A 54,619-nucleotide genomic window follows, 5' to 3' on the forward strand; every position below is an offset into this window, starting at 1 on the left:
CTAAGAGAAAACGGAGAGATGAGAGTCGCTTCGTTTTTATAGAATAAGCGCGAGTGGCTCAGTGGTGGAGTACAACCTTGCCAAGGTTGGGGTCGCGGGTTCGATCCCCGTCTCGCGCTCTTGTTATATAAGAAAACGGATTTCCAGAGATGGAAATCCGTTTTTGCGTTACACCCCAAAGTGTATCATATACTTCTGTTCATCGATCGCCTGGCTGATCTTGTCTGCAAGCGCAATCAGGTTGTGATCGTGATTGATTCTTTTGTCGCTGATCACGATATCCTGCAGTGCGGGGAGAGACTCCGGCGGGATTAAGGTAACACCATATCTGTCGAGGGCAAAGGAGGGGCGGCTGAGGGACTGTGTGTAGGTCCGGATCAACAGCAGCCGCGGCCACCAGTCATTGATATACTTGTCGTCATCGATGGCAACACAGCCATACTTCTGAGGTTCATATTTCACATAATTTTTTTCTGGATCGATTGTATCCATGATTCCAAATTCTGTCTTTATCATAAGCTCACCTGAATTCTACAGCAGCACAGTGTCCCGGTGGATTACCCGCAGGGAACAACTGTTTCAATTAACCGGTCGGCAGTTTCTTCGTCTGCGGCGATGGAGAAGAGATAGACCACTTTGTTGTCCTCATTTCGCAGGTAGACGTTCATCTCGAGGTTCTCCGGTATTTTACAGACCATTTTCTGATAAGTCTGGCCGGCCACGGTCACGGGCCGCGGGGCAGTCGGAGTCAGATCGTATTTCCCCCAGAATGCAGAAAATACATTGAGATCGTCCCTCAGAATCTGCTCCATCGGATCACTGTTATACTGAATGACGACTCCAAACAGCGACTGATCCGGAGTGACAGCCAGGAAATCGTAATAGCTTGGGATATAGTCATGAGCGGAAAGTACATTCAGTTCTTCGGCGGTCTGCACAAAGGTATATTCCGGCAGCGTAATACGGATTCCGGCCCAGGGATGCTCATAGACTGAATTCTCGAACCGGCCGGAGGGAAGATGGACGAAAAGAGGGTCCGTTATGGGCGTCTCTTTCCAGGCTCCCGAGCGTTCAAAGCTGTAGGTATGGCCTTCTATGTCGCGCGTGGTGTCGCTCACCATTATTCCATCGGCATCAAAGTAATACCAGCCGTTTCCATCCCTGATCCAGCCGCCGCGTATCAGGGTGCCGTCAGAGAGCGCATACTGCCATTGATTTCCCTTGTGCAGCCAGCCAGTGCTTTGACTCCTGCTGGCTGTGCTTACCGCGGCATATGCCTCCTGCGGCCGGACAGCCGAAACTGTACCTGCGAGTGCCAGGGACAGACATAATCCTGCGGAAATGGTAAGAAGACGTTGGTTTAATCTCATGAAGCTATGATCCTCCTGTCAGTAATACCGTCTTGCACGGTGGATTACAGTAAGTGTATCTCTTTTTGGATTGTCTGTCAAATATAAGGATGAATGAGCTGACGTTTAAATTTACAGAAGATGTAATATCCGTTATAATCAGGACAGAGGCAGTATCAGATAAGACAGCACACCGAGACGAAAGCGAAGAAAGATAAGACCGTGCATTAAGACGAAAGAAAAGCAACCGGCCGGGGCTGGAAAGGGGTGGGAATGTGAGTGAACCTGTTGCAAAGCGCCAGATGTTTGAATATGACGGGGATAATCCGTTTCATATCTATAATATTCCCTATTATCCGTCGAGCAGTGATGAACTTCTGTTTAATCACTGGCACGAGGAACTGGAGATTGTTTATACGCTGCAGGGGAATAGTCTGCATTATATTGATGGGACCTGCATCAAGTCACAGCCGGGAAGGCTGATCGTCGTGAACTCAGAAAGCAGTCATAATATCATACCGGACCGCACGGTATATGGAAGCGGAAGAAAAGTGGTTATTGCGCTGCTTATTTCGCGGGAATTTCTGGAAGGAGTATTTCCGGATTTTAAAAACATGTATTTTCTCAATGAAAAGGAATTGACGACTCCGGAAATAGGGGATTTAATGATGAGGCTGTCCCATTACGGCGATGAGGCTGAGACGTCATGCTATGAGCGGATTTATATAAAAGGACTGGTACTCCAACTTCTCTACCATATCACGCAGGAGGGAGTGGCGGAGAAAAATGTGATCCTGCCGCTGAACAATCAAAAGAACATTGAGCGGCTGAAAGGCGTCCTTCAGTTCATCGAAAACCATTACATGGAAAAGCTTTCTCAGGCGGAGATCGCGGATAAGTTTTACTTTTCCAAAGAGTATTTCGCCCGTTTCTTCAAGAAGCACACGGGGATGACCTTTATCGAGTACCTGACGAAATACCGCCTTCAGAAGGCGCGGATGCAGTTGATGGCTTCTAATTCCGGAATTCTCGAGATTGCTCTCAATAATGGTTTCTCTGACGACCGGAGACTGATTCTGGCGTTTAAGGAGGAGTATGGCACAACCCCGTTCCAATATAGAAAAATGGAAAGAAATAAAGAAGAATAAAGAAGAATAGCGGTTGTATTTTCATGTACAGGTCAATATATGGATGTTTTTGGCTAAAATACGCAAGGAATTCCCTGTCCGTCTCCGTTATAATGAGGATTATAAAAAATCAAGTTACAGGAGAGGGGAAGCAATGGGAAAAAAGAAAACCGGTTTATCATGGTCAGAAAAAATTTCTTATGGTATGGGAGACTGCGGCGCCAATGTGACAGTAGCCCTGTGTTCCACATTTTTGACTGCGTATTATACGGACACTGTGGGGATCGCTGCCGCCGCGGTCGGCACTATGATGCTGCTGGCGCGCGTGTTCGATGGGGTTACCGATATTATCATGGGGGCGATTGTCGATAAGACGAAGACCCGCTGGGGCAAGGCAAGGCCATGGGTGCTGTGGACGGCGCCGCTTATGGCGATCGCTCTGATCCTGGAGTTTAATGTTCCCGGAGGCTTAAGCGGGAATGGAAAGCTGGTCTATGCGTATCTGACCTATATTTTCCAGAACTGTATCGTGTATACAGCCAACAACCTGCCGTTTAACGCACTGCTGTCGCGCATGACGCTGAATGTTCAGGACCGCGCCTCCGCGGCGACTACGCGTTTCGTCATGACTCAGCTTACAACGCTGATTATCAATGGGGTGACAGCAACCCTCTTGTCTACGGCGGGATGGTTCTGGCTGTCGATTATTTACGGCATCGTAACATTTTTTATGTGTCTCATCTGCTTTCTGGGTACCAGGGAGCATATCGGAGAAGACGCGGAAACCGGTGTGGTTCAGGTGGAGAATGTTCCGCTGAGTACAGCACTGCCGGCACTTTTCAAAAACAGGTATTTTTATATTCAGAGTCTGCTGTTTATGTTTTTGTATATTGGAATCGTCAGTACCGGTTCCACAACATTCTATTTTTGCAATATCGTTTTAAATAATCTGGGTTACTTAACCTACATATCCATGGCGACTACGATTCCGGCCATCATCGTGAATCTTATGCTGCCGAAGGCCATTCAGAGATACGGAAAATGGAAACTGATGATTGGCGGTGCATTTCTGATGGCTCTGGGCGGGCTGATCATCGGTGCGGCCGGTTCCAGCTTCCCGCTGGTTCTTCTGGGGCTGATCATAAAAGGAACGGGAATGGGACCAATCATGTCCGGTATCTTTGCAATGACCGCGGATGTCGTGGATTACGGTGAATGGAAGACCGGAGTCCGCTCGGAGGGACTGGTCAACTGTTGTACATCCTTCGGTATGAAGGTTGGAATCGGCCTCGGCTCTGCCCTTTGCACCTGGATCATTACCATGGGCGGATATGACGGGACCGCCGCGGTGCAGCCGGCTTCCGCTGTTACTATGATTCGGTTCGGGTTTGGATACAGCGGTGCGATCATCGCGGTGATCTGCCTGGTTCTGTGTTTCATGATGAATATCGATAAGTATATTGTGGCGATTCAGAATGACCTGGAAGCAAAACGAAATACAAAATAGAGAGGTACAGATAACTATGTCAGAAATGAGTGATACAATTCGTAAACTGTTTCGGGAGGGGGATGACCGGCGGGATGCCGGTCTCACCACACCGGAGGGAATCCGGCGTTTTGACGATATCGTCTATGGGGAGGATGCAGAGCGGCAGATTCTCGATGTATACCGTCCAAGAGACAAGGCGGGGGTACTCCCGGTTATTGTGAGTGTTCATGGCGGCGGATGGGTGTATGGTGATAAGGAGAGGTACCAGTACTACTGTATGGATCTGGCATGCCGCGGATTCGCAGTCGTAAATTTCACCTACCGTCTCGCGCCGGAATATAAGTTTCCGGCGTCGCTGGAGGATACAAATCGGGTGTTTGCCTGGGTGCTGGATCATGCGGAGGAATATGGCTTTGACCGGACGCGGGTTTTCGGTGTGGGGGATTCCGCCGGGGCCCACAATCTGGGACTTTATGCCGCTGTCTGCACAAACCCGGAATATGCGGCAAAGTATCCCTTTCAGCCGCCTGAGGGATTTGTGCCGACGGCTGTTGCACTGAACTGCGGTGTCTATCGGGCACCAGTCTCCGAAGACGAGAAGGACCAGAGCAATCTGCTTATGGCGGACCTTCTGCCGGAGAGAGGGACGAAAGAGGAATACGAGAAAATCAGCCTCGTGAATTACGTGACCAGTCAGTATCCGCCGGTGTTTCTCATGACGGCTGCCGGAGATTTTCTGAGAGAACAGGCGCCGCTTCTGGTGGAGAAGCTGATGGAGTTTGAGATTCCGTTTGTATACCGGTATTATGGCAGCGCGGACCGGCCTCTGGGACACGTGTTCCACTGCAACATCCGCCTGCAGGAGGCTTCGCGGTGCAACGATGAGGAATGCGGTTTTTTTCGAAGCTATTGTTGATTCACCGCGGCCATCTGATCCAGAATAGTGAGAACTTCGGAGAGTTCATATATGCTGTAATCAGCAAGTGTACGGTCAAAATGAAAACGGTCGTCGATGAGCGCAGCTACGGTCATACCGGCTCCGTGGCCGGCCAAGATACCGTAAGTGGAATCTTCCACGACGAGACATTGTGACGGTGTACACTGCAGGACGCCTGCCGTATGCAGATAGATTTCCGATTCCTACTGGTCGATGAGGCGAGAGCCAGCAGATAGCCCCGGTCTTTTATTTCTTTTAGAAGGCCGGGTACCATTTCTTCAGACACTGAAACGTGTGGTTCAAATATACGATTTCACTGTCGATCAGAACACCGTCCATATCAAAGATCACTGCTTTTATTATCTGAAATTATCCTCCTGCTCTTTCCTGTCACTCTTTTCCTGTTCCGACCGGTACATTCCGATCTGTGCCTTTCCGGTAGCAACCATCTCTCCGGCAAGCGCGGGCGCGTCATTGTCCAGTCCCATTCTGCATCGAATGGCCAGTTCCAGCGCCATACCCAGATTAATTCCATATAGAACCGTCAGCCGCGGGTCTGTATCTGTCAGCGCGGCGGCACATTTATAAGGAGATCCGCCGATCATATCGCACAGTATGAGAAGCTCGTCACAAGTCTGCATGGTTCCGACTGCATCTTTTAAATGTTCCATCAATGTGTCCCAGCTTTGCCCGAATTCAAAATCCACGGCAGCCAGCAGCTCCTGATGTCCAATCAGCAATTCCAGCGCGCTGACCAAACCGGAGGCAAACTGCCCATGTCCTGTGATAATCAATCCTGTCATGCATTTCTCCATTCTTTTTGTATTTGCCGCAGCTTTTATTTTATAATCTCCTATATCATATACTATATACAAAAAAAGCGCAATTCCCCGTCCCTTTCCGGATGTAGTTTTTCCTGTTTTCTCCTCGGTTTTCAGAAATGTCAGAAAACCTAATAATTTCCACCAAAAACAGAATTGCTATCTCTTTAGGAAACGCTTAGAATAAAATCAGAACATTCTGTTAAAAATCGGGGGATTGCAGTATGAAAATTGGAAAAAAGATACTTCTGACCAGTGTATCCTTGATTACAGCCGGTATTCTGGCAGCGGGAGGGATTATCAGCTCGGTTTACATAAGACGTCAGCTGGACAGTACGGGGGTGTATGTGGAGACGTTGGTTGACCAGATCGCCGTCAACATCGGAACGAGAACACGGGAATATGAGGATACGATGTTAAATATGGTGCAGAACTGGGATTTGTTCGGCAGCTATTTAAATAAAAAGGACAGTAATATCTATTACAACCGCCGCGCCGTGGCTTCCTTCGTGAATCAGAGAAACACATCGAGGTCGCCAATCCTGGATTTCTACGCATTGGACAACAGCTCAGTGATCACCTATTATGATTATAAAACACAAAGCTTTAAGGATGTGAACCAGGAGATTGCAGACTATATCCGGGTCAACAGAAAAGTAATACCGAAAGGCGCCATTTGGAGGTGTTTTGTCTCAGAGCCGGAAAAGGTCTACATGATCCGGTCTATTTACAGTCCGGTCAGGCTGGAGTATGACGGTGTGATCGCGGTGGGGATCAGCAGGGATATATTTGAACGTCAGTTTCTGGCACTGGAACAGAGCAAAAATGGAAAGGTTACCATCTTAAACCCGGAGGGGGAGGTGATCTTTGGAAGGAACGGCGAACAATTAAATCCTGCGTCCATACTGGAGAAGAGCAGGGAGTCCGGTGATTCCCGCCATTTAATCAGGAGCGGAAGCAGGAGCTATCTGGTCCGAAATAAGGAAACCGAGGACAAGAAGTGGAACGTGATCTATCTTATTAACGAGCAGGAGCTCTTCGGCCCCATGAATCAGATGCTGGTGGCAATTCTGATCGTCTGCTCAGCGACCATACTGGCGGCGGTAATCTGCGCCGCGGTGATCTCTGGCAGTATTACGAGGGGAATCCGCCAGCTGTATGATCACATCCAGCGCCTTAAGCAGGGGGAGTGGACCACGCTCTCCGTCCCCTATTCCAAAGATGAGATAGGCCAGATTACCATTGCATTCAACGATATGGCGGTCAGCTTACAGGACATGGTGGAACATCTGGCCAGACAGAAGCTGGAGACGGAGCAGGCGGAGTATAAGGCGCTTCAGGCGGAGTACGGGGCACTTCAGGCAAGAGTGAATCCACATTTTATTTTCAATGCCATGGAGTCCTTAAATGCTGTTGCCAAATTAAACGGACAGGACACAATCGCCTCCATCTGTACGTCTCTGGGACGGCTGATGCGTGTGGCCATTAACCGGAGAAAGAGCACTGTGACGCTGAGGGAGGAGCTCAGCTATGTCAGTGACTATCTGGAGGTCCAGAAATTCATGATGGAGGACCGGCTGGAGGTGTTTTTTGATGTGGAACCGCAGGCGGAGGAGTACCAGGTGCCTTCTCTGCTTTTACAGCCGCTGGTGGAAAATGCGGTCATTCATGGGGTGGAGAATTTAAGCGAGGGGGCAGTGATCTTTGTCTCGTCGGATCTGATTGCCGGGCCGAAGGGAGAAGGGGCCGTGGTGATACAGATTGCAGATAACGGAGCGGGAATGGACGAGGAGACTCTGAAACGATACTGCGATTTTTCTGTCAGTGCGGAGGAAGACAGTTCCAGCCATTTCGGCCTGGTAAGCGTAGAGAAACGGATAAAAATTCTGTACGGGCAGGAGTACGGAATTACAGTGTCGAGCCAGGTGGGGAAGGGGACTGTCGTGAAGGTAGTCCTTCCTGCCATCGACAGAAACGGGGGATTTACATGATTAAAATTATGGTAGTCGATGACAATGCTCTCGTCCGGCGGGCTGTCTGCGAGACTATTGACTGGGCGGCCATGGGCTGCGAAATCGAGGGAAGGCTGACGAATGGGATCGAGGGATTCCGATATGCGAAGGAGCATCATCCGGATATCATTATCACCGATATTAAAATGCCTGGAATGGATGGCCTGGAGATGGTTAAGGCCTTGAAAGTGGAGTACGATACGTTTGCGTCGATTGTCATTACCGGTTTTGACGAGTTTCAGTATGCACAGCAGGCGCTGCGGCTGGGGGCGGCGGATATTCTGTTGAAACCGATTGAAAATAAGGAACTGGTGGAGACGGTGAGGCGGATTGCCAGAGGGAGCATGGAGGGGAGGTACGGAGTCGGAGGCCTGAAGGGAGAAAGAAATCTGCCTGGAGAAGGAAAACCGACCGGAAATGTAAGCCTCAATGGAACGTGCAGCCTGACTGAAAATCAAATCCTGACTGAAATGACCCGAGAGGGGAATATGCAGTATCTGGAAGAGAAGAAGGAGGAGCACTACGCCATAGTGGTGCGCCGGGCGCTGGCGTATATGCGGGAAAACTTAAGCAGGAAGATCACTCTGACGGAACTGGCCGACTACGTAGGATTGTCGGCGGCTCATTTAAGCCGGCTGATCAAAAAAGATACGGGGAAGAGTTTTATTGACGTTCTCAATCAGATTCGCCTGGAGACAGCGGTCCAGCTGCTCCGTGAGGGCAGATATAAGGTCTATGAGGTATCCAACATGGTGGGAATCGACAATTATGCGTATTTTTATCAGTTCTTTAAAAAAGAAACGGGAAAATCACCGACGGAGTATATTCAGAACGGAACGTAATACATTTATTCCGATCGGGCGTCCGCCTGGTAATTTGGCATCGCAGATAAAAAAAGATGTCATAATAACTAATAAAATATCATTTTTATTAAATTGTTTGTGCATGTTGAATGATATACAATAGTGTCAGTGGGAACCCCAAGAACAAAGAAAAGGAGAAGAGATATGAGAAAGAGAGAAAAAAGATGGGTTAGTCTGGCACTGGCGTCATGTATGGCCATCGCGGCTGTGACGGGATGCAGCTCGGGATCCGGGAAGACCGGAGAGACGAAGAGTGCTGCCCAGGCAGAGGCAGAAACAAAAGCAGAGGCAAAGAAGGAGGAGGGTAAGGAAGAGAAAAAAGAGGAGAGCAAAGAGGAAGTTACACTGACATTTCTTCACCACATGGGGGAACAGGGGAAGAAAGACGGACTGGTAGCGCTGTCGGAAGCATTTACGAAGAAGTATCCGAACATAAAGATCGAAGTGGAGTTCCTTTCCAGAGATGATTTTATCAATCAGTACAAACAGCGGGTAGCGGCGGACAATGCGCCTGATTTCATCAATTACCGGCCGTTTGAGACGCCGGAGGTCATCGAAGCCGGGCTGGTGGAACCGCTGGATCCCTCCATTTTCCCGGATAATATCGACAAGAATTGTATCGATTCCATATCACTGGACGGAAAGATCTATGGAATTCCTCTGGACAGAGGCGGATACGGCTTCTATTACAACAAAAACATGCTGGAGAAGGCAGGAGTGAAGCCGGAGGATTTAGATACGATGTCGGGAGTTTTAGAGGCCTGCCAGAAGATAAAGGATGCAGGAATGGTTCCGCTGGCTTCCGGTTATGCGGAATCCTGGACAGAGAATATCATCATTGAGGGCCAGACTTTTACGGGACCGATGGTTGCCGATCCGATGATTTTTGAGAAACTGATGAGTGGGGAAAAGAAATTTTCCGATTATCCGGAGTTTGTGGACATTATTACGCACGGTCAGAAGCTGGTTCGCGATTACGCGCTGGTAGATGAGAAGGCGGCAAGCCAGCAGGCTTCCGACCAGTATGCGCAGTTTGGACGCGGCGACGCAGCCATGATGATGCAGGGAACATGGGCGATCTCCGATATCCGTATTGCACAGAAGGCAGCAGGCAATACGGATGAGTTTGGATTTACGTATTATCCATGGTCTGATGATCCTGCAAAGAACTATATGCCGGCCAATGCCGATGACTCCTTCATGATTTCATCCGGGAGCAAGCACATGGAAGAGGCCATGCTGTTCGCAGAGTTTGTTCTGACACCGGAGGCGGGAAAAGTATGGGCCAACGCATCGGGCTGTATCAGTGCTCTCTCGGGCGTCAGTGCGGATAATCCGGATCCGCTTCTCACGATCTTTACGGAGGTTCTGGACGAAAAGGGATACTATTTTGAGATGAATCCGGGCCTGGCGGGCCAGTATTACCAGGATTTTGACAAGATCTATATCGAGGGAAGAATTGCGGGGGATTCTCCGGAGACGGTGATCGAGAAGTGGCAGAAATCATTTGACAATATCCGGGCAACAGGGGGCTGACGGGAATTGACGAAAAGGGAGCGGCCGGAACGCGGCGGCTCCCTTTTTTAGAAAGGAGGCGTATGCTATGAAAGGCAGATGGAAGTCTGTTAAGAGAAACAGTATTGATTTCATGTTTTTACTCCCGGCCGCCCTGGTATTCCTTTTCGTCATCGCAGTCCCGTTTTTTCAGGCGTTCGGGATTGCGTTCACAAACTGGAACGGTCTGTCGAAGGAGTATGATTTTGTGGGGCTTAAGAACTTAACCGCCCTGTTTCACGATATACAGACGATCAATGCAGTCTCCAATACTATGGAGTACACGGTAATTACCTGCATCGGCGTCAACATCCTGGCACTGGCCATAACCGTAGGATTAAATTTAAACGTCGCAGGCAACCGGTTCTTGAAAAGCGCCATGTTCCTTCCGATTATCGCCAGCCTGGTAATCACGGCTTTTATCTGGCAGAGAATTTATGGAGACGTATTTCCGGTGAACTTCGGCATTGTAAGTCCTCTTACCAGGCTGACCACGGTGATTCCGGGAATTGCCCTGATGTGTCTGTGGCGGGATACGGGGCTGGCCATGGTGATCTACAACGCCGGTATTCAGTCGGTGCCCGGAGACCTAAAGGAGGCGGCCCGAATCGATGGGGCAAACGCGTGGCAGTCCTTCTGGAACGTGACATTTCCCATGCTGGCCCCGGCCTTTACCACCTGTGTCACACTGTGGCTGGGGTATGGGTTAAAAGTCTTCGACTATCCGAAGGCGGCAACGGGTGGGGGACCGGGAAAGGCGTCCGAGACGTTTTCCCTGTTCGTATACAATCATTTCTTCACGAATAACAGGGCTGGATACGGGCAGATGGCCGGCCTGGTGATGCTGATCTTCGTAGTGGGAATCACGGGAGTGGTTACGAAGCTGCTGCGGAAGAGGGAGGTGCAGCTGTGATGGGAAAGAAATTACATACGGCCTCCGGCCGGCGTTTTATCCTGCTGAGCCTGGTCATGTGGTGTGTGACGATTCTGTTTCTGGCGCCGTTTTACGTCCTGATTATCTATGCGTTTAAGCCGAGGGAGGCGACTATGCTCAAGAACCCCCTCGCATTTCCGGATACGCTCTATCTTCAAAATTTTGTGGAGGCGGTGCAGAAATCTGATTTCCTGAGGGCCTTTACCAATTCCACGGTATCTACCGTGTGCGGAGTCGTTGTTCTGGTTCTCATCTGTTCCATGGCGGCTTATATCGTGGTGCGGCGGGGAAACAACCGGTTTTACGGAGTCTGGCAGTACATTTTCCTGGCTTCCGTCATGCTGCCGTTTCAGACCATCATGTTTCCGCTCTATAAGAATCTTATGAACCTTCATCTCTTAAACAGCCGTCCAGCCTATGTGCTCGTGTCTGTGGGATTTCAGATGGGATTTGACATCTTCCTCTACTGCGGCTTTATCAAAACCGTTCCGGTGGAGCTGGAGGAAGCGGCGGCGATCGACGGATGCAGCAGGATGGGGACCTTTTGGAGAATTGTTTTTCCATTATTAAAGCCGGTTACCATGACGGTTGTCGTATTATCGGCGCTGGGAATCTGGAATGACTATCAGATCGCCCTGGTTGTGGTATCCAAGGAGGCCGTGAGGACACTGCCCGTGGCGCAGCAGTCATTTATCGGGCAGCAGATCTCGTATCTGAATTTGGCGTCTGCGGCGTGCCTCCTCTCGATTCTTCCCATGTTTTTCTTATTCCTGTTTTTACAGAAATTCATCGTGCAGGGAGTGACCGCGGGGGCGGTTAAGGGATAGTTGGGCTTTATCAAAATGCTCAGGAAGGAGATGCAAAATGAAAATAAATAGAACGGATCTGCCCGGAAGGGCGCGGGAACTGGCGGCGGCCATACAGAAACGGTATCCGGAGGCGGATGAGTATCCATACCGTTCCTGGAGCTATCCGCAGGGCTATCTTTTGATGGGATTTATTCATTTATGGGAGAAAACCGGGGATGAGCTGTACTACCAGTATGTGCTTGCATACTGTATGGACCATGTAGCGGAGGACGGAAGTGTCCGGGGCTTTACGGGATGCAGCATGGACGACATGATGACTGGGGCCGTGCTGGTCTGGATGTATGAGCAGACGGGGGAGAAACGGTTTGAGAAGGCATGCAGAAAGATCCGGGAAACCTACCGGGATTATCCGCGGACGAGAGAAGGAGGTTTTCTTCATAACCGTACCGAGTTTCCGGGAGAAATGTGGGTGGACGGCGTCTTTATGGGGCAGATGTTTTTATGCCGGTACGGTGCCGTATTCGGGGAGACGGAGTGTTTTGACGAGGCGGTGCTGCAGCTGGAACTGATTTACCGGTACTGCCATGTGCACGACGGTCTTTTGGTACACGCCTACAGTGAGGGCTGTCTGGCTCCCTGGGCCGGTCCGGACGGCAGATCAGGATGTGTCTGGAGTGAGGGACTGGGGTGGTATGCCCTGATTCTGACTGAAGTTCTCGATCTCCTTCCCGCCGGTTATGAGGGAAAAAGAGCGGTGGAGGATCAGCTGAATCAGCTGCTGGCCGGCCTGGAGAAATATCAGAATCGGGAGAACGGTCTGTGGAGACAGGTAGTGGACCGAACTGATGACGTGGATAACTGGTGCGACACCTCGGGAAGCGCCATGTTTTTGTACACCTGGAAATGGGCGGCGGATAAGGGAATGGTGCCGGAGGAGACGGCGGAGCCTGTCTTAAGAAAAGGATACGAAGGGCTTCTTGCCCGCATCGTCCCGGGGGAAGACGGGCTGCCTGATGTCCATACGGCGTGCCAGGGGCTCTGCGTCCAGAAATGTTATGAGGACTATATCCATTATCCAAAGACCGTAAATGCACAGGAGGCGGTATGCGGCTGTCTATGGGCTCTGGTGGCAGCGATTGGTTAGGATCTGCTTGAACAGACCAATGCATTCCGGGCAAACAAAAAAGGAGAAGCGTATGAAAGCGTTAATTGTAGATGGGGAAGGCCGTTTATCGGTGGAAGAGATAAGCATGCCGCAGATTGGCCCGTGCCAGGCTCTTGTGAAAATGGAGAGCTGCGGGGTATGCAACGGAACGGATAGTAAGCTGATTCACAGGACATTTAAGAATTTCCACACATACCCTGCCATACTGGGGCACGAAGGTGTGGGAAAAGTGGTAAAAACGGGAGAATTTGTGGAAAACCTCCATGTGGGCGACCGTGTGCTGCTCCCATTTCTGGAGGAGGCGGCCGATGGATACATTCCGGGCTGGGGCGCCTATGCGGAATACTGTGTGGTGGGAGATGAGAAGAGTGCCATCCGCCATGGGATGGGTCCTGGCACAAAACAGTGGAACGAGGCCTATGCAGCTCAGACCGTTATACGGCCGGAGGATCGGGTGGATGCGGTGGGCGCTTCTATGATTATCACGTTTCGGGAGGTCTTAAGCGCCATCCGAAGGTTTGGATTTCAGCCTAATGAGACCGCAGTGGTATTCGGTGCGGGTCCGGTAGGACTCTGTTTTACCAGGTTTTTAAAGCTGCTGGGGCTTAAGACGGTCATCACTACGGATATTCTGGAGGACAAGGTGGAGACAGCGAGGCGGATGGGGGCTGATTACGCGTTTCATTCTGCCTCCTGCAATGTGACGGAGGAGGTGAAGCGGATTTTCCCGGATGGCGTGGATTATGTGGTGGACGCAGTGGGCGTCAATGCATTGATTAACGAGGCGATGGGGCTGGTGAAATACAACGGAAAAATCTGCTGCTACGGTATCTCTCCTGAACTGTCCATGAAGCTGGACTGGAGCAGCGCTCCCTATAACTGGACGCTCCAGTTCGTGCAGTGGCCCAGTAAGAGGGAGGAAGGGGAAGCCCATTCCCAGATTATGGCGTGGATTAACCAGGGGGTCCTGGATCCTATGGACTTTATCTCCGATGTGTTCCCCTTTGAGCGGATCACCGACGCATTTGAACTGATCGAGGCGAAGAAGCCGGATACGAAGAAAATCGTGGTTCGATTTTAGAAATGGAGGAGTTGGAATGAGAGAGAGCAGACTGTTTTGCACGCTGCCGGAGTACGTATGCACACCTGACGGGATGGCAGTAGACCGCCATGGAAATCTGGTGCTGTCCTGCCCGAATTACGCGGATGACAGCATTTCCGGCTGTGTGGTCCGCATCGATAAAGAGGGCCATGTGCGAAAGTGGTTCGACGTACCGGTTCATCCGGAGACCGGGGTGGCCAGAAATATGGGGATCGCCTTTGATGACGAGTGGAATCTCTATCTCTGCGACAACCAGGGCTGGAGCGAACGGGAAGAGCTGCTGTACAAGGGCAGAATTCTGAAGCTCACGGTAGATGAGGAAGGTAACATCTTAAAGACTGTCGTCGTGGCGGAACACATGGAGCATCCTAACGGTATCCGCATCAGAGGCGGGTACATGTACGTCACACAGAGCTATCTGCATCCGGTTAAGAGGCCGGATGGAAAGTTGGTGAGCTGCGTATACCGGTTCGGCCTTGACGAGGAGGGGATTCAGATTACCAATACCCTGGAGGACCGCCATATCTTCGCCACCTTTGTGACGGAGAATCCGGACTGCCAGTATGGCGCCGACGGGATCGTCTTTGATCAGGAAGGACGGCTCTATGTGGGGAATTTCGGGGACGGAGCCGTTTACCGGATTACGTTTAAGGAAGACGGAAGCCTGGACGAAAACACGCTGTTCGCCCGGGATCCGGAGGAGCTTAAAAGCACGGATGGCATGATATTCGACGAGGAAGGAAACTTGTATATTGCGGATTTCTGTGCCAATGCGATCGTGCAGGTGACACCCGGAGGAACGGTACGGCGGATTGCCCAGAGCCCGGACTGCAAAGGCGCGGACGGGGGACTGGATCAGCCAGGGGAGCCGATTGTATGGGACGGCCGGATTATCGCTTCCTGCTTCGACCTTGTGACGGGACCGGGAAAGGTGAATTTAAAACATGAAATGCCGGCTGCGCTGGTGCAGCTGCCGCTGTAAGGAGGCGCCATGGGACAGGGAACTTTAGGAAATGCGGAAGGCTGCGGGGACAACTGTATTCTGGCCCACGATCTTGGAACCAGCGGAAATAAGGCCACACTCTATCGCGCAGACGGAACGCTTATAGCCAGCTGTGTCCACGAATATCCAACGAGTTACCCGCAGCCGGGGTTTGTAGAACAGGACCCGGAGGACTGGTGGAATGCAGTCTGTGCGTCGACGAGAGAACTTTTGGAAAAAAAAGGGATACGTCCGGAGAGGATAGCCGCCGTGTCCTTCAGCGCCCAGATGATGGGCTGCCTGCCTGTGGACCGGGAGGGAAATCCCCTGCGCCCGATGATCATCTGGGCGGATACGAGAGCGGTGGAAGAGGAACGGTGGATGGTGGAACGTATCGGTATGGAGCGCGGATATGAGATTACGGGCCACAGGCTCAGCGCCTCCTATTCCGCGGCAAAGCTCTTATGGGTGCGCCGCCGCGAGCCGGACGTCTATCGCCGCTGTTATAAGATGCTGCATGCCAAGGATTTCATCATCTGCCGTCTGACGGGGAAGTTCGTGACGGATTACAGCGACGCGTCGGGAACGAATCTCTTCGATATCCGGGCGAAAATGTGGTCCGAAGAGATATTAAGGGCACTGGACCTCGATGAAGAGCTGCTTCCGGAGCTGCATCCATCGACCGATATCGCCGGGGGCGTGACGAAAGCAGCCGCAGAGGCCACCGGACTTTTGGAGGGAACGCCTGTCGTGATCGGAGGCGGGGATGGAAGCTGCGCCTGTGTCGGGGCCGGTGTGGTGGATGAGGGGAGTGCCTATCTGGTGCTGGGATCATCGTCCTGGATATCGCTGGCGTCGAGGGAGCCGTTATTCGATCCTGAGATGCGGACATTTAACTGGGTTCATTTAGACCCGGAGCTCTATACTCCCTGCGGTACCATGCAGGCGGCAGGCTATTCCTATCAGTGGTACCGCAATACGCTGTGCCGCGGAGAGATGGAGGAGGCCGCGAAAACGGGAGAAAGCCCTTATGAGCGGATCAACAGGGGAATCATGGAATCCATACCGGGAGCGGGCGGTCTTCTATACCTGCCCTATCTTCTGGGGGAGCGCTCACCGCGCTGGAATCCGGATGCCAGAGGCGCCTTTTTGGGCATGTCGGTGACGACTGGAAAGCATGACTTATCCAGGGCCGTGCTGGAAGGCGTTTGTTTCAATCTGCGGGTTATTTTAGAGAGTATGCGGCGGGAACGTGAGATGAAGGAGCTGATGCTCATCGGCGGAGGCGCCAAGGGGCAGACGTGGCCCCGGATTCTCTCGGATATCTTCCAGATGCCATTAAAAATACCGGCATACCGGGAGGAGGCAACCAGCATGGGCGCGGCGGTGTGCGCCGGCGTGGGCGTGGGAATATACCGGGATTTCTCCGAGGCGAAAAAAATTAACACCATCGTGGATACGGTGATGCCGAGGGAGGAAAACCGTCTGCGGTACGACCGCCTGTATGAGATATTTAACCATGCGTATGACGCTCTGACGGGAGTCTATGGCGAACTGGGGGCTTATCGAAAAGAGATGGGGGAAAAACATGAATAATTTTATCTGGTACAATCCTACCCGCATCCTGTTTGGAAGGGGAACCCATAACGAGGCGGGGCGGGAAACGGCTGCTTACTCCAGGCGGATTCTGCTGCTGTATGGAGGAGAGAGCTTAAAAGCTGCGGGGACGTACGGTGCGATCACAAAATCACTGACAGAGGCTGGTGTGGAATACCGGGAGCTGGGGGGCGTCCGTCCCAATCCCAGACTGTCGCTGGTGCGTCAGGGGATTTCGCTGTGCAGGCGAGAAGGGCTGGATTTCGTGCTGGCAGCAGGAGGAGGCAGCGTGATCGACACGGCGAAGGCCATTGCGGCAGGCGTCTTATATCTGGGCGATGTGTGGGATTTTTACCATACTAAGAAGCGGCCGGAGAGAGTCCTTCCTACGGGGGTGGTCTTAACCATTCCGGCGGCCGGGAGCGAAAGCAGTGACGGCAGCGTGATTACGAGAGAGGAGGAGAATGAGAAGAAGTCGTTCTGCTCACCGCTTTTGTATCCGAAGTTTGCCATTTTAAATCCGGAGCTCTGTTACACACTTCCGAAACGGCAGATTGCAGCAGGGAGCGCCGATATACTGGCCCATGTGATGGAACGGTATTTCTCTCCCAATGGGAACACGGAGCTGTCAGACCGTCTCTGTGAGGCGGCCATGAAGACGATCATCCACAATGTGCCGCTGGCATTAGCGGATCCGGACCGGTACGAGGTCTGGGCCGAACTCATGTGGGCGGGAAATGTGGCCCACAACGGACTGTTGGGAAAAGGAAGGGAAGAGGACTGGGCCAGCCATAACATTGAGCATGAGCTGAGCGCCCTCTACGACATTGCCCACGGAGCGGGGCTGGCCATCGTATTTCCGGCGTGGATGAAGGCTGTGAGCAGGAGAAATCCGGAGCGTTTTGCACAGTTTGCGGAAAGGGTATTCGGAATCGAAGCGGAGGATAAGCGGGAGGATGAGATGGCCGCGCTGGGAATCAGCTGCCTGGAGAATTTCTTCAGGAAACTGGGGCTTTTTACCACGCTCTCAGAGGCCGGAATCGATGACAGCCAGTTTTCGCGAATGGCCGGGCGTGCAGTTGCGGGCGGCAGCCTGGGAAGTATGGAAAAGCTGGACCAGACAGCGGTAATGGAGATTCTGGAGCTGGCCAGATAAGGAATGAGGAGGGAGACAGACATGAAGATAACGCCAAAGGAACTGGCCGGGTATTTTGATCACACCCAGCTGAAGGCCTATGCGGTACGGACTGATTTTGAGAAGCTGTGCAGGGAGAGCAGGGAATACGGATTCCGGATGGTAGCCATCAATCCGGCCCCGGTGGCTCTGTGCAGAGAGCTGCTTTCCGGCTCCGATGTCCATGTGGGAGCCGCCATCGGTTTTCCGCTGGGGCAGACGACGATCAACGACAAGGCCAGTGAGACGAAAGAGGCCATCCGAAACGGGGCCGATGAGATCGACTACGTCGTAAACCTGACGGAGCTGAAAGAGAAGAACTACGGATACGTGGAGCGGGAGATGGCTTCCATCGTGGAAACGTGCAGGGAGGCGGGAGTAATCTCCAAGGTCATCTTTGAAAACTGCTATTTAACGGATCAGGAGAAGGAGGCGCTCTGCCGGATTGCCCTGGAGGTGCGGCCTGATTTTATCAAGACCTCGACTGGCTTTGGCAGCGGCGGCGCCACGACAGCTGATATCATGCTGATGAAACGGATGGTGGGAGATGCGGTGAAGATAAAGGCGGCGGGGGGAATCCGTACGCTTAACACGGCGCTTGAGATGATCGATATGGGGGTGAGCCGGATCGGATCGACGGCCAGTGTTTCGATCGTGGAGGAACTGAAAGCGCGGCAGCGCGAGTCCTGAAGTATGTTTGTCATAATCTGAAGAGACTCTTATAAAGACTCCCGGACAGGCACACAGAAACGGTATGCAAAATGGTGTACAGAAACAGCCGGATGTGGTACAATGCAGGTATGAGTTTTAGCACATACATCGTACACATGCGGCCTGTTTCAGCCGTTTTGAGTGCTCAGGACAAGGAGGAATGATTTATGGAAAGAGCGATTACAATCAGTCGTGAATTTGGAAGCGGCGGACGTGAACTGGGAGTGAAACTGGCTGAGAGTCTGGGAATTCCGTTTTACGATAAGGAATTGATTTCCATGGCTGCGGAGGAGAGCGACATGTCAGAGGACGCATTTCTTCATTATGATGAGAACATGCCATTCATAAAAGATCCGCTGGACCGCCATTTTTACTCGCCGTTTTCTTCCATCTATCAGGTTCCCATGTCGGATCAGATCTTTTTGGCGCAGTCCAGGGTGATTCGGAAGCTGGCGGACCAGGGCCCCTGTGTGATCGTTGGACGGTGCGCGGATATGGTTCTGGAGAACAGTGTGAATCTGTTCATTTACGCCAGGATGAAGGACCGGATCAGACGTATGAATTCCTTGGAGACAGGCGTCGATCCTGTGAAGATGGAGAGCAGAATCCGCGAGGTGGACCGGAAACGGAAGGATTACTATCAGTATTACACCGGCAATGAGTGGGGAAAGGCCCAGAACTACCACCTTTCTCTGGAAAGCGGTCTGGTAGGCGTGGACGGCTGCCTGAAGGCGGTCCTGGCCTATTTGGAATCGGTGCAGTAGGATAAATACGATACGCCCCGGAGCGGGACAGGCCCGATGCAGTACGCAGAGCTGCGCGGCCGTGAATATGGATATCAGATTCCTCAGAAGTCGGGCAGCCGGCTTTTGGGGAATTTTCTTGTATTATGTCCACCTTTGTACTATAATAATATACATTATGGATTTTGATAAAATCTTGATGGAAGTGCGAGGTGGAAAGAAATCGATGCAGTTTGCTGAGAGAATGGACCGATTCGGAGAAGGAATATTTTCTAAATTACTGGAGATAAAAAGACAGAAGGAAGAGCGGGGAGAGACCGTGATCGATTTAGGCGTGGGGGCGCCTAACATACCGCCGGCCAGACATATTACCGATGCCCTGTGCGAGGCGGCAGCGGATCCGAAGAATTACGTCTATGCCATCAGCGACCAGAAGGAGCTTTTGGAGGCGGCAGCCCAGTGGTATGAGAGGCGCTACGGCGTGAGCCTGAAACCGGAGACAGAGATCTGTTCTCTTTTGGGATCTCAGGAAGGACTGGCCCATATTGCGCTGTCTGTTGCCGATGAGGGAGATGTCGTTCTGGTTCCCGATCCCTGTTATCCTGTTTTTGCGGATGGTCCTCTTCTGGCGGGTGCCACCCTTTTTTATATGCCTCAGAGAAAGGAAAACGGATACATCATCGATGTGAGCGAGATTCCGGAAGAGACGGCGAAAAAGGCGAAACTCATGGTCATTTCCTACCCGAACAATCCGACCACGGTCATGGCACCGGACTGCTTTTACGAGGAGGTCATCGCGTTTGCGAAAAAGTATGACATCATCGTCCTGCACGACAACGCGTACAGCGAGCTGGTATTTGACGGGAAGACGTGCGGAAGCTTCCTTCATTTTCCAGGTGCGAAAGAGGTTGGCGTGGAATTTAACTCCCTGTCCAAGACCTACGGGCTGGCAGGCGCGAGAATCGGCTTCTGTGTGGGCAATGAAGAGGTAGTGAGCCACTTGAAGATGCTGAAATCTAATATGGATTACGGCATGTTTCTGCCTGTCCAGAAGGCGGCGGTCGCGGCGATTACGGGAGACCAGGCCTGTGTGGAGACCACGAGAAAGGCCTATGAGCGCAGGCGGGACGCCCTGTGTGACGGGATGACGGAGATCGGATGGAAGATGGACAAGCCGGAGGCCACCATGTTCGTGTGGGCAAAGATACCGGATAATTTTTCCGATTCCACCTCCTTTGCCATGGAACTGGCCGAAAAGGCAGGACTTCTGGTCACTCCGGGAAGCGCCTTCGGACCTTCCGGCGAGGGATATGTGAGGCTGGCCCTCGTCCAGGATGAGGACGTACTTAAAAAAGCGGCGAGGCTGGTCGATGAAAGCGGTATGCTGCGATGAAAATGAAGAGGAGACAGTATCTCTGGAGTGCCGCGGCGGTGCTTTACGTGCTGTTTATTTTTTCCAATTCCATGAAGACGGCCGACCTCTCCTCCGCGGACAGCGGGGCGGTGCTTAAGCTGGTGCAGCAGGTTCTGACAGCGGGAGGCGTGGACAGCACGATCATTACGGAGCATGTGATCCGCAAGACGGCGCATTTTACGGAATACGCCGCGCTGGGAATACTGCTCTGCCTCTGTTTTCGGACGTTTGCCCTGTCACTGGACAGGCGCGTTCTGTCTCAGGTGCTTGTAAGCTTTCTGGTGCCGTTTACCGATGAGACGATACAGCTTTTTGTGGCTGGCCGGTCAGGACAGATCAGCGATGTCTGGCTGGACTGTGCGGGAGCGGCCTTCGGAACCGTGGTATTTATGGCAGCTGCACGGATTTTAAGCAGGACGGGAGTAAAAAAACGTGATAAAAAATTATAAGATAGTTCTTCAGTATGACGGAAGCCGCTATGACGGCTGGCAGAAACAGGGCAATACGGGAAACACGCTTCAGGGTAAGCTGGAGGGGATTTTACTGAAACTCACCGGACGGCCGGTGGAGGTGCACGGATCGGGGCGGACAGACGCCGGAGTCCATGCTCTGGCCCAGACGGCTAATTTCCATGCAGATACCGGTATGACGGAAGACCAGATCAGGGCATACTTTAATCAGTACCTGCCGGAGGATATCGCCGTGCTTTCTGTGGAGACGGTGCCGGACAAGTTCCACAGCAGGTTGAATGCTGTGAAAAAGACGTATTTATACAGGATTGAGATGGGACTAAAGAAGGATGTATTCGAGCGGAAGTACTGTTACGGACTCGGAAAATCTCTGTCGGTGAAACGGATGGAGGAAGCGGCGGCCTGTGTTCTGGGGGAACACGATTTCAAGAGCTTCTGCGGCAACAAAAAGATGAAAAAGTCCACAGTGAGGACGATTTCGGATATCACATTTGAAAAAGAAGGAACGAAACTGTTGATCCGCTATACGGGAAACGGTTTTTTATATCATATGGTCAGAATTCTCACGGGAACGCTGATCGAGATTGGGCTAGGAGAGCGCAGTCCACAGGAAATGAAGGAAATCCTGCTGAAACTGGACCGACAGGCAGCCGGCTTTACGGCGCCGCCGGAAGGTCTGTTTCTGGAGCAGGTTATGTATGAGGACAGGGAGTAACATGACAGATTTTTTAGTGAAGACATTTGTTAAGGATTATGAGAATACAGGAGATATCGGCGTGAGAACGGAGTATGGCCTGATGGCCAGCACCGTGGGCATCTGCTGCAATGTGCTTTTATTTGCGGCAAAGCTGTTTATCGGACTGCTGATCAACAGTATTTCCGTCATGGCTGACGCATTTAACAACTTATCGGATGCAGCCTCCTCCATCATCGGCTTTATCGGCGTGAAGATGGCGGGCAAGCCGGCGGATGAGGACCATCCCTTCGGACACGGCCGGGTGGAGTATATCGCGGCGTTTATCGTGGCATTTATCGTCATCCAGGTGGGTTTTTCGCTGTTTAAGACGTCTCTTGGCAAGATTCTTCATCCGGAAGAGATGACGTTTAAGTATATTTCCATAGTTATTCTTCTTATGTCCATCTGCGTGAAGCTGTGGATGGGAATGTTTAACAGAAAGCTGGGAAAGAGGATCCATTCCTCTGTCATGATGGCGACCGCGGCGGATTCCATGGGCGATGTGGGCACAACATCAGCGACCATACTGTCCATTCTGGTTTACGGAATCTGGGGGCTCAATATCGATGGAATCGTGGGCCTTATCGTGTCGCTTATCGTCATGTGGGCAGGTGTCGGGATTGCCAAGGACACTTTGGCGCCCCTGATCGGAGAGCCCATCGATCCGAAGCTTTACCGGGAGATCACGGAATTTGTTGAAAGTTTTGACGGAATTGTGGGGAGTCACGATCTGATCGTACATAATTACGGGCCTTCCAGAAGCATGGCGTCGATCCATGCGGAGGTACCGAATGATGTAAGCATTGAAAAATCCCACGAAATCATCGATTATGTGGAGCGGGAGGCACAGCGCCGCTTCGGTATTTTCCTTGTGATCCATATGGATCCCATCGAGACGAAGGACTGCAGGGTAACGGAATTTAAGGAAATGGTGGAAGCTATCGTTAAGAGCATCGATTCCAAATGCAGTTTCCACGATTTTCGTATGGTTGAAGGTGAAAAACAGATTAATCTGATCTTCGATCTGGTCGTTCCCAGGGATTACGACAGGGCGGCGAGGGAACAGATCAGGACAGAGATAACAGAGAAGGTAGCAGAGCGGGATAGCAGGTGCTGTCTGGTCATGACGACAGAAAGCGGCTTTGGTGTGGAAGAATAAGGAAACAAAAAAATTTCCATAATATGCAATAAGAAGACAGCATCCTGCATTAACTTAGTAGAAAGGAAATCGACTCCATGTTGTTTATGGGTATGATGAGCCTTGATGGGCCGGAAGACTACGGCCGGTTAAGCGATGAGGTGCTCCTTAATAAGGTTGGAACGGGAGACCAGGAAGCGTTCAGACAATTATATCAGAATACAGACCGGTCAATTTACGGGTTTATCCTGTCTATTGTAAAGAATCCCCAGGATGCCGAAGAGATCATGCAGGAGACCTATATAAAGGTATGGACTTCCGCTGCGGGTTACAAGTCCCAGGGGAAGCCGCTGGCATGGATGTTTACCATAGCCAGGAATCTATGCTACATGAAGTTTCGCAATCAGAAGCATGAGTCCGATATCGCATTTGAGGATCTGGAAGGCGAAGAGACAGGGGAAGTATGCCCGGAGATTGAACAGGCGGCGGATAAGCTGGTTTTGGCCGCGGCGCTCAAGATCCTGAAAGAAGAGGAGAGGGAGATTGTCCTTCTGCACGCGACTGCCGGGATGAAGCACCGGGAGATCGCAGCTTCATTAGGCATGCCTTTGGCTACCGTCCTGTCTAAATATAACCGTGCAATGAAGAAATTAGAAAATTATCTGACATAAAGATCAAGGAATAAAAAGAGAGGAGGAAGTGTTCATGTTTCACAAAACCGACAGACAACTGAACAGAGAACAGATAAAAGCGCATTTGAAGTCTGCGGTCATGGACCTGACTCCGAATGTATTGGATAAAATCGATTTGAGTGTGCCCCAGATGGCAGCGGAGGAGCTGCATGAGGAGGCGGGAAGAGCCGTGAGCTCCATCACTGTGATGCGAAAGCGGATGCGCGTGGTTGCAGCTCTGGCCGCAGCGTGCCTCTGTATGGTGGCAGTCGCCGGAGGCACATATACGTACCGCAACGGAAAAGTGGACTCCGTGATCGGCATCGATGTCAATCCCAGCGTGGAGCTGTCCGTGAACCGGAAGAACCGGGTGCTGGAGGCAGAGCCGCTGAACGAAGACGCGAAAGCTATTATGGAAGACATGAATCTAAAGGGTGTTGATCTCAATGTGGCGGTGAACGCGGTGATCGGTTCCATGGTGACCCATGGCTACCTGGATGATCTGGACAACGCCATTCTTGTAACTGTCTCTAACGACAGCGTCAGCAAGGCATCAGCCCTGCGGTCGTCGGTCGTGAATGATATTCAGAGTTCCCTGGAAGAAAATCAGGTGAAAGCCGTGGTATACGACCAGCAGGTCATCGAAGAGGATCATGTGAAGGCGCTGGCGGACGATTACGGAATATCCTATGGAAAAGCATATTTTTTGAAAGAACTGATCGATCAGAATCCGACTCTGACCATGGAGGACATGGAGAAGCTGGCTCCCCTGACCATGGAGGAGATTGCAAAGGAGATTACGGAGCGTTCCTATGCGGTAGGAGGCCACGCGGGTGTAAGCGAGGATATGACCACCACCGCCCAGACGACCACGCAGCCGGTCACGACAGTGCCTGTGACAACAGAGGCGACGGCAGAGGAAACGACGACGGCGGAGGAATCCGAGACCGAGACGGGGAATCAGACGACAGCGGCTCCGGTTCCGCAGACGACAGCGCCGGCTCCCACCGATCTGCCGGTGATGACGACAGAGGCGCCGACGACGGAAGCACAGGTGCCGGTCTCAGACGCGAAGATCAAGATCGATTACGTCGATTATGAGAATGGTGTGGTGACCGTTAATTTCAAGACAAAGGTAAAGTGGAAGAACCCCACCGTATCGGTAAAGGATGAGGGCGGAACCACGTATTCAGCCATGGTAGGCGATACGGACAGCTCCACCTGTGAGATCTACGTAAGCGGCCTGGAAGGCGGAACCTCATATACGTTCGTTCTCGGCGGAATATCCCCGAAGAACGGGAAGCAGACGACAGTGAAGGGAACCTTCGAGACTCCGGTAATCGGGGATGGCGATGCCAACGAGGAACCGGTAGTGCCGCCGGAAACTGAAGAAACAAAAGAAACGGAAACACAGCCTCAGACTACGGAATCGTCTGAGGCTTCTGCCACATCACCGGCCGAAACAGAATCCGTACCGGAGACGGAGAGCACTCAGGCCACTGAGCCTCCGACGGAAGCACCGACCGAACCACAGACCCAACCGCCGGCTGCTGCGACGTCTGCGGTGTAATGCGAACCCTGTCATTTGCTGCACACGAAATATGGTCTAAACTGTTTGATTTGAAGGAATAATAAAGAAAATAGAAAAAATATGGAAAAAGGGCTTGACGAGGAGAATATGGTATAGTATAATACAACCGTTGTGTTTATGGGCTATCGCCAAATGGTAAGGCAACGGACTCTGACTCCGTCATTTCAAGGTTCGAATCCTTGTAGCCCAGTTAAAAAGCTTTTAAGCATAAGATCTTGTGCTTAAAAGCTTTTTTATTTTCCAGGATTAGGGTGTCAAAAGGTCATTAATCTTTTGACACCCTAATCCTGGAAAATAAAAAAGAAGCTCCATATAGGAACTTCTTTCTCATATAATTTATTACGTCCAATCTTCTATCTGTAATCCGGTGACACGTGCAAACTCCCTTGTATTATTTGTCACAAGCACAAGGTTCTGTGATTTGGCATGTCCCGCGATTAACAAATCCATGGGGCCAATCGGCGTGCCTTTTTTCTCCAGTTCAGCCCTAATCTCCCCATAAACCTCCGCAGCGCGGCTGTTAAAATCTAAAACAGTAATTGCAGATAAAAATAAAGACATCGCAATGCGGTTTTTTTCTACGGCTTGGCTCTTTTCTACACCATGCATGAGTTCCGCGTATGTTATCACGGAGATACATAAGTCTTCAGGGTTCTGTGCCAGTACTTTTCTGATCACCGATTCCGGCTTGTTTTTTATAGCATAAATACAGATGTTTGTATCCAGCATGTATTTCATAAAACTTCCCTCTCCTGCTCTACAGAATCACCGCGCCCTTCATTCATAAAATCGTCAGAAAACAAACTCAATCCGCTTAAAAAACCGGCCCATTTATTTTCTGTCGGCATTAAAAGTACTACGTCTCCTATTTTATTAACTGCGACCTCCTCACCCTGGAAGCGATATTCCTTCGGCAGCCTTACGGCCTGGCTTCTACCATTTTCAAATAATTTTGCTGTCATCATTATGATACACCTCCTTATGGTTTAAGTATATACCACGATATATACTATGTCAAGGATACTGTATTGACATGATATTTTTTTGATAATTATCAGCGGTTTCTGAATTCACTCGGCTGAATTCCCGTATAACTCTTAAATGCACGGCTGAAGTAGAAGCCGTCTTTATAGCCGACCAGCTCTCCGATCATCTGGATCTCCATATCCGGATTGTTAAGGAGCAGCCGCTTGGCTTCGTTCATTCTCAGCTTTGTCAAATATTTGGACGGAGTTTCTCCCGTATATTTCTTGAATATTTTCCCCAAATACTCCGGCGTATAACCGAATTTCTCGGCCAGCTCCTGAAAGGAGACATCGTGCTGATAGTTTTCCTGAAGATATTTTTCCAAAAGCTCGCAGATGGACTTCTGATCCAGGGCGCTGTTCCTGGTCCGGTAGGTCTCCAGCTCCTCGGTCTCCGTCCCCATCGTGATCAGCAGTTTCTGAAGCGACTCGGAGAGCGCCTGAGCGGTCACCGGTTTCAACAGATAATCCCTGACTGCGAACTTGATGGCGGCCTGAGCGTAGGAAAAGTCGTCATAGCCGCTGAGGATGATGATCTTCACTCCCGGATGATTCTTGTGCAGATACCGGGACAGCTCCAGGCCGTCGCACTGCGGCATGCGGATATCGGTGATGACAAGGTCGGGACAGTCCTTTTCCACCTTTACGATAGCCTCCATTCCGTTGGCTGCCTCCCCAATCAGGGTAAGCGGCAGGTCCAGGGCTGTGATCTTTTTTATTAAGTTTTTGCGTATCAGGCTTTCGTCCTCCACGACCAGATACTTATAATGGGGGATGCTGCTCATGGTATTCCTCCTTTTAATGGTAAACAGGCCCGCCAAGGATAAAGATCGTCTTAAGCGGCAGTGTATTTTCGATTTCAAATACTGCCTTCTCTCCGTAAAGCAGTTTTAGCCGGAGATATACGTTCTTCAGTCCCATGCCTCCGATCTGCATGGATTTCAACTCCTCATTGAGGTTTAAGTTCCGGTACAGGTGAAGCAGTTCCTGCTTCTTCTCATCTTTTAGATTGCCGCCGTTGTCCTGGATTCGCAGCAGCCAGCGGTCGTGTTCGATGGAAGCGGAGATGGTGAGCTCCCAGGGCGGCTGTTTGTCGAAGGCGTATTTGAAGGCGTTTTCCACCAGCGGCTGGATGATCAATTTGGGAATGCAGATGTTTTCGGCCTCTTCCTCAATGGTAAAGGTGTAATGGAATTCCTCGGTGTAGCGCATCTGCATGATCTCTAAGTACCGTTTGGTGTAGAAGATCTCCTCTTTTAACGGAACGATCATCTCGCTGGAGGAGGAGATATACCGGAAATAGTCACACAGGGCCTGGCACATCTGAATGATGTCCTCATTCATCTCTTCCTCGGCCATGACGCTGATATTTGTCAGGCTGTTGTAGAGAAAATGCGGATTGATCAGCGATTGTGTGGCCTGCAGCTTGGCTCTCGTCTCCTCGCTCTGGGATAAGAGCACTTCCTGGGAGGTGCTGCGGAGTTTCTCATACATGCTGCGGATGGATTCGCACAGCATGGAAAGTTCTGTGATATTGCTGTCCGCGGAAGTCAGATTCACCTTATTCTCGTCCAGCACCCGGTTGATGGTGATCTTGCCGGTGGCCGCCGTCAGCTTCCGAAGCGGTGCGGTCAGCCGTTCTGAGATGTAGAAACAGATCAGGAGGGTGAGTAAAATGGAGAAAATACCGATCAGGGCGAACATTACCCGGAAGGTGTTAAGAGGCTCGTAGATGGCCGCTTTCGGCTTCGTTAAGATCACGGTCCAGTTATAGTCCGGCGTGGTCCGGTATGTAAAGAGAAGGTTCTCGCCTGCGTCGGTTTTTAAAAGCCTGCCGGTATTTTCCGGAAGGCCTCTGTGCTCAATCAGCCCATAGTAATCGGGTACAGCTTTCGTATCATTGTAGGGGTAGACCAGCTCTTTTCTGGAATTGTAAATGTAGACGCGGCTGTCAGGGTTCTGGTTTTCCAGCTGGGTCGCCAGAGAGAAGATGGTATCGCAGTCCTGTATGACCTCGACGATGCCTTCCGGCTGTCCTCCGGTGTCGAGAAACAGACGCACCAGGGATATGAACTTCTGAGAATCTTTATTGCCGCCCCTTGCAGGTAAATCCTTCTGCACTTCCGGATTGCTGATATACATGTGGCCGTTTTGCGCCATGGTCTCCTCGTACCAGGGAAGTGACTCCAAGTCTACGGAAGAGAGCAGCAGCCAGTATCCGGCCACGGAACCGTCCATGGTGTAGATCCGGACATCGGAGGCAGACTGATAGGCGCCGATGATTGCGGTGACGATATCGTGGATGGCCAGCGCCTTCTCACGGGAGGCCGCCAGACGGCGCGGGTCCGTTCCATACCTCTGATAGGAGGCTGAGAACTCTTTGAAATTGGACTTTACCGCGTTGGAGTATACGATATTCATGGAAATGGTCGATATGTTGTTTAATTGGGTTTCCACAGAATTTTCCACAGAGGCGCACATGTTTTCTAAATCTTTTCTCGCCTCATCCAGGGCATTTTTCCTGTAATGTGTGTAGGTGAAAAAGAAGAAAATCCCCAGCAGAAGCAGGATGAACAGGCCATATATGACAAAAAGATACATCTTTTGGGAATAATGCTTTGTCGTCTTTTTGATAAGAACGCCACCTCCCTTCGTGAGTGCTATTATACAATGTAGTTCAAAAAAATGCAAATGGTAGTTCGGAATTGTCTATTTTGTAAAAATGACTCTTATGTTATGATGAATTTACGCTAAAGGAAACGTATTTTATCGATAAAATATAGGCACAAAAGACAAGTGTGGAAAAAGAGTGAGAATCAGTTGAGAAAAGGAGAACAGATATGAAAAAGATGATAAAGAGAGCATTAAGCCTTTCTATGGCGGCGGTCATGGCGGCGGCAGTGGTGACGGGCTGTGGATCAGACAGCAATACAGGTGCGGAAAAGGATGGGAAGAAGAGCGTAACCCTGACCTTCGGCAGCCACCAGAGCGGTCTTCCGACATCGGGAATCGTCCAGGATTTAGCAAAGGAATTCGAAGCTGAGACCGGAATCAAAATCGACTTCCAGATTTCCCCCGACGCCCAGTGGAGAGACTTAATCAAGGTGAAGCTGGATTCCGGGGAGGCGCCGGATATCATCTGTGTGGATACGCCCATCGGTCTGGCCTCCAGCATTCACATGGACCAGTACAGTGCGGAGCTGACCGGACAGGAGTGGGTGAGCCGCATGGAAGACAGCGCCCGTTCGGCTGTCTCCGTGGATGACAAGGTATACGGCATCACCTTCCCGGGAGCGAAGATGTATTTCTATCTGTATAATAAAGACATATTCAGCCAGCTTGGACTGGAGGCGCCTGCTACATACGAAGAATTCAGGACGGTATGCCAGACCATTCAGGATTCCGGAACGACACCGGTCTATGAAGCCACCACAAACGGCTGGCATCAGGTACTTCCCCTGTTTGAGACCGGCGGATTATGGCTGGCCGATGATCCTGAGGTCTACAACAAGTTAAATGCGAATGAAGTGGATTTAGACTCCATTCCCCACTTACTGAACATCATCACAGAATTAGATGAGTGTGCAAAAGCCGGATACTTCGGAGATGACTACTTAAGCAACGCATGGGAGAATGCAAAAGAGGCCATAGCCACGGAGCGGTGTGCCATGACCATTGCCGAGCTGGGATTCCGCGGTGAGATCGAAGCCGATTATCCGGACTTCAAGGCGACAGAGAAGCTGGGGGCGTTCGTTATGCCGTGGGATGACAACAAAGCAGTCGGCGTCAATCCCGCCAGCAATGCCTACTTTATCAACAAGGACAGCAAATACGTGGAAGAGGCAAAACAGTTCTTCGAGTTCCTGGCGAAACCGGAAAACCTTCAGAAGCGTCTCGACGGACAGCCGGAATTGAGCGCACTCTGCTGGCCGGAGATTAAGAGCAAATACTCCGATGAGGACCAGAAGTTCTTAGATTCCCTCACAAAAGCCAACGTGGTGCAGACTTCTGTGAACTACATCGACAGCCAGTGGATGGATGTTGGAAAAGATTTGGAGGCAATGTATACCGGAGCCATGACGCCCCAGGATGTGCTGGATACGATCATGAGACGGCGTACCGAACAGGCGGAGCTGCAGAAGGACCCGGGCTGGGTAAAATAACGGCGGCGGAAAGGAGGTACGGTCATGAACAGAAACAAATTATATCCCTGGTACTTTGCCAGCGGCGCGGCGATTCTCTTTTTCCTGCTGTGCTTCCTTCCAGGTCTGCTGGGTATCGCATATTCGTTTACAGACTGGAACAATTTCAGCGATGAGATCAATTTTGTCGGCCTTACCAACTATAAAAAGATCTTTCAGGGCAATTCTGAGTACTTGAAATATATCGGCAACACCGTGCTGTTCACGGTTGTTACCACAGTCATGAAGACGGTTGTCGGCCTTGCGCTGGCCCTTCTTCTGACCCAGAAGTTTATCAAATGCAAGAATTTCCAGCGCATGATCATCTTTTCCCCACAGGTCATGTCGTATCTGGTGGTAGGCCTCGTGTTCCGGAGCATGCTCCATCCGACCACCGGCTTCTTAAACAATTTTCTGAGGGGAATCGGGCTTGACGGGCTGGCTAAAAACTGGCTGACCGATTTAAGTCTGGTGTTCTCGACGGTCATGACCGTGGATACCTGGAAGGGCATGGGCTACATCATGGTTGTCGTCATCGCCGGGCTGATGTCCATCTCGCCGGAGTACTACGAGGCGGCCAGCATCGACGGCGCCAATTTCTTCCAGAAGCTGTGGGATATCACGCTACCCTTATTAAAGCCGGTTCTTGTCAATGTAACGGTTTTAAATGTTACATACGGCCTGCGCGTATTCGATATGATCTATTCCCTGACAAACGGAGGCCCGGGAAACGCTACAGGCGTAATCAACACAGCTGTTTACAAGGAATTCTCCAAGGGAGATTTAGCTATGGGCACCACGCTGTCCAGCGTCCTGTTTTTCTTTGTGCTGGCGCTGCTTTACTTTATCATCAAATCCATGGAAAATAAGGAGGTGGAAGCATGATGGGAAGAACCGGCAGAACTATCGGCCGTGTGGCCGGAAACCTGATCTCGATCGTAATCAGCCTGATCGTCATTATCCCGCTGGTGGTGCTGTTCTTAAATTCCTTTAAGACCTCAGCCGAGGCCAACCGGATGACGCTGTCACTCCCGACGAAATGGGTATTTGAAAACTATGCTACCGTCATTGAACAGGGCAAACTTGTGTCCTCCTTCTTCAACGGACTCCTCTATGCGGCCGGCAGCGTAATCATCGTAGTCGGACTGGTTGCGGCAGCAGCCTTCGTCATATCCAGAAACCAGAAGGGCGTCAACCGTTTTCTATATTACTTTATCATCTCCGGCATCGCCATGCCGATCAACAATGTAGCTTTGATGAAGGTCATGCAGGCGTTTCATCTGGTCAACACCAGAATCGGCATCATTCTCTTATATGCCGCGATCAACATACCGCTGAGCCTGTTTCTGGCCTACGGCTTTGTGGCGACGATTCCGCGTGAGATCGACGAGGCGGCGGTCATCGACGGATGCAAGCCGTGGCAGCTCTTCTTAAAGGTGATTGCGCCGCTGTTGAAACCGATTGTTTCCACGCTGTTTGTGCTGGATTTCATGGCAGTATGGAACGATTTTACCATGCCGCTGTATTACTTAAACAATTCCAGAAAATGGCCCATGACGCTTGCCGTCTATAACTTCTTCGGGGCCTTCCAGAATTCCTGGAACCTGGTGGCGGCGGATATCATGCTGACGCTGGTGCCCGTGCTGCTGGTCTTTATTCTGGGGCAGAAATACATAGTGGGCGGTGTGTCGGCCGGATCTGTCAAAGGTTAAAACAGAGCCGTTAAAGACGGCTGAAAAAAATAAGCCTGCAAGGAGGAGGAACGAATGACAATGCAGAAGATCTGGGATCTGATCCGGGAAATGACCCTGGAAGAGAAGATCGGGATGATTCATGGACAGGGGATTTTCCATACGAAAGGTGTGGAGCGCCTCGGAATCCCGCCGCTCTGGATGTCGGACGGCCCCATGGGGGTCAGAAAGGAACTGCAGGACGACAACTGGGCGCCTAAGGGGACGACGGACGATTACGTGTCCTACCTTCCCAGCAATACGGCCATCGCCTGCACCTGGAACCGGGAGCGGGCGGCAGACATGGGATGCGTGCTGGGGCAGGAGGCCAGGGGACGTGGAAAGGACGTGATCCTGGCTCCGGGAATCAATCTGATTCGTTCCCCACTCTGCGGCAGAAATTTTGAGTACATGAGTGAGGATCCCCATCTGATCTCGGAAATGGCAGTTCCGCTTATCCGGGGCATTGAGGAGCAGGATACGGCGGCCTGTGTGAAGCATTTTGCCTTAAACAATCAGGAGACACGCAGGCTCGATGTGGAGGCTGCCGTGGATGAGCGGGCGCTCAGAGAGCTCTATCTCCCCGGCTTCGAGGCCGCGGTGAAAGAGGGAAAGACAAAGACGCTGATGGGAGCCTACAACCGGTTCCGCGGAGAACACTGCTGCCATAACCATTACCTGCTGCAGGACATTCTCCGCGGGGAATGGGGCTTTGACGGCGTGGTCATATCCGATTGGGGAGGCGTCCACGACACGATGCAGGCCGCGGAAAACGGACTGGACATCGAGATGTCGGTGACCAGTGATTTTGATCAGTACTGCATGGCGGACCCGCTGGCGGAAAAGGTCCGATCTGGAGAGGTCCCCGAGGCGCTGCTGGACGAGAAGGTTAAGAATATCCTGGTTCTCATGGATCGGCTCCATATGCTGGACGGCGTCAGAAAGAGAGGCTCCTATAACACGAGGGATCATCAGGAGGCAATCCTCAAATGTGCCGAAGAGGCGATTGTGCTGTTAAAGAATGAAGGCGGGATTCTTCCGCTGAAGCCAGTGAAATGCCTGGCGGTAATCGGGGAAAATGCAGGGAAGATGCATTCTGGCGGCGGCGGCAGCGCGGCGATCAAGGCGCTTTACGAGCTTACACCGCTTATGGGACTTAAGATGGAGCTGGGCGGAGCCGTCAGCGTAGAGTATGCTCCAGGCTACCAGAGCGACGGTGAAAAGTCGGCGGAACAGGAAAACTGGCAGGCGGAGAGCCTGGAGGAACGGGCCTATAAGGCGTCATATAAGGGAGACGGAAGCGATGCGGCGGAGAAACGCCGCAGAGAACTCATAAGGGAAGCCGCAGCCCTGGCAGAATCCTGTGAAAACGCCGTTTTGTTTATCGGGCTGAATCACGAGTTCGATCTGGAGGGATGCGACCGGACGGATATGAAGCTTCCTTACGGACAGGAGGAACTGATCTCCGCTGTCCTGGATGCCAATGAGAATACGGTCATCGCAGTCACAGCCGGTTCTCCGGTGGACATGGAGGTCTTTGCCGACCGGGCGAAGGCCATTGTATACAGCAGCTACAATGGAATGGAAGGCGGCCTGGCCATGGCAGAGGTCCTTCTCGGCAGGGTGAATCCTTCCGGCAGGCTTCCATTTACCATCCCGAAGCGGCTGGAGGACTGCCCGGCCCATTCCGTCGGAGAGTTTCCGGGCGGTGATTCCGTTGCCTATCGGGAAAGCGTCTACGTTGGCTACCGGTATTACGAGACGGAGCGAAAAGCGGTCCGTTACTGCTTTGGCCACGGATTGTCCTATACGGAGTTTTCCTATGGGGATTTAAAGCTGGAGCGGCGGGAAGACGGCATCTATGGTACTGTGACGGTGAGAAACTGCGGCTCTGTGGCTGGAGCGGAGGTCGTGGAGATTTACGTCGGCGCAGCCGGAAAGACTGTCAAACGGCCGGCCAGGGAGCTTAAGGGATTTGTGAAAGTCCACCTTCAGCCGGGCGAGGAGCGCGCCGTGGATTTCCGGCTTCCATGGAAAGCATTTTCTTACTACAATGAGGAGAAAATGACGTTCGAAGTGCCGGAGGATGAGTATTCGGTCTGCGTGGGGCGGTCCGTTGGTGATGTGCGGCTTGTTCAGACCGTTGAAATTAAAGAAAACGATGCATTAGGAGGAAAAAGTCGATGAAATTCACAGAAGGATACTGGTGTACCAAAAAGGAAATCACTCCGCTTTACGCGGCAGAATTCGCGGACAGCCGGATACATGGGGATGAACTCATAGTCTATGCGCCGGGAAAGCATATTACGGGAAGAGGGGACTGCCTGAATCTGGGGATGCTCACCATTTGTCTCTCCAGTCCAATGGAAGATGTGATCAAGGTTTCCGTGAGGCATTTTGAGGGAACCGCTTACCGCGGCCCCTTCGCCGGGATTAAGGAGACCGCCCCTCATGTGACAATCGAGGAAACAGAGGAGGAAATCCGCTATCAGAGCGGCCGCACATCTGCGGTTATCGATAAGAGGCCGAACGGCTGGGGAATCCGTTTCCTCGATGGAGACCGGGAACTGACCAACACCGGATTCCGCAACATGGCTCATATGACTAACCGGGATACGGGAAAAACCTATATGGTGGAGCAGCTGGCTATCGATGTGGACGAATGCATCTATGGACTTGGTGAGCGGTACACCCCATTTGTGAAGAACGGCCAGATGGTGGAAATGTGGAATGAGGATGGCGGAACGGCCAGCGAAATCACCTACAAGAATATTCCGTTTTATATTACCAACAAGGGGTATGGCGTGCTTTTGGATCATGAGGGGGATGCCGCCTATGAGATTGCCAGCGAAAAGGTGGAGCGCCTGCAGTTTTCCGTAGAAGGGGAACGGCTCGATTACTACGTGATTAACGGTTCCACCCCGAAGGGAACTATATCCAAATATACGGAGCTGACCGGCAAACCGGCGCTGCCTCCGACCTGGTCCTTTGGACTTTGGCTTACCACCTCCTTTACGACCAATTACGATGAGGAGACGACCTCCGGTTTTATCCAGGGCATGGCGGACCGAGATATACCGCTGCACGTGTTCCATTTTGACTGCTATTGGATGGAAGCGTATGAGTGGTGTAATTTTACGTGGGATCCCAGGACATTTCCGGATCCGGCCGGTATGCTGAAACGGTATCACGACCGGGGATTAAAGATCTGTGTGTGGATCAACCCGTATATCGGACAGAAATCTCCGCTGTTCCATGAGGGCATGGAGCATGGCTATTTAATCAGAAAGACGAACGGGGATGTATGGCAGACCGATATGTGGCAGGCCGGTATGGGACTGGTAGATTTCACCAATCCGGACGCGGCCGCATGGTATCAGGGAAAGTTAAAGACGCTGCTGGACATGGGCGTAGACTGCTTTAAGACGGATTTTGGTGAGAGAGTTCCAGTGAAGGATATCGCTTATTTTGACAATTCCGATCCGGTTAAGATGCACAATTACTATACGTTTCTCTATAATCAGACCGTATTCCAGCTTCTGGAACAGGAGAGAGGAACAGGGGAAGCCGTGCTGTTTGCCCGTTCTGCGACCGTGGGAGGACAGCAGTTCCCGGCTCACTGGGGCGGTGACTGTTCGGCGACCTATCCATCCATGGCGGAAACCATCCGGAGCGGCCTCTCTCTGGCCTGCGCGGGCTTCGGCTTCTGGAGCCATGATATCAGCGGTTTTGAAAATACGGCGCCGGCCGATATCTATAAAAGATGGTGCCAGTTTGGCCTTTTAAGCTCCCACAGCCGTCTCCATGGCTCTTCCTCCTACCGCGTGCCGTGGCTGTTTGATGACGAAGCCTGCGACGTGCTTCGGAAGTTTGTGAAGCTGAAATGTGCTCTGATGCCGTATCTCTACCGTCAGGCGGTAAAAGCCCATGAAGAGGGAATCCCGATGATGCGTCCGATGTTCGTGGAATTCCCGGAGGACCGGGCCTGCGAGCCGCTGGATAAGCAGTATATGCTGGGCGATTCCCTGCTGGTGGCCCCGGTATTTAAGGAATCCGGCGAGGTGGAATACTACTTACCGGAGGGAACCTGGGTGAACTTGCTTACCGGAAAGACCGTCGCGGGAGGCAGATGGCAGAAGGAGACACACGATTACTTCTCCCTGCCGCTCATGGTGCGCCCCGGCAGCATTGTGGCAGTCGGACGGGAGAGCAGCAGACCGGATTACGCGTATGCGGAGGGAGTCAGATTCCTTCTGTATCTCCCGGAGGATGGAATGACCGCGGAGACCGGCGTAACGGACTTAGAAGGCCACGTGGTGATGACCGCAGCGGCCAGCCGGGCAGATGGAACAATTACGCTTCGGGTGGAAAGAACCGCCGCGGCTGCTTCCGAAGGCGGTTCGGCAGACTTTTCAACAGACGTTTCAGCGGGCTTTACGTTTGAGGTCCTGGGAGACGAAAAAGTGGAAGTGGTGGTTGCATAATGCGTTTACTCTTTTCGGATTATCAACGTTCTTTCAGCCGGAACTGCTCGACCAGTCCGTTTAAAAGGATCGCCTGATCGGACAGCTCTTCACTGGCCGCGGCACACTCCTCGGCGGTTGCAGAGTTGCTCTGGATTACGGCGGTAATCTGATCGATTCCCATGGTGATCTGTGAGGTGGCCTCCGCCTGCTTTAAGGAGGCTTTGGAGATGAGGTCCACGGTCTCGGCTACCTCCACGGCACCGTTTACGGCTTCTATCATGGCGGCGGCTGTCTCGGAGGCAATCGCCGCGCCGTTTTTCACCGCCTTCATGGAGCTCTCGATGAGAGCGGAGGTGTTTTTGGAGGCATCTGCCGTATCCCCGGCAAGGTTTCTGACCTCATTTGCAATGACAGTGAAGCCCTTTCCGGCAACACCGGCTCTGGCCGCTTCCACGGAGGCGTTGAGTGCCAGAATATTCGTCTGGAGCGCAATGGATTCAATGGTTTCAATGATGTTGCCGATCTCCCGGGAGCTGCTGCTGATTTCGTCCATGGCGGCGATCATGCGCTGCATCTGCTGATTGCTGGCGTACATCTGATTGCCGACCCTGCGGGCTTTCTCACTGGCCTGCTCCGCGTTGGAGGCATTGCCCCGGATCTGTCCGGAGATGTCTCCGACAAATGCAGCCAGCCCTTCGATGGAACCCGCCTGCTCGGAGGTGCCCTGAGAGAGGGACTGGGCGCCGGTGGCTACCTGTTCCGCACCGCTTGCAACCTGATCGGAGGCATGGTTGATCTGTCCGATAATTCCATTTAGGGACCCGGAAATATGTTCCAGTGCCTCTTTGATCTTCCTGAATTCACCGGCGTAGTCATAGGTCAGTTCAAACGCCAGGTCACCGTCTGCAATCTGGTTGAGCACGGCAGAGATTTCCTTAATATAATTCACATAATCCTTAAGCCGCGATACTGTCTTGTTAAAATTTATGGCCAGGGAGCCCAGTTCATCTTTCGAGTCATACGTGATCACTTCATTTAAATTGCCATCCGCGATTCGGGCGGCGGCGTTGTCGAGTTCGTTGACAGGGGAAAGGATGGCTTTCACTGTGGCAAGGGATAACAGAAATCCCGCGGCGATCAGGAGTACAATGATCGAGATCAGAAGCATCCACGCTCTGGAATAGAGAAGCGTGCTTTCGTGGCTTGCATTCTGGGCGTTTGTCTTGCTGTATTCGACCAGCTCCTCGAAAATCTCGGAGGCTTCGTCAAACAGCTTCTGGGAATCGGCCCGCGCGATCACCATGGCCTGTTCCATCTCGCCGCTGCGGCTCAGTTCGACTACGGTGTTGTGCAGCTGCAGGTAATCGGCCCAGGCCAGTCTGGCGGAGGCGAGCAGCTGTTTTTCCTCATCACTGCTGCCGAGCTGATCGTATTCGGCAAATTTGGCGTCGATTTCAAGGAGAAGGTCTGCCATCTGTTCTTCCCGCAATGCCATGATTTCCGGCTCCCAGGCAATGATGTGTCCATATTCCCTGATGCGGAAATTGGAGGTGAGTGTGTCCAGTTCTTCTGCCGTGACAACGGAAGGCAGCCAGTCATCGTTGATAGCCGTGTTGCGCTCATTCATCCGGTGCATGAACACGAGGGAGACTACGCCGAGTGCGGTCAGGCCCAACAACAAAAAGGTTGTTTGCATAAGAAGTTTTGTTTTGATACGCAGATTTTTCATTTGTAACCCCTTTACCCCTTAAAATGTAATTTAATTTATATAAATATTATCAAAAGTTCCGATAATATAAGAATAGCATTAAATATAGAAAATACAACTATAATATAGAGTAAATTTAAAACAAAAAAATGAAAAGAAGTGAAAAAAAGTGCTTGACTATCGGACAAACATCGTGTATACTACATCTTGCTGTGTTAATGGGCTATCGCCAAATGGTAAGGCAACGGACTCTGACTCCGTCATTTCAAGGTTCGAATCCTTGTAGCCCAGTCTTGATAAAACCCGCAGGAAAGTTCCTGCGGGTTTTGCAGTATTTTGTGAGAATAGCGTCTTATAAATTGCAGAAACTTGAAAAGAAGCAGGAATCCATAAGGAACTGCTTCTTTTTCTGCAGTAGAATTGCTCCTTCTTCTGGACAAGACAGACAAAATGCTTTATAATGTTACTTAATTTTGATGAGAGGTGCAGTATGTACACATTTGGCAGCAGGATACGGTACAGTGAGACGGATGAATACGGTAAACTGACTCTTACAGGTATCATGAATTACTTACAGGACTGTTCGACGTTTCAGTCGGAAGACATCGGGCTGGGAATTTCCTATCTGACGGAACACCATCAGGCGTGGTGGCTTTCTTCCTGGCAGATCGTGATCGACCGGTACCCTGCGCTGGGAGAAGAAGTGGTCATCGGTACATGGCCCTATGACTTCAAGGGCTTTTACGGATACCGTAATTTTACTATCTGTGATCCGGCCGGGAATTACCTGGTGAGAGCCAATTCCGTATGGTTTCTGTTTGACACGGAGCTGGGTCGGCCTGTGAAGGTGAAGGAAGAGAATATCCGGGGATACGGCCGAGGCGACGAGAAGCGCCTGGAGATGGAGTACGCACCGCGAAAGATCACCGTTCCCGCTGAATATGAGGAAGCGGAGTGCGTTACGATCGCAAAACACCACATAGATACGAATCATCATGTGAACAACGCCCAGTATGTGGAGATAGCCAGGGAAGTGCTGCCGTCTGAAATCGAGGTGGGAGAACTCCGGGTGGAATATAAGAAAGCAGCCGTCTGCGGCGATGTGGTTTATCCGCATGTCAGCCGGACGGATGAAGGATACACGGTTTCTCTCTGTGACGAGCAGGGAGCCGCTTATGCAGTGATATGGCTGCGGGGAAAAACGAGAGAGGATGTAAGATGATAGAACTGGGAAAAGTGCAGACCCTGACGGTACAGAGGGTCAAGGAGTTCGGTGTATATGTGGGAGAGGGCGTGGCTTCAGAAGCTTCCGTGCTGCTTCCGAAGAAACAGGTTCCGGAAGGAGCGAAGCCGGGCGATGAAATCAGCGTATTTATTTATAAAGACTCGGAGGACCGTCTGATTGCAACCACGGGAATCCCGAAGCTTTCAGTGGGAGAGACCGCGATGCTTCCGGTAAAGGAAGTGGCCAAGATCGGAGCGTTTCTCGATATGGGACTGGAGAAGGATTTGCTTCTGCCGTTCCGGGAACAGACACATAAGGTACGCCAGGGAGAATCGGTTCTGGTGGCACTGTACGTGGATAAGAGCCAGAGACTGGCGGCCACCATGCGGGTTTACGCTTACATGAGCAGTGAATCGCCTTATAAGAAGGACGATCAGGTGACTGGAACGATCTACGAGATCAATGAGACTCTGGGGGCCTTTGTGGCAGTCGACAATAAGTACTATGGACTGATTCCGAAGAAGGAGCTTTTTGACGATTACCATGAGGGAGATACGGTTTCGGCCCGTGTTACCAAGGTGCGGGAAGACGGCAAGCTGGATTTAAGCCCGAGACAGAAGGCGTACTTACAGATGGATGACGATTCGGCGCGGGTGTTGGAAGTAATCGGAGACCAGTTCGGCGGAGTGCTTCCATTTACGGATAAAGCGGCGCCGGAAGTAATCAAGCGCGAGTTTCAGATGAGCAAGAACGCGTTTAAACGCGCGGTAGGCCATCTTTTAAAAGATGGAAAAGTAAAGATTACCGAGAAAACCATAGAGATATTGAAATAGAGTGGAAAGGAATAACAGGAGGATTGTTTTGGACTCGATAGACTATTATAATAAGTATGCGGCAAAGGTGTTCGAAGAGACAGTGGATCAGGATATGTCGGAGATAAGAACGGAGTTTCTAAATCTGCTGGAGGAAGGGGATACCATCCTTGACCTCGGATGCGGCTCCGGAAGGGACAGCCTGATTTTCTACGAACTGGGATACGATGTGACAGCCATGGACGCATCAGAGGAGATGTGTAAACTGGCGGAGATTCACACAGGGCTGGAAGTACTCAACATGACGTTTGAGGAGATGGATTTCGACAGCGTGTTTGACGGAATCTGGGCCTGCGCTTCCCTGCTTCACGTTCCGGAAAAGGAACTGTCTGCCATTCTTAAAAAGATAGCAAGGGCCTTGAAAGACAGCGGAATTCTTTATATGTCCTTTAAGCTGGGAGACTTTGAGGGCTTCCGGGGAGAGCGGTATTTCTGTGATTACACAGAGGATGCCATGGAGGAAGTACTGAAAGACAACGATCGGTTTGACGTGGTAAAGATCTGGGAAACCGAGGATGTCCGCTCTGGTCATTCTGACACACGGTGGCTGAATGTCCTGGTCAGAAAACAGTAAATCTTACGAAAATATTAACAAGACAGCGCGAAGAAATTCGGCGCTGTTTTGTCGTTTCCGCCCAAATCCGGCATGGAGATACCACAGGTTAGAGATATTAGACAGAAATGCCCAGCCGGATCTTTCTATATTTTGGCGTTTCAGTCATTTTTTTTATTGAATATACAAATTAGCCAAAAGGCAGATTTGGATTTTGGTTAAATGCCATATGGTAAAGATAAGGCCATTCATGTATGATAATGTCAGGAAATGAAAAGGACGGCAGCACAAGGGGCTGCGGGGTCCGAGGAAAAAACAAACACATATTTTTATTCAAAATTAGGAGGATTAAGCGATGGCTAGTTTATCATTGAAGAACATCACAAAGAAATATCCGAACGGATTCGAAGCTGTAAAGGATTTCAATCTGGAGATTGCAGACAGAGAGTTTGTCATTTTCGTAGGACCTTCCGGATGTGGTAAGTCCACAACCCTTCGTATGATCGCTGGTCTGGAAGATATTTCTTCCGGTGAACTTTACATCGATGGCAAATTAATGAACGACGTTGAGCCGAAGGACAGAGATATCGCAATGGTATTCCAGAACTACGCTCTGTATCCACATATGACCGTTTACGATAACATGGCATTCGGTCTGAAACTGAGAAAGACACCAAAGGACGAGATCGACAAGCTGGTTCATGAAGCAGCAAGAATCCTTGACCTTGAGCATTTATTAGACAGAAAGCCGAAGGCATTATCCGGTGGACAGAGACAGCGAGTTGCTATGGGACGTGCTATCGTACGTAATCCTAAAGTCTTCTTAATGGACGAACCGTTATCCAACCTGGATGCAAAGCTGAGAGGCCAGATGCGTATTGAGATCTCCAAATTACATCAGAGACTGCAGGCAACCATCATCTACGTTACACATGACCAGACAGAGGCTATGACACTTGGTACCAGAATCGTAGTTATGAAGGACGGCGTTGTTCAGCAGGTTGATTCTCCTCAGAACTTATACGACAAGCCAGGCAATAAATTCGTTGCCGGATTTATCGGAGCTCCTCAGATGAACTTAATCGAAGCAACCGTTGCAAAGAGCGGAAGCGACGTTACTCTTACATTCGGCGGACACACCATCGCACTTCCAGAAGGAAAAGCGAAGAAGTTAGAGGGCGCTGGATATATTGGCAAGACTGTTGTTTTAGGTATCCGTCCGGAAGATTTACATGACGAAGAAGCTTTCCTTGCATCTTCTCCGAACAGTATTATCGATGCAACCATCAGAGTTTACGAGCTCTTAGGTGCTGAAGTTTACTTATACTTCGATGTTGACGATGCAAACTTTACCGCAAGAGTGAATCCTCGTACAACAGCAAGACCTGGCGATACCGTGAAGCTTGCTCTTGACTTAACAAAGATCCATGTATTCGATAAGGACACAGAACTGGTAGTCTTAAACTAAATTTTATGAAAATTTAAGCAGGCGAGTGCTATACTCGCTTGCTTTTTTTTAGTTTTTGCTTTAATATAGAATAAGGGAAAATTTACGATAAGGAGAGTGTGCCATGATTTCGAATCAAATACTTCAAACGACAATTGAAGGATTAAAAGGAATTACGAGAATTGATTTATGCATTTGTGATACGGAAGGAAAGGTATTGGCAACAACATTTCCTGACGCAGAAGACTATGAGAGTTCTATCCTGGCATTTGTGGATTCTCCGGCTGACAGCCAGGTAATTCAGGGATACCAGTTTTTCAAGGTTTTTGATGAGCACCAGTTAGAATATATTCTTCTTGCCAAGGGAGGCAGTGACGACGTATATATGGTTGGCAAACTTGCCGCCTTCCAGATTCAGAGTCTTCTGGTTGCTTATAAGGAGCGTTTTGATAAGGATAACTTCATTAAGAATCTGCTTCTGGACAACCTGCTTCTGGTGGATATCTACAACCGCGCCAAGAAGCTTCATATTGAGACAAACATCAAGCGTGTCGTATTTATCATTGAGACACAGCACGAGAAGGATGTCAACGCATTAGAGACAGTCCGCAACTTATTTGCTGCCAAGACGAAGGATTTTGTTACTGCGGTAGATGAGAAGAACATCATCCTGGTCAAGGAAGTTCGGGACGGTGAGACGTATGAGGAACTGGAGAAGACGGCAAACACCATTCTGGATATGCTGAACACAGAAGCCATGACCCAGGTTCATGTAGCCTTCGGTACGATCGTCGGAGAAATCAAGGAAGTATCCAGATCCTACAAGGAAGCCAAGATGGCGATGGATGTAGGCAAGATTTTCTACAGCAACAAGAATGTAGTCGCATACAGCAAACTGGGTATCGGACGACTGATCTATCAGCTTCCGCTTCCGTTATGCCGTATGTTCATCAAAGAAATCTTCGACGGCAAATCCCCTGACGAGTTCGACGAAGAGACACTCACCACGATCAACAAGTTCTTCGAGAACAGCTTAAACGTATCCGAGACATCGAGACAGTTATACATTCACAGAAATACGCTTGTATACAGGCTGGATAAGTTACAGAAGAGCACAGGGCTTGATTTGAGAGTATTTGAGGATGCAATTACGTTCAAGATAGCCCTAATGGTCGTCAAGTACATGAAGTACATGGAGAACCAGGACTATTAGTGAGGCATGAGCAGTGCGAAAAGAGACAGTAAGAAATCAGCGTTGTGCTGGCACAAAAGCGGATTTCTTGCTGGCTCTTTTCATAGGGCGAAGCCCGGAAACCGAGACAGCGTGCCCCGCTTCATCGGGTATGAAGCGAAGCGGAATCGAGGTTTGCACTGCGGGGGAGTGAGTCGCGACAAAGGAAATTAAAAGACTTCAGAGGATAAAGATGATCGAACTGTGGAATGTAAATAAAACATACGAAACCGGAAACAAGGCTCTGCGTAACATCAACATCACAGTTGAGGACGGGGAGTTCGTTTTCATCATCGGCCGGAGCGGCTCTGGAAAATCTACGCTTTTAAAGCTTCTTTTAAAAGAGGTGGAACCGACGTCCGGCAAAATTATTGTTAACGATATGAACCTAGGGAAGATGCCCAGGCGCTACATTCCAAAATACCGCAGGAGGCTGGGCATGATATTCCAGGACTTCCGGCTGTTAAAGGACCGCAATGTCTATGAGAATGTGGCATTTGCGCAGCGTGTCATCGGCGCTTCCGCAAGGAGCATCAGAGAATCGGTTCCAACCATGCTGACCATGGTGGGACTCTCATCGAAATACAAATTTTATCCGCAGCAGCTGTCAGGAGGCGAACAGCAGCGAGTTGCGATTGCAAGGGCACTGATTAACCGCCCGGAGATACTTTTAGCCGACGAGCCTACGGGCAATTTAGATGGCCACAACTCTATGGAGATCATGAAGCTGTTAGATGAGATCAACAAAAGAGGGACCACGGTAATCGTAGTTACCCACAGCCATGAAATCGTAGACCGCATGAAGAGGCGGGTTATCACCATGGATCGTGGAACCATCGTAAGCGACGAGAAAAAGGGCGGATATACACATGAGGATTAGTACATTTTGGTATTGCCTGAAACAGGGCGTAAATAATATATGCAGAAATATTCTGTTTTCGCTTGCTTCGATCGCGACGATTTCTGCGTGTATTTTTTTGTTTTGCCTGTTCTTTTCCATCGTAGTCAATGTGCAGTATGTGGTTAAGAATACGGAAAGCACGGTGGGAATCACCGTATTTTTTAATGAAGGTACAACGGATGAGACAATTGCCCAGTTCGGCGAGACTTTGAAAGCGAGACCGGAAGTAAAAGAGATCAAGTTCAAGTCGGCCGAGGAAGCATGGGAAGAGATAAAAGGTGATTATTTCGGAGAGGATAAGATGGATTTGGCGGAAGGCTTCCGTGACGACAATCCGCTTGCCAACTCTGCTTCTTACGATATTTTCCTGAATGATCTGGAAAATCAGGAAGAATTTGTTGCCTGGCTGAAGAGTCAGGACATTATCAGAAGGGTGAACTATTCCAGCACCGCGGCGGAAGGAATTACCAGCATCAATAAGGTAATTGGCGTTCTGTCCGTGATGATTATCGGTGTTCTCCTGGCGGTTGCCATTTTCCTGATCAGCAATACGATCTCGGTTGCGGCTGCATTCCGGAAGCATGAGAACGAAATTATGAAATTAATCGGAGCCACGAACTATATGATTCGTGCGCCGTTTGTAGTAGAAGGGGTGCTTTTGGGAATCTTCGGAGCTTTGATTCCCCTCGTCGCCATCTATTATCTTTACCGGAACGCGGTGGGATATGTGGTGGAGAAGTTCAGCATCCTGTCCGGCCTGTTCCAGTTTCTGCCGGTTGAGCAGATATTCCCGTATATGGCGGGAACCGCGCTGGCGCTGGGCGTCGGAATCGGATTTTTTGTAAGTTTCTTTACAATTCGTAAACATTTAAAGGTATAAGGGGAACTGCATATGAAATACAGAAAACGGATAGAGGCGGCCGTCATGACCGCAGTCCTTACCGTATCCTGTATATTTCCTTCCTATGGTACAAAGACTGATGTAGATGCGGCCAGAGAGAGCAAGTCAAATCTGGAAAACGAAAAGAAAGAAATAGAGAAGACGATTGAAAAACTGGAAGTGTTGAAATCTGACACCGCATCTTATGTAAATCAATTGGATGCGGAACTGAATTCCTTAAACAAGCAGGTGACCGCCCTTAATTCCCGCGTTGCGGCAAAGGAAGCGGAGATCGAGGAGGCGGAGGCAGAGCTGGCCGCCTCGAAGGAAGACGAGAGACGTCAGTATGAAAGCATGAAGCTTAGAATCCAATATATGTATGAAAAGGGTGAGACCAGTTATTTAGACTTGTTGTTTAAGTCGGCCGATCTCACCCAGCTTTTTAATCGTGCGGAATATATCAGTCAGATTGCGGCATATGATAGAAAAATGCTGGATCAGTATGAAGCGGCCAGTGAAGAGGTGGCTGCCAGAGAGGCAGACCTAAAGGCAGAACATGAGGAGCTGGTAACGCTTAAGACTAATACGGAAGAAAAGCAGAAGGACGCTGAGCGTCTGATGAATGAAAAGACAGCGGAACTGAAATCCTATAACAGTAAGATCGCAGCCAGCGAGGGAAATCTCTCTGATTTAGAAAAAGACATCGCTGCGCAGGAAGATAAAATTAAGGCTATTGAGGCTGAACTCAAACGAAAAGAAGAGGAAGCGAAGAAGGCCGCATTAGAGGCAGGGAAGAAGTATAATACCGTTAGTATTGGGAATATTAACTTCATATGGCCATGTCCGGCCAGCAGCAGGATCACCTCCTCGTTTGGAGACCGGGAATCTCCGACGGAAGGCGCCTCGTCCAGCCATCAGGGCATTGATATCGGCGCATCCACGGGCAGCAGCATTCTGGCGGCGGCTTCAGGTACCGTAACCATATCTACATACAGTTATTCTGCCGGCAACTATATCATGATCAATCATGGAGGAGGTGTCTCCACCGTTTACATGCACTGTTCGGAACTTCTCGTTTCTGCAGGGCAGGAGGTGACACAGGGGCAGGTAATTGCTAAGGTGGGCTCAACAGGTTATTCTACCGGCCCCCACCTTCATTTTGGCATCCGGGTGAATGGAAGTTACGTTAATCCCATAAACTATGTAAGTCCATAACCCGAAAGACAAGGAGAATAACATTGGAAAACAAAAATAAATTTTGGAAAGGCGCCCTGGTCGGCGCACTTCTGACAGCATTTGCAGGACTGATCATCGTGGGCATGTCCCTCGGAATATTTCTGATTGGGAGAACCGCGATCGACGGGCCACAGCAGGCGGCCGAATCAAATCAGGCGGAAAACCAGGACGGTTCGCTGGATTTAAACCGGATTACGAAGAAGATCACTACGCTTCAACAGATTATAGATAAATATTATCTCTTCGATGAAGATACCACGAAGGTGGAAGACTGGATCTACAAGGGCATGATGTACGGCTTAAACGATCCGTATACGACGTATTACACCGCTGAGGAATACCAGAAGTTAAGCGAGGATACGGAAGGCGAGTATCATGGAATCGGTGTCATGATCAGCCAGAACAGAAGCACCGGAATTATTACAGTGATCAAGGTATTTAAGGATACTCCGGCGGCGGAAGCAGGCATGAGGCCGGGCGATGTTCTCTATAAGGTAGGCGACATGGAAGTTACCGGAATGGATATGGATATTCTGGTAAAGGATTATATCAAGGGAAAAGACGGCTCCGAAGTGGCTCTCACTGTCTTCCGGCAGGATGAGGGCGAATACGTCGATTTGAAGATGGAACGCCGCAATGTCACGGTACAGACGGTGGAATACCAGATGCTGGAAGACCATGTGGGGTATATTGCGGTGAGCCAGTTCGATGTAGTGACAGCCGATCAGTTTAAGGCCGCGGTCGATGATCTGGAGAAACAGGGCATGAAGAAGCTCCTGGTTGATTTAAGGAACAACCCGGGCGGCGTTTTGGATACTGTGGTGGGTATGCTGGATTATATCCTTCCGGATGATTTGATTATCGAGGGTGATAAGAATCTGGTGCGTACCAACACGGAAGCGACGCTGCTTGTGTATATGGCCGATAAGAATGGCAAGGGAGGGCAGGAATACGCCTCCGACGGTCATTCTCTCGATATTGCGATGGCTGTTCTGGTCAATGGAGAGTCTGCCAGCGCCTCCGAGGTATTTACGGGAGCCATGAAGGATTACGGCAGGGCGACAGTTGTGGGAACAAAGACATTTGGCAAGGGGATCGTGCAGAATCTGATTCCTCTGGACAATGGAACTGCCATCAAGATGACTACGGCTCACTACTATACACCGTCAGGCTTCGATTTACACGGTAAGGGAATCGAACCGGACGTGGAAGTGGAGCTGAAAGAAGAGTTAAAGAATCAGATTACGGTGGATGTGAAGGAAGATAACCAGATTCAGGCGGCCCTGAAGGCGCTGGATAAATAACTGGTTCCGAAATATGGGAAGGCAAAAAAGGATTAGAATCGAAGGCATGAAAGCCCCGGATTCTGATCCTTTTTTCTTCGTCTTCTTATATTAAGTAGCGGAACAGCTGGAAGAGACGGGAGGTAACGGCAAAGATCCATTTCTTTTTCGCAGGGACCGGTATCACCGGAACGTCCGGGTCAGGGACATAGGAGCCGTCTGCCCGCACCACCAGGGAATCGGCTTCCAGATTGTCGATGCAGGCCTTAAGCTGTTGGTTGAACGCTTCTCCGTCGATGACCAGCATGGTCTCCGTATCCACATAGGTGCTTCTCATATCCAGGTTATAGGACCCCACGATAGAGAGACGGTCGTCCACCAGGATCGATTTTCCGTGGGAAGAGTGATCTCCGAAATATTCACGGAGTGAAACTCCTGTATCCAGTATTTTTCCGCGGTTTCTCGTGTAATCGGAGGAGGCCATAAAATTGTCGCCTACGGAAGTCGCGTTTAAAAGCATGGTGACCTCCGGTACGGAATCGGTGATTTCCTTCATTCCTTTATACATGTCTTTGCTGAAGACAGCGTATGGAGTGTGGATATAAGCCTGTTTCTCCGCATGCGCCATCAGGTACTGGACCTGATACCAGACCCAGGGCTCCTTGGCAAGAATGTGGGTGGGATTGGAGATCAGGGTGGCCTTGTTGATTGCCACGGTCTCCGGTCCGTAGTCGTGACCGGCCAGAACCAGCTCCGGCATGGCTTCTTTCAGGGTTTGGTAATACTCGGCCAGCTCCGCCCTTGCAGCAGGCAGTTTCTTCTTCATGGATGCGGAGGGGGCGTTAAACACAGTTTTGCAGTACCCGGACTGCCACATCGCTTCGAAATATTCGTATGCTTCCGACAGAACGCTGGAGGACCATGCCTCCTCCTGGCCATGCTTCGTGTTATAGATCATCACGTCACGGTCATAGCTTAGATTGCGCAGATTATACTCTCCAAGGAAGTAATCAAAGGTGTTGCGGCCGCCCAGCAGCAGGAGCTTATCGTCAATAAGCAGATATTTGTCATGCATGCGCCCGTTGATGGTCCACGGCTTCAGCGGGTTGGGAATATTATAAAATTTTATCTCAATGTTCGGATTGGTCCCTGCCGCGTAGAAGATCGGGTTTCCCTGCATATGAAGGGTTCCGTACAATCCGTCTACCAGAATCTGGACCTTTACGCCACGGTCCGCAGCCTCCAGCAGGGAAGAGAAGATATCCCGGCAGCTGGAGCCGTCCCGGATATCGAAGGTGGAGAGCACGATGCGTTTCTCCGCCTGATGGATCATTAAAACTCGGCTTTCCAGGGCATCCATGCTGGTCTCTACGACGCGGGCCCTGTCAACACTTTCTGTCTCCGAATAAAAAGAGGCTGGTTCAAAGTTATTTTTAAATTCTTCTCCCGTTTTCTTTGTATGTACGAAGGGAAGCAGGGCCCCTGCCGCCAGGTAAAGCAGATAGAGCAGCAGAGCCCATCTCAGGATGACGAAAATACGCCGTTTCATATCATATCAATCCTTTTTTACAGGTAAAGGACACTAATACTGTAATCCGTAGTGTCCTTATATGTAATTATTTAATTTTGCAGTTTTGAAGGGCTGCGACGAAGGCGTGACAGGCGTCTTCTCTCGTGGCCCAGGAAGTGACGAGACGGATCGCACTGGATCCGTTGGTGCCGCGTTCCTGAATGGAAAAGAGAAAATCCGCGCTTAAGGCTTCGATGACCGCATCCGGAAGGATGGGGAACAGCTGGTTTGTCATGGATTCCGAGAGAAAGGAGTAACCGCACTGTTCAATCCCTTTTCTCAAGATGGCCGCCATATCGTTGGAATGTGCCGCCATGTCGTAGAATAAATGGTTCTGGAACAGTTCTTCGAACTGGATTCCCAGAAGCCATCCTTTCGCCATCATGGCGCCGCGCTGTTTGATCATGAAGCGGTAATCCGGCTTTAATTCGTCTCTGCAGATGATGAGCGCCTCGCCGAACAGTGCGCCGGCCTTGGTGCCGCCTATGTAAAATACATCCACCAGCTCTGCAATATCACGAAGGGTCAGGTCATTGACCGGGCTTGTGAGTGCCGCTCCCATGCGGGCTCCATCCAGGAAAAGATAGAGATCATTCTGGCGGCAGATATGGTGCAGGGCCTCTAAATCGGCTTTTGAATACTGGGTTCCGATCTCCGTGGAGTTGGAGATATAGACCATCTTAGGCTGAACCATGTGCTCATCGGTATGCGCATCCAGCGCCTTTAAAACGTCTGCCGGGGTTAATTTGCCATCCTTAGACGGCATGGCCAGAACTTTATGGCCGGTAGCCTCGATGGCTCCTGTTTCGTGGACATTGATATGGCCCTTGTCTGTGGCGATAACAGCCTGCCACGGGCGAAGCGCGGCGGCGATGGTAATTAAGTTCGTCTGGGTTCCGCCGGTAATAAAATGGACATCCGCATCGTTTCGTCCAATCTCTTCTTTTATTAAGCGGCGCGCATTTTCGCAGTGAATATCGAGTCCGTATCCGCCGTTCTGTGCTAAGTTGCAGTTCATCATCACTTCCAGGATCTTTGGATGAGCGCCTTCACTGTAATCGTTGTTAAAACTGTACATAAACAGTCCTCCCTGTATCTGATAGTCTGAGACTAATCATATACCAAATGAGGGGGAATTGCAAGGTGGGAGAGGAAAAGTGGAGGGGGGCTGAGAAGGTGGACGCGATCGTAGCGTTTGTGGAAGGAAGTATGGGGCTTGAGAACTCCTTAACTGCCGAACCGGCATCAGGGCAGCACCACATCCATCAAATTATTCACAAATTGAGTACATATTATGTTGAATTTTTCTGCCCTCCATATTATTATTTTAGTAAGGTACATGATAAATGAGACAAGACAAAATGATAGTGGCAGTCATAGTCTGGAGACGTTAGAAGGATATATGGCGGCCCAACAGGCGCTATTGTACGTTTTATACACGAAAGATAAGGAGTTTATTAGAGACATGAGAAAAGAATACATTAATATGAATGTATTCGATGCACTGCAGAAGAGATTTGCGTTTTTATTTCAGGAATTTAAAAATATTTATATCTCATTCAGCGGCGGCAAGGATAGTGGTGTTCTTTTGAATTTGCTGCTGGATTACCGGAATAAGTATGCTTCAGATCGCGTGATTGGCGTATTTCATCAGGATTTTGAGGCGCAGTATACCGTGACTACGGACTATATTACCCGCACTTTTAAGCGACTGGAAAACGAATCTGGCATAGACCTTTATTGGGTCTGCCTTCCTATGGCTACCAGGACAGCACTGAGTAGTTATGAGATGTATTGGTATCCCTGGGATGAAACCAAACAGGATATATGGGTGCGTCCGATACCGGAGTATCCCTATGTCATTAATTTGGCGAAGCCTTTTACCCACTATCGTTACCGGATGCATCAGGAAGATTTGGCAAAGCAGTTTGGCCGGTTTTACAAGGAGGAGCATGGGAATGGCAGTACGGTCTGCCTGCTTGGTCTGCGGGCGGATGAATCTTTGCAGCGGTACAGCGGTTTTGTCAATAAGAAATACGGATATCAAAACGAGTGCTGGATTTCCAGGCAGTTCAAAGACGTATGGTGTGCTTCACCTTTATATGACTGGTCAAATTCTGACGTATGGTGCGCTAATTATCGCTTCAATTATGATTACAATAATTTATATGATCTGTATTATAAGGCAGGATTAAAAATAGACCAAATGCGGGTAGCATCGCCTTTTAACGACTACTCCAAAGATGCTTTGAATCTATACCGCGTCATCGATCCGGAAATATGGGCGAAACTGGTGGGGCGGGTGCGCGGAGCAAATTTTGGTGCGATTTATGGAAAGACAAAAGCGATGGGGTACCGCAGTATTACGTTACCGGAAGATCATACATGGAAATCTTATACTCATTTTCTGCTGGATACATTGCCTGCCCGACTGCGGAATAATTATGTGAAAAAGTTTAATACTTCCATCCATTTCTGGCATGAGACCGGAGGTGGATTACCGGAGGAAACAATCCTTGAGCTTCTGGAAAAGGGATACCACATTCGGAGAAATGGTATCTCTAACTATACAATTAACAAAAATTCCCGTATTATTTTTCTTGGACCGATTCCCGATCATACCGATGATATCAAAAGCACGAAAGATATACCAAGCTGGAAACGAATGTGTTACTGTATTTTGAAAAATGACCATACCTGTCGATTTATGGGATTTGGGCTTACGAGGCAGGAACAAAAACGTGTGGATATTATTAAATACAAGTACGGAGGGATGATAAATGGTAAATAAGGAATTCAGAAGCCCAGTATACAGCATCATTGCGGTACCATTTGAAAAGATTGTACCCAATACCTATAACCCGAACAACGTGGCTCCGCCGGAAATGCAGCTGCTGTACAACAGCATCAGGTTGGACGGTTATACTATGCCGATCGTCTGTTATTATGTAAAAAGCAATGATAAATATGTGATTGTAGATGGTTTTCATCGTTGGCGGGTAATGCGGGATTACCCGGATATTTATGAGCGTGAGAAGGGGATGATGCCGGTTTCGATAATCGACAAACCGCTGTCCGACCGTATGGCCAGCACCATCCGTCATAACCGCGCCCGTGGAACACATGATGTGGACTTAATGAGTAATATCATTAAGGAGCTGCACGAGTTAGGACGTTCCGATGCATGGATTTCCAAACACCTGGGGATGGACCGGGATGAGATTTTGAGGCTCAAACAGATTACTGGCCTGGCTGCCCTGTTCCGCGATGTGAAGTTTGGACAGGCATGGCGGCCCGTGGAGGATTCGGTTCCAGGTGAAGAGCCCTCTGGCAGTGGGAAAACAGATACAGATTACCAGTGAATAGAATGATAGCATTGGCAAAAAACTGGATATGAGTTTTAACCATTCAAACTCCACAGACGGTTTTGAATTAATTTTCAGGCCGTCTTTTTCTTTTTCTCTTACATGAGATTTAAATGGTATTTATGTCTATCTTAGGAAATAATTAATTATTTATCCAATATATATAAACACATTGGTGCCACAAATTCGATATAATATATATGATTTAAACTGAAAGGAGTGTCATGCTTTGCTTGAAAAAATACTTATTGTTGATGATGAGAAGGAAATTGCGGATCTGATTGAAGTATATCTTCAAAATGAAAATATGGATGTATATAAGTTTTATTCAGGGGAGGAAGCCCTTGTCTGTATTGGGAGTACGGACTTTGACCTGGCTATATTGGACATCATGCTTCCGGATATCAGTGGGCTTTCGATATGTCAGTCTATACGAAGTAAGGAGTACACATATCCGGTTATCATGCTTACTGCAAAGGATGGAGAGACGGACAAAATTACCGGGCTTACGCTTGGTGCAGATGATTATATTACAAAACCGTTTCTGCCTCTTGAGCTTGTAGCAAGGGTAAAGGCTCAGCTTCGCCGTTACAAGAAATACAATGTGGGCACAGCGGTTCCGGCAGCGAATGAAATCTTTAAATATGCCGGATTGACGATGAACATTAAGACGTATGAATGTCGGCTTAACGGAGAGACGCTGTCATTGACTCCTACAGAATTTTCCATACTAAGGATTCTTTTAGAGCGAAAATGTAGTGTTGTCAGTGCCGAAGAATTATTTCATGAAATCTGGCAGGAAGAATACTATACCAAGAGTAACAATACGATTACTGTACATATCCGCCATCTTCGTGAGAAGATGAAGGATACCGGGGAAAACCCCAGATATATAAAAACGGTATGGGGGGTTGGCTATAAAATTGGTGAAATTTAAAAAAGCAGAGTACAACTATTCAAAGCTCGGCCGTATTACGTTTATCCGAGGATTATGGATTACAGTGGGAGCAGCAGCAGCAGTCTTTGCACTGCGGATGCTGACACGCGGACACCTGGCAGATGCGATTGTTGAGTGGATTGCACGCATTCTTTCAATCAGTGAGAATGAAGCTGATCTGATATATTTCCAGATGGTGACTGCTAATATGCAGTTTATTCTTGCGTTGGTCATAATCATATTTGTTTTTTTGTTGTTCCATATGCTGTTGGATACATATAAGAGATATTTTGATGAGGTAGTAACAGGGATTGACAAGCTTATGGAAGAAAGGGCAGCCATTTCTCTGTCTCCGGAATTGGAGAGTGTGGAGCAAAAACTGTCTGATGTAAAGCGGACGCTTGCAGAACGGGCGGATAAGGCCAAGAGGGCAGAGCAGCAGAAGAATGATCTTGTGGTATATCTTGCTCATGATATTAAGACCCCACTGACTTCTGTAATCGGATATCTCAGCCTTTTGGATGAAACACCGGATATGCCCGATGAGGAGAAAGCAAAATATATCCACACTGCATGGGAAAAGGCGAACCGGCTCAGGACTCTGGTTAATGAGTTTTTTGA

General features: G+C 50.1%; 51 protein-coding genes and 3 tRNA genes. 43 read left to right on the forward strand and 11 right to left on the reverse strand.

Annotated elements, in window-relative coordinates:
- Positions 1-47: 47 nt before the first annotated feature.
- Positions 48-119: transfer RNA gene (locus H8S75_RS29870), tRNA-Gly, on the forward strand.
- Between the two features lie 49 nt (positions 120-168).
- On the opposite strand, the gene H8S75_RS29875 is transcribed toward H8S75_RS29870, so the two are convergent.
- Together H8S75_RS29875 and H8S75_RS29880 are read right to left on the reverse strand one after the other, a co-directional pair.
- Entirely contained in the window at positions 169-516 is a 348-nt protein-coding gene (locus H8S75_RS29875) for a hypothetical protein (RefSeq protein WP_002602260.1), read from the reverse strand.
- Positions 517-557: 41 nt separating this feature from the next.
- Positions 558-1,370, reverse strand: a complete 813-nt coding sequence (locus H8S75_RS29880; protein WP_187024617.1) for a choline-binding protein — start codon at positions 1,368-1,370, stop codon at positions 558-560.
- Between the two features lie 254 nt (positions 1,371-1,624).
- On the opposite strand from H8S75_RS29880, the gene H8S75_RS29885 reads away from it, so the two are divergent.
- From H8S75_RS29885 to H8S75_RS29895, 3 genes are all read left to right on the forward strand, one after another.
- On the forward strand, positions 1,625-2,497 hold the full coding sequence (locus H8S75_RS29885; RefSeq protein ID WP_187024618.1) for an AraC family transcriptional regulator: 873 nt from the start codon (positions 1,625-1,627) through the stop codon (positions 2,495-2,497).
- A gap of 133 nt (positions 2,498-2,630) precedes the next feature.
- Complete coding sequence (locus H8S75_RS29890) at positions 2,631-3,983, forward strand: MFS transporter (RefSeq protein WP_187024619.1); 1,353 nt, start codon at positions 2,631-2,633, stop codon at positions 3,981-3,983.
- A 16-nt stretch (positions 3,984-3,999) separates the two neighbouring features.
- A complete protein-coding gene (locus H8S75_RS29895) occupies positions 4,000-4,881 on the forward strand; it encodes an alpha/beta hydrolase (protein WP_187024620.1) in 882 nt (293 codons plus the stop codon).
- Here H8S75_RS29895 and H8S75_RS32920 read toward each other — a convergent pair.
- The gene (locus H8S75_RS32920) at positions 4,872-5,042 is read right to left on the reverse strand and encodes a hypothetical protein (protein ID WP_243270525.1); all 171 of its coding nucleotides are present in this window, start codon (positions 5,040-5,042) and stop codon (positions 4,872-4,874) included. The two genes, H8S75_RS29895 and H8S75_RS32920, sit on opposite strands and share 10 nt — an antisense overlap.
- Before the next feature lie 219 nt (positions 5,043-5,261).
- On the reverse strand, positions 5,262-5,705 hold the full coding sequence (locus H8S75_RS29905) for a PTS sugar transporter subunit IIA (protein WP_187024621.1): 444 nt from the start codon (positions 5,703-5,705) through the stop codon (positions 5,262-5,264).
- Positions 5,706-5,947: 242 nt separating this feature from the next.
- Between H8S75_RS29905 and H8S75_RS29910 the strand changes: the two genes are divergently transcribed.
- The 19 genes from H8S75_RS29910 to H8S75_RS30000 all read left to right on the forward strand — a co-directional run bounded on the left by H8S75_RS29910 (position 5,948) and on the right by H8S75_RS30000 (position 25,578).
- On the forward strand, positions 5,948-7,714 hold the full coding sequence (locus H8S75_RS29910) for a sensor histidine kinase (protein WP_187024622.1): 1,767 nt from the start codon (positions 5,948-5,950) through the stop codon (positions 7,712-7,714).
- Positions 7,711-8,577: a response regulator transcription factor gene (locus H8S75_RS29915; protein ID WP_187024623.1), complete on the forward strand. Its 867-nt coding sequence runs from the start codon at positions 7,711-7,713 to the stop codon at positions 8,575-8,577. The genes H8S75_RS29910 and H8S75_RS29915 overlap by 4 nt, the downstream gene beginning before the upstream one ends.
- A 165-nt stretch (positions 8,578-8,742) precedes the next feature.
- A complete protein-coding gene (locus H8S75_RS29920; RefSeq protein WP_187024624.1) occupies positions 8,743-10,134 on the forward strand; it encodes an ABC transporter substrate-binding protein in 1,392 nt (463 codons plus the stop codon).
- A 67-nt stretch (positions 10,135-10,201) separates the two neighbouring features.
- Entirely contained in the window at positions 10,202-11,065 is an 864-nt protein-coding gene (locus H8S75_RS29925) for a carbohydrate ABC transporter permease (protein WP_187024625.1), read from the forward strand.
- Entirely contained in the window at positions 11,065-11,913 is an 849-nt protein-coding gene (locus H8S75_RS29930) for a carbohydrate ABC transporter permease (RefSeq protein ID WP_055654372.1), read from the forward strand. The genes H8S75_RS29925 and H8S75_RS29930 overlap by 1 nt, the downstream gene beginning before the upstream one ends.
- A 37-nt stretch (positions 11,914-11,950) precedes the next feature.
- The gene (locus tag H8S75_RS29935) at positions 11,951-13,039 is read left to right on the forward strand and encodes a glycoside hydrolase family 88/105 protein (protein ID WP_187024626.1); all 1,089 of its coding nucleotides are present in this window, start codon (positions 11,951-11,953) and stop codon (positions 13,037-13,039) included.
- Between the two features lie 52 nt (positions 13,040-13,091).
- Complete coding sequence (locus H8S75_RS29940) at positions 13,092-14,141, forward strand: zinc-dependent alcohol dehydrogenase (RefSeq protein WP_187024627.1); 1,050 nt, start codon at positions 13,092-13,094, stop codon at positions 14,139-14,141.
- 16 nt (positions 14,142-14,157) lie between these two features.
- Positions 14,158-15,144, forward strand: coding sequence for an SMP-30/gluconolactonase/LRE family protein (locus H8S75_RS29945; protein WP_187024628.1), 987 nt, complete (start codon positions 14,158-14,160; stop codon positions 15,142-15,144).
- Positions 15,145-15,153: 9 nt separating this feature from the next.
- Entirely contained in the window at positions 15,154-16,740 is a 1,587-nt protein-coding gene (xylB, locus tag H8S75_RS29950; protein WP_187024629.1) for a xylulokinase, read from the forward strand.
- Positions 16,733-17,896, forward strand: a complete 1,164-nt coding sequence (locus H8S75_RS29955) for an iron-containing alcohol dehydrogenase (protein ID WP_187024630.1) — start codon at positions 16,733-16,735, stop codon at positions 17,894-17,896. Before xylB ends, H8S75_RS29955 begins: the two co-directional genes overlap by 8 nt.
- Before the next feature lie 21 nt (positions 17,897-17,917).
- On the forward strand, positions 17,918-18,604 hold the full coding sequence (gene deoC / locus H8S75_RS29960; protein WP_187024631.1) for a deoxyribose-phosphate aldolase: 687 nt from the start codon (positions 17,918-17,920) through the stop codon (positions 18,602-18,604).
- Positions 18,605-18,792: 188 nt separating this feature from the next.
- On the forward strand, positions 18,793-19,389 hold the full coding sequence (locus tag H8S75_RS29965) for a cytidylate kinase-like family protein (RefSeq protein WP_187024632.1): 597 nt from the start codon (positions 18,793-18,795) through the stop codon (positions 19,387-19,389).
- 205 nt (positions 19,390-19,594) lie between these two features.
- Positions 19,595-20,761 carry an aminotransferase class I/II-fold pyridoxal phosphate-dependent enzyme gene (locus tag H8S75_RS29970; protein ID WP_187024633.1) on the forward strand — a complete coding sequence of 389 codons (1,167 nt, stop codon included), beginning with the start codon at positions 19,595-19,597 and terminating at the stop codon, positions 20,759-20,761.
- Positions 20,758-21,231 carry a VanZ family protein gene (locus H8S75_RS29975; RefSeq protein WP_243270526.1) on the forward strand — a complete coding sequence of 158 codons (474 nt, stop codon included), beginning with the start codon at positions 20,758-20,760 and terminating at the stop codon, positions 21,229-21,231. The genes H8S75_RS29970 and H8S75_RS29975 overlap by 4 nt, the downstream gene beginning before the upstream one ends.
- Complete coding sequence (gene truA, locus H8S75_RS29980; RefSeq protein ID WP_187024634.1) at positions 21,215-21,967, forward strand: tRNA pseudouridine(38-40) synthase TruA; 753 nt, start codon at positions 21,215-21,217, stop codon at positions 21,965-21,967. The genes H8S75_RS29975 and truA overlap by 17 nt, the downstream gene beginning before the upstream one ends.
- A 1-nt stretch (position 21,968) precedes the next feature.
- Positions 21,969-23,147 carry a cation diffusion facilitator family transporter gene (locus H8S75_RS29985; RefSeq protein ID WP_187024635.1) on the forward strand — a complete coding sequence of 393 codons (1,179 nt, stop codon included), beginning with the start codon at positions 21,969-21,971 and terminating at the stop codon, positions 23,145-23,147.
- Between the two features lie 77 nt (positions 23,148-23,224).
- A complete protein-coding gene (locus H8S75_RS29990) occupies positions 23,225-23,797 on the forward strand; it encodes an RNA polymerase sigma factor (RefSeq protein WP_002602284.1) in 573 nt (190 codons plus the stop codon).
- 34 nt (positions 23,798-23,831) lie between these two features.
- Positions 23,832-25,367 (forward strand): anti-sigma-I factor RsgI family protein, encoded by a 1,536-nt coding sequence (locus H8S75_RS29995; RefSeq protein ID WP_187024636.1) that lies wholly within the window; start codon positions 23,832-23,834, stop codon positions 25,365-25,367.
- 139 nt (positions 25,368-25,506) lie between these two features.
- Positions 25,507-25,578, forward strand: a tRNA-Gln gene (locus tag H8S75_RS30000).
- 149 nt (positions 25,579-25,727) lie between these two features.
- Here H8S75_RS30000 and vapC read toward each other — a convergent pair.
- The 4 genes from vapC to H8S75_RS30020 all read right to left on the reverse strand — a co-directional run bounded on the left by vapC (position 25,728) and on the right by H8S75_RS30020 (position 29,014).
- Complete coding sequence (vapC, locus tag H8S75_RS30005) at positions 25,728-26,126, reverse strand: type II toxin-antitoxin system tRNA(fMet)-specific endonuclease VapC (RefSeq protein WP_187024637.1); 399 nt, start codon at positions 26,124-26,126, stop codon at positions 25,728-25,730.
- Entirely contained in the window at positions 26,123-26,353 is a 231-nt protein-coding gene (vapB, locus tag H8S75_RS30010; protein ID WP_187024638.1) for a type II toxin-antitoxin system antitoxin VapB, read from the reverse strand. The genes vapC and vapB overlap by 4 nt, the downstream gene beginning before the upstream one ends.
- An 89-nt stretch (positions 26,354-26,442) precedes the next feature.
- Positions 26,443-27,198: a response regulator transcription factor gene (locus H8S75_RS30015; RefSeq protein ID WP_187024639.1), complete on the reverse strand. Its 756-nt coding sequence runs from the start codon at positions 27,196-27,198 to the stop codon at positions 26,443-26,445.
- Positions 27,199-27,211: 13 nt separating this feature from the next.
- Positions 27,212-29,014, reverse strand: coding sequence for a cache domain-containing sensor histidine kinase (locus H8S75_RS30020; protein WP_187024640.1), 1,803 nt, complete (start codon positions 29,012-29,014; stop codon positions 27,212-27,214).
- Between the two features lie 239 nt (positions 29,015-29,253).
- Here H8S75_RS30020 and H8S75_RS30025 point away from each other — a divergent pair, with 239 nt between their 5' ends.
- The 5 genes from H8S75_RS30025 to yicI are packed head-to-tail and all read left to right on the forward strand — an operon-like array spanning position 29,254 to position 36,808.
- On the forward strand, positions 29,254-30,576 hold the full coding sequence (locus tag H8S75_RS30025) for an ABC transporter substrate-binding protein (protein ID WP_187024641.1): 1,323 nt from the start codon (positions 29,254-29,256) through the stop codon (positions 30,574-30,576).
- Between the two features lie 24 nt (positions 30,577-30,600).
- Entirely contained in the window at positions 30,601-31,479 is an 879-nt protein-coding gene (locus H8S75_RS30030; RefSeq protein WP_187024642.1) for a carbohydrate ABC transporter permease, read from the forward strand.
- Positions 31,476-32,306 (forward strand): carbohydrate ABC transporter permease, encoded by an 831-nt coding sequence (locus H8S75_RS30035; RefSeq protein WP_432764211.1) that lies wholly within the window; start codon positions 31,476-31,478, stop codon positions 32,304-32,306. The genes H8S75_RS30030 and H8S75_RS30035 overlap by 4 nt, the downstream gene beginning before the upstream one ends.
- Before the next feature lie 54 nt (positions 32,307-32,360).
- On the forward strand, positions 32,361-34,511 hold the full coding sequence (locus H8S75_RS30040) for a glycoside hydrolase family 3 C-terminal domain-containing protein (protein WP_187024643.1): 2,151 nt from the start codon (positions 32,361-32,363) through the stop codon (positions 34,509-34,511).
- Complete coding sequence (gene yicI / locus H8S75_RS30045; protein WP_187024644.1) at positions 34,508-36,808, forward strand: alpha-xylosidase; 2,301 nt, start codon at positions 34,508-34,510, stop codon at positions 36,806-36,808. Before H8S75_RS30040 ends, yicI begins: the two co-directional genes overlap by 4 nt.
- 22 nt (positions 36,809-36,830) lie before the next feature.
- Here the strand turns inward: yicI and H8S75_RS30050 are convergent, their stop codons facing one another.
- Positions 36,831-38,519, reverse strand: a complete 1,689-nt coding sequence (locus tag H8S75_RS30050) for a methyl-accepting chemotaxis protein (protein WP_187024645.1) — start codon at positions 38,517-38,519, stop codon at positions 36,831-36,833.
- Positions 38,520-38,717: 198 nt separating this feature from the next.
- On the opposite strand from H8S75_RS30050, the gene H8S75_RS30055 reads away from it, so the two are divergent.
- The 10 genes from H8S75_RS30055 to H8S75_RS30100 all read left to right on the forward strand — a co-directional run bounded on the left by H8S75_RS30055 (position 38,718) and on the right by H8S75_RS30100 (position 48,147).
- Positions 38,718-38,789: transfer RNA gene (locus H8S75_RS30055), tRNA-Gln, on the forward strand.
- A 199-nt stretch (positions 38,790-38,988) separates the two neighbouring features.
- On the forward strand, positions 38,989-39,720 hold the full coding sequence (locus tag H8S75_RS30060) for an acyl-[acyl-carrier-protein] thioesterase (RefSeq protein ID WP_002602295.1): 732 nt from the start codon (positions 38,989-38,991) through the stop codon (positions 39,718-39,720).
- Positions 39,717-40,556, forward strand: a complete 840-nt coding sequence (locus H8S75_RS30065) for a CvfB family protein (protein ID WP_187024646.1) — start codon at positions 39,717-39,719, stop codon at positions 40,554-40,556. The genes H8S75_RS30060 and H8S75_RS30065 overlap by 4 nt, the downstream gene beginning before the upstream one ends.
- Before the next feature lie 28 nt (positions 40,557-40,584).
- On the forward strand, positions 40,585-41,169 hold the full coding sequence (locus H8S75_RS30070) for a class I SAM-dependent methyltransferase (RefSeq protein ID WP_002602297.1): 585 nt from the start codon (positions 40,585-40,587) through the stop codon (positions 41,167-41,169).
- A 334-nt stretch (positions 41,170-41,503) separates the two neighbouring features.
- Positions 41,504-42,616 (forward strand): ABC transporter ATP-binding protein, encoded by a 1,113-nt coding sequence (locus tag H8S75_RS30075; RefSeq protein ID WP_187024647.1) that lies wholly within the window; start codon positions 41,504-41,506, stop codon positions 42,614-42,616.
- 103 nt (positions 42,617-42,719) lie between these two features.
- Complete coding sequence (locus H8S75_RS30080) at positions 42,720-43,808, forward strand: PucR family transcriptional regulator (RefSeq protein ID WP_002602299.1); 1,089 nt, start codon at positions 42,720-42,722, stop codon at positions 43,806-43,808.
- A 211-nt stretch (positions 43,809-44,019) separates the two neighbouring features.
- On the forward strand, positions 44,020-44,706 hold the full coding sequence (gene ftsE, locus H8S75_RS30085) for a cell division ATP-binding protein FtsE (protein WP_002602300.1): 687 nt from the start codon (positions 44,020-44,022) through the stop codon (positions 44,704-44,706).
- Entirely contained in the window at positions 44,696-45,607 is a 912-nt protein-coding gene (gene ftsX / locus H8S75_RS30090) for a permease-like cell division protein FtsX (protein ID WP_055654328.1), read from the forward strand. Before ftsE ends, ftsX begins: the two co-directional genes overlap by 11 nt.
- Before the next feature lie 12 nt (positions 45,608-45,619).
- Entirely contained in the window at positions 45,620-46,822 is a 1,203-nt protein-coding gene (locus H8S75_RS30095) for a murein hydrolase activator EnvC family protein (protein WP_187024648.1), read from the forward strand.
- Between the two features lie 23 nt (positions 46,823-46,845).
- Positions 46,846-48,147 carry a S41 family peptidase gene (locus H8S75_RS30100; protein WP_187024649.1) on the forward strand — a complete coding sequence of 434 codons (1,302 nt, stop codon included), beginning with the start codon at positions 46,846-46,848 and terminating at the stop codon, positions 48,145-48,147.
- Between the two features lie 85 nt (positions 48,148-48,232).
- Here H8S75_RS30100 and H8S75_RS30105 read toward each other — a convergent pair whose 3' ends face one another.
- Both H8S75_RS30105 and H8S75_RS30110 read right to left on the reverse strand, forming a co-directional pair.
- Positions 48,233-49,675, reverse strand: a complete 1,443-nt coding sequence (locus tag H8S75_RS30105; protein ID WP_187024650.1) for a phospholipase D family protein — start codon at positions 49,673-49,675, stop codon at positions 48,233-48,235.
- A 67-nt stretch (positions 49,676-49,742) separates the two neighbouring features.
- Positions 49,743-50,774 carry a threonine aldolase family protein gene (locus H8S75_RS30110; protein WP_187024651.1) on the reverse strand — a complete coding sequence of 344 codons (1,032 nt, stop codon included), beginning with the start codon at positions 50,772-50,774 and terminating at the stop codon, positions 49,743-49,745.
- A gap of 65 nt (positions 50,775-50,839) precedes the next feature.
- Between H8S75_RS30110 and H8S75_RS30115 the strand changes: the two genes are divergently transcribed.
- The 5 genes from H8S75_RS30115 to H8S75_RS30135 all read left to right on the forward strand — a co-directional run.
- A complete protein-coding gene (locus H8S75_RS30115) occupies positions 50,840-51,046 on the forward strand; it encodes a hypothetical protein (RefSeq protein WP_187024652.1) in 207 nt (68 codons plus the stop codon).
- A 115-nt stretch (positions 51,047-51,161) separates the two neighbouring features.
- Complete coding sequence (locus H8S75_RS30120; protein WP_025531406.1) at positions 51,162-52,487, forward strand: phosphoadenosine phosphosulfate reductase; 1,326 nt, start codon at positions 51,162-51,164, stop codon at positions 52,485-52,487.
- The gene (locus tag H8S75_RS30125) at positions 52,477-53,058 is read left to right on the forward strand and encodes an IbrB-like domain-containing protein (RefSeq protein ID WP_187024653.1); all 582 of its coding nucleotides are present in this window, start codon (positions 52,477-52,479) and stop codon (positions 53,056-53,058) included. The genes H8S75_RS30120 and H8S75_RS30125 overlap by 11 nt, the downstream gene beginning before the upstream one ends.
- A 232-nt stretch (positions 53,059-53,290) precedes the next feature.
- Positions 53,291-53,998: a VanR-ABDEGLN family response regulator transcription factor gene (vanR, locus tag H8S75_RS30130; protein ID WP_187024654.1), complete on the forward strand. Its 708-nt coding sequence runs from the start codon at positions 53,291-53,293 to the stop codon at positions 53,996-53,998.
- A partial coding sequence (locus H8S75_RS30135; RefSeq protein WP_279288747.1) for a sensor histidine kinase occupies positions 53,985-54,619 on the forward strand: 635 nt, incomplete at its 3' end. The genes vanR and H8S75_RS30135, both read left to right, overlap by 14 nt.

The organism is Hungatella hominis (genome assembly GCF_014288005.1).
In the GTDB taxonomy this organism is placed as follows: Bacteria; Bacillota; Clostridia; order Lachnospirales; family Lachnospiraceae; genus Hungatella; species Hungatella effluvii.

What these genes read in the sequence shown, in the direction of transcription:
- H8S75_RS30060 (WP_002602295.1), top strand. Translation starts at nt 38,989, where the DNA reads ATGTACACATTTGGCAGCAGGATACGGTACAGTGAGACGGATGAATAC.
- H8S75_RS30080 (WP_002602299.1), top strand. Translation starts at nt 42,720, where the DNA reads ATGATTTCGAATCAAATACTTCAAACGACAATTGAAGGATTAAAAGGA.
- H8S75_RS29995 (WP_187024636.1), top strand. Translation starts at nt 23,832, where the DNA reads ATGTTTCACAAAACCGACAGACAACTGAACAGAGAACAGATAAAAGCG.
- ftsX (WP_055654328.1), top strand. Translation starts at nt 44,696, where the DNA reads ATGAGGATTAGTACATTTTGGTATTGCCTGAAACAGGGCGTAAATAAT.
- H8S75_RS30040 (WP_187024643.1), top strand. Translation starts at nt 32,361, where the DNA reads ATGACAATGCAGAAGATCTGGGATCTGATCCGGGAAATGACCCTGGAA.
- H8S75_RS29875 (WP_002602260.1), bottom strand. Translation starts at nt 516, where the DNA reads ATGATAAAGACAGAATTTGGAATCATGGATACAATCGATCCAGAAAAA.
- H8S75_RS29940 (WP_187024627.1), top strand. Translation starts at nt 13,092, where the DNA reads ATGAAAGCGTTAATTGTAGATGGGGAAGGCCGTTTATCGGTGGAAGAG.
- ftsE (WP_002602300.1), top strand. Translation starts at nt 44,020, where the DNA reads ATGATCGAACTGTGGAATGTAAATAAAACATACGAAACCGGAAACAAG.
- deoC (WP_187024631.1), top strand. Translation starts at nt 17,918, where the DNA reads ATGAAGATAACGCCAAAGGAACTGGCCGGGTATTTTGATCACACCCAG.
- H8S75_RS29990 (WP_002602284.1), top strand. Translation starts at nt 23,225, where the DNA reads ATGTTGTTTATGGGTATGATGAGCCTTGATGGGCCGGAAGACTACGGC.
- xylB (WP_187024629.1), top strand. Translation starts at nt 15,154, where the DNA reads ATGGGACAGGGAACTTTAGGAAATGCGGAAGGCTGCGGGGACAACTGT.
- H8S75_RS30015 (WP_187024639.1), bottom strand. Translation starts at nt 27,198, where the DNA reads ATGAGCAGCATCCCCCATTATAAGTATCTGGTCGTGGAGGACGAAAGC.
- H8S75_RS30020 (WP_187024640.1), bottom strand. Translation starts at nt 29,014, where the DNA reads ATGTATCTTTTTGTCATATATGGCCTGTTCATCCTGCTTCTGCTGGGG.
- H8S75_RS30030 (WP_187024642.1), top strand. Translation starts at nt 30,601, where the DNA reads ATGAACAGAAACAAATTATATCCCTGGTACTTTGCCAGCGGCGCGGCG.
- H8S75_RS29965 (WP_187024632.1), top strand. Translation starts at nt 18,793, where the DNA reads ATGGAAAGAGCGATTACAATCAGTCGTGAATTTGGAAGCGGCGGACGT.
- H8S75_RS30065 (WP_187024646.1), top strand. Translation starts at nt 39,717, where the DNA reads ATGATAGAACTGGGAAAAGTGCAGACCCTGACGGTACAGAGGGTCAAG.
- H8S75_RS29925 (WP_187024625.1), top strand. Translation starts at nt 10,202, where the DNA reads ATGAAAGGCAGATGGAAGTCTGTTAAGAGAAACAGTATTGATTTCATG.
- H8S75_RS29910 (WP_187024622.1), top strand. Translation starts at nt 5,948, where the DNA reads ATGAAAATTGGAAAAAAGATACTTCTGACCAGTGTATCCTTGATTACA.
- H8S75_RS29890 (WP_187024619.1), top strand. Translation starts at nt 2,631, where the DNA reads ATGGGAAAAAAGAAAACCGGTTTATCATGGTCAGAAAAAATTTCTTAT.
- vapC (WP_187024637.1), bottom strand. Translation starts at nt 26,126, where the DNA reads ATGAAATACATGCTGGATACAAACATCTGTATTTATGCTATAAAAAAC.
- H8S75_RS29880 (WP_187024617.1), bottom strand. Translation starts at nt 1,370, where the DNA reads ATGAGATTAAACCAACGTCTTCTTACCATTTCCGCAGGATTATGTCTG.
- H8S75_RS30120 (WP_025531406.1), top strand. Translation starts at nt 51,162, where the DNA reads ATGAGAAAAGAATACATTAATATGAATGTATTCGATGCACTGCAGAAG.
- H8S75_RS29975 (WP_243270526.1), top strand. Translation starts at nt 20,758, where the DNA reads ATGAAAATGAAGAGGAGACAGTATCTCTGGAGTGCCGCGGCGGTGCTT.
- H8S75_RS30050 (WP_187024645.1), bottom strand. Translation starts at nt 38,519, where the DNA reads ATGAAAAATCTGCGTATCAAAACAAAACTTCTTATGCAAACAACCTTT.
- H8S75_RS29935 (WP_187024626.1), top strand. Translation starts at nt 11,951, where the DNA reads ATGAAAATAAATAGAACGGATCTGCCCGGAAGGGCGCGGGAACTGGCG.
- H8S75_RS30035 (WP_432764211.1), top strand. Translation starts at nt 31,476, where the DNA reads ATGATGGGAAGAACCGGCAGAACTATCGGCCGTGTGGCCGGAAACCTG.
- H8S75_RS30095 (WP_187024648.1), top strand. Translation starts at nt 45,620, where the DNA reads ATGAAATACAGAAAACGGATAGAGGCGGCCGTCATGACCGCAGTCCTT.
- vapB (WP_187024638.1), bottom strand. Translation starts at nt 26,353, where the DNA reads ATGATGACAGCAAAATTATTTGAAAATGGTAGAAGCCAGGCCGTAAGG.
- H8S75_RS30025 (WP_187024641.1), top strand. Translation starts at nt 29,254, where the DNA reads ATGAAAAAGATGATAAAGAGAGCATTAAGCCTTTCTATGGCGGCGGTC.
- H8S75_RS29945 (WP_187024628.1), top strand. Translation starts at nt 14,158, where the DNA reads ATGAGAGAGAGCAGACTGTTTTGCACGCTGCCGGAGTACGTATGCACA.
- H8S75_RS30105 (WP_187024650.1), bottom strand. Translation starts at nt 49,675, where the DNA reads ATGAAACGGCGTATTTTCGTCATCCTGAGATGGGCTCTGCTGCTCTAT.
- H8S75_RS30110 (WP_187024651.1), bottom strand. Translation starts at nt 50,774, where the DNA reads ATGTACAGTTTTAACAACGATTACAGTGAAGGCGCTCATCCAAAGATC.
- H8S75_RS29955 (WP_187024630.1), top strand. Translation starts at nt 16,733, where the DNA reads ATGAATAATTTTATCTGGTACAATCCTACCCGCATCCTGTTTGGAAGG.
- H8S75_RS29970 (WP_187024633.1), top strand. Translation starts at nt 19,595, where the DNA reads ATGCAGTTTGCTGAGAGAATGGACCGATTCGGAGAAGGAATATTTTCT.
- H8S75_RS29895 (WP_187024620.1), top strand. Translation starts at nt 4,000, where the DNA reads ATGTCAGAAATGAGTGATACAATTCGTAAACTGTTTCGGGAGGGGGAT.
- H8S75_RS29905 (WP_187024621.1), bottom strand. Translation starts at nt 5,705, where the DNA reads ATGACAGGATTGATTATCACAGGACATGGGCAGTTTGCCTCCGGTTTG.
- H8S75_RS29985 (WP_187024635.1), top strand. Translation starts at nt 21,969, where the DNA reads ATGACAGATTTTTTAGTGAAGACATTTGTTAAGGATTATGAGAATACA.
- yicI (WP_187024644.1), top strand. Translation starts at nt 34,508, where the DNA reads ATGAAATTCACAGAAGGATACTGGTGTACCAAAAAGGAAATCACTCCG.
- H8S75_RS30125 (WP_187024653.1), top strand. Translation starts at nt 52,477, where the DNA reads ATGGTAAATAAGGAATTCAGAAGCCCAGTATACAGCATCATTGCGGTA.
- H8S75_RS30075 (WP_187024647.1), top strand. Translation starts at nt 41,504, where the DNA reads ATGGCTAGTTTATCATTGAAGAACATCACAAAGAAATATCCGAACGGA.
- H8S75_RS29930 (WP_055654372.1), top strand. Translation starts at nt 11,065, where the DNA reads ATGGGAAAGAAATTACATACGGCCTCCGGCCGGCGTTTTATCCTGCTG.
- H8S75_RS29920 (WP_187024624.1), top strand. Translation starts at nt 8,743, where the DNA reads ATGAGAAAGAGAGAAAAAAGATGGGTTAGTCTGGCACTGGCGTCATGT.
- H8S75_RS29915 (WP_187024623.1), top strand. Translation starts at nt 7,711, where the DNA reads ATGATTAAAATTATGGTAGTCGATGACAATGCTCTCGTCCGGCGGGCT.